The organism is Rhodococcus sp. A14, assembly GCF_011603105.1.
Classification (GTDB): Bacteria; Actinomycetota; Actinomycetes; order Mycobacteriales; family Mycobacteriaceae; genus Rhodococcus_F; species Rhodococcus_F opacus.
Genome location: NZ_JAAOQS010000029.1, coordinates 1 through 57671 on the forward strand (window position 1 = coordinate 1; position 57671 = coordinate 57671).

The 57671-nt window shown below is 66.6% G+C and carries 51 protein-coding genes and 4 tRNA genes (1 of these 55 running past the window's edge); 11 read left to right on the forward strand and 44 right to left on the reverse strand.

Features of this window, described 5'->3' with window-relative positions:
- Positions 1-49: 49 nt before the first annotated feature.
- From G9373_RS17215 to G9373_RS17230, 4 genes are all read right to left on the reverse strand, one after another.
- Entirely contained in the window at positions 50-1579 is a 1530-nt protein-coding gene (locus G9373_RS17215) for a DHA2 family efflux MFS transporter permease subunit (RefSeq protein ID WP_133984964.1), read from the reverse strand.
- The gene (locus tag G9373_RS17220; RefSeq protein ID WP_005574387.1) at positions 1576-2046 is read right to left on the reverse strand and encodes a MarR family transcriptional regulator; all 471 of its coding nucleotides are present in this window, start codon (positions 2044-2046) and stop codon (positions 1576-1578) included. The genes G9373_RS17215 and G9373_RS17220 overlap by 4 nt, the downstream gene beginning before the upstream one ends.
- Before the next feature lie 107 nt (positions 2047-2153).
- The gene (locus tag G9373_RS17225; RefSeq protein ID WP_043793824.1) at positions 2154-3119 is read right to left on the reverse strand and encodes an NADPH:quinone oxidoreductase family protein; all 966 of its coding nucleotides are present in this window, start codon (positions 3117-3119) and stop codon (positions 2154-2156) included.
- Positions 3120-3156: 37 nt separating this feature from the next.
- Positions 3157-4818 (reverse strand): FAD-dependent oxidoreductase, encoded by a 1662-nt coding sequence (locus G9373_RS17230; RefSeq protein ID WP_133984966.1) that lies wholly within the window; start codon positions 4816-4818, stop codon positions 3157-3159.
- A gap of 152 nt (positions 4819-4970) precedes the next feature.
- Here G9373_RS17230 and G9373_RS17235 point away from each other — a divergent pair, with 152 nt between their 5' ends.
- Positions 4971-5750 carry an acyl-ACP thioesterase domain-containing protein gene (locus tag G9373_RS17235; RefSeq protein WP_167116012.1) on the forward strand — a complete coding sequence of 260 codons (780 nt, stop codon included), beginning with the start codon at positions 4971-4973 and terminating at the stop codon, positions 5748-5750.
- Here G9373_RS17235 and G9373_RS17240 read toward each other — a convergent pair whose 3' ends face one another.
- Positions 5751-6587, reverse strand: coding sequence for a helix-turn-helix transcriptional regulator (locus G9373_RS17240; protein ID WP_007298064.1), 837 nt, complete (start codon positions 6585-6587; stop codon positions 5751-5753).
- A 134-nt stretch (positions 6588-6721) separates the two neighbouring features.
- On the opposite strand from G9373_RS17240, the gene G9373_RS17245 reads away from it, so the two are divergent.
- Together G9373_RS17245 and G9373_RS17250 are read left to right on the forward strand one after the other, a co-directional pair.
- Positions 6722-7735: an aldo/keto reductase gene (locus G9373_RS17245; RefSeq protein ID WP_005574383.1), complete on the forward strand. Its 1014-nt coding sequence runs from the start codon at positions 6722-6724 to the stop codon at positions 7733-7735.
- Positions 7736-7744: 9 nt separating this feature from the next.
- A complete protein-coding gene (locus G9373_RS17250; RefSeq protein ID WP_005258230.1) occupies positions 7745-8257 on the forward strand; it encodes a histidine phosphatase family protein in 513 nt (170 codons plus the stop codon).
- A gap of 5 nt (positions 8258-8262) precedes the next feature.
- Here G9373_RS17250 and G9373_RS17255 read toward each other — a convergent pair whose 3' ends face one another.
- Positions 8263-8463 (reverse strand): hypothetical protein, encoded by a 201-nt coding sequence (locus G9373_RS17255; RefSeq protein ID WP_005258232.1) that lies wholly within the window; start codon positions 8461-8463, stop codon positions 8263-8265.
- 119 nt (positions 8464-8582) lie between these two features.
- On the opposite strand from G9373_RS17255, the gene G9373_RS17260 reads away from it, so the two are divergent.
- Complete coding sequence (locus G9373_RS17260; RefSeq protein ID WP_133984970.1) at positions 8583-9143, forward strand: TetR/AcrR family transcriptional regulator; 561 nt, start codon at positions 8583-8585, stop codon at positions 9141-9143.
- Here G9373_RS17260 and G9373_RS17265 read toward each other — a convergent pair.
- From G9373_RS17265 to G9373_RS17275, 3 genes are all read right to left on the reverse strand, one after another.
- Complete coding sequence (locus G9373_RS17265; protein ID WP_133984972.1) at positions 9140-10372, reverse strand: M23 family metallopeptidase; 1233 nt, start codon at positions 10370-10372, stop codon at positions 9140-9142. The two genes, G9373_RS17260 and G9373_RS17265, sit on opposite strands and share 4 nt — an antisense overlap.
- A 146-nt stretch (positions 10373-10518) precedes the next feature.
- Positions 10519-14475, reverse strand: coding sequence for a DNA-directed RNA polymerase subunit beta' (locus G9373_RS17270; RefSeq protein WP_005252128.1), 3957 nt, complete (start codon positions 14473-14475; stop codon positions 10519-10521).
- A gap of 117 nt (positions 14476-14592) precedes the next feature.
- Complete coding sequence (locus tag G9373_RS17275) at positions 14593-18099, reverse strand: DNA-directed RNA polymerase subunit beta (protein WP_005258235.1); 3507 nt, start codon at positions 18097-18099, stop codon at positions 14593-14595.
- A 408-nt stretch (positions 18100-18507) separates the two neighbouring features.
- Between G9373_RS17275 and G9373_RS17280 the strand changes: the two genes are divergently transcribed.
- Complete coding sequence (locus tag G9373_RS17280; protein ID WP_133984974.1) at positions 18508-20670, forward strand: MMPL family transporter; 2163 nt, start codon at positions 18508-18510, stop codon at positions 20668-20670.
- A gap of 108 nt (positions 20671-20778) precedes the next feature.
- Here the strand turns inward: G9373_RS17280 and G9373_RS17285 are convergent, their stop codons facing one another.
- From G9373_RS17285 to rplJ, 13 genes are all read right to left on the reverse strand, one after another.
- Entirely contained in the window at positions 20779-21585 is an 807-nt protein-coding gene (locus G9373_RS17285) for a hypothetical protein (protein WP_005574378.1), read from the reverse strand.
- Positions 21586-21787: 202 nt separating this feature from the next.
- A complete protein-coding gene (locus tag G9373_RS17290; protein ID WP_005574377.1) occupies positions 21788-22384 on the reverse strand; it encodes a hypothetical protein in 597 nt (198 codons plus the stop codon).
- A gap of 134 nt (positions 22385-22518) precedes the next feature.
- On the reverse strand, positions 22519-23766 hold the full coding sequence (locus G9373_RS17295) for an MlaD family protein (RefSeq protein ID WP_005258243.1): 1248 nt from the start codon (positions 23764-23766) through the stop codon (positions 22519-22521).
- A complete protein-coding gene (locus G9373_RS17300) occupies positions 23763-25061 on the reverse strand; it encodes an MCE family protein (protein ID WP_005564075.1) in 1299 nt (432 codons plus the stop codon). The genes G9373_RS17295 and G9373_RS17300 overlap by 4 nt, the downstream gene beginning before the upstream one ends.
- Positions 25058-26314 (reverse strand): MCE family protein, encoded by a 1257-nt coding sequence (locus tag G9373_RS17305; RefSeq protein WP_005564074.1) that lies wholly within the window; start codon positions 26312-26314, stop codon positions 25058-25060. The genes G9373_RS17300 and G9373_RS17305 overlap by 4 nt, the downstream gene beginning before the upstream one ends.
- The gene (locus G9373_RS17310; RefSeq protein WP_005564073.1) at positions 26314-27309 is read right to left on the reverse strand and encodes an MCE family protein; all 996 of its coding nucleotides are present in this window, start codon (positions 27307-27309) and stop codon (positions 26314-26316) included. The genes G9373_RS17305 and G9373_RS17310 overlap by 1 nt, the downstream gene beginning before the upstream one ends.
- Entirely contained in the window at positions 27306-28385 is a 1080-nt protein-coding gene (locus G9373_RS17315) for an MlaD family protein (protein WP_005258253.1), read from the reverse strand. Before G9373_RS17315 ends, G9373_RS17310 begins: the two co-directional genes overlap by 4 nt.
- On the reverse strand, positions 28382-29740 hold the full coding sequence (locus tag G9373_RS17320; protein WP_133984976.1) for an MCE family protein: 1359 nt from the start codon (positions 29738-29740) through the stop codon (positions 28382-28384). The genes G9373_RS17315 and G9373_RS17320 overlap by 4 nt, the downstream gene beginning before the upstream one ends.
- The gene (locus G9373_RS17325) at positions 29737-30597 is read right to left on the reverse strand and encodes an ABC transporter permease (protein WP_005258256.1); all 861 of its coding nucleotides are present in this window, start codon (positions 30595-30597) and stop codon (positions 29737-29739) included. Before G9373_RS17325 ends, G9373_RS17320 begins: the two co-directional genes overlap by 4 nt.
- Before the next feature lie 4 nt (positions 30598-30601).
- The gene (locus G9373_RS17330; protein WP_005252107.1) at positions 30602-31396 is read right to left on the reverse strand and encodes an ABC transporter permease; all 795 of its coding nucleotides are present in this window, start codon (positions 31394-31396) and stop codon (positions 30602-30604) included.
- A gap of 9 nt (positions 31397-31405) precedes the next feature.
- Complete coding sequence (locus tag G9373_RS17335) at positions 31406-32500, reverse strand: ABC transporter ATP-binding protein (protein ID WP_005258257.1); 1095 nt, start codon at positions 32498-32500, stop codon at positions 31406-31408.
- Positions 32501-32803: 303 nt separating this feature from the next.
- Positions 32804-33190, reverse strand: a complete 387-nt coding sequence (gene rplL, locus G9373_RS17340; RefSeq protein WP_005252104.1) for a 50S ribosomal protein L7/L12 — start codon at positions 33188-33190, stop codon at positions 32804-32806.
- A gap of 78 nt (positions 33191-33268) precedes the next feature.
- A complete protein-coding gene (rplJ, locus tag G9373_RS17345; RefSeq protein WP_005252102.1) occupies positions 33269-33829 on the reverse strand; it encodes a 50S ribosomal protein L10 in 561 nt (186 codons plus the stop codon).
- 461 nt (positions 33830-34290) lie between these two features.
- On the opposite strand from rplJ, the gene G9373_RS17350 reads away from it, so the two are divergent.
- Positions 34291-35910 (forward strand): MFS transporter, encoded by a 1620-nt coding sequence (locus G9373_RS17350; protein ID WP_065492030.1) that lies wholly within the window; start codon positions 34291-34293, stop codon positions 35908-35910.
- Between the two features lie 65 nt (positions 35911-35975).
- Here the strand turns inward: G9373_RS17350 and rplA are convergent, their stop codons facing one another.
- From rplA to G9373_RS17405, 11 genes are all read right to left on the reverse strand, one after another.
- The gene (rplA, locus tag G9373_RS17355; protein WP_005252097.1) at positions 35976-36692 is read right to left on the reverse strand and encodes a 50S ribosomal protein L1; all 717 of its coding nucleotides are present in this window, start codon (positions 36690-36692) and stop codon (positions 35976-35978) included.
- A 157-nt stretch (positions 36693-36849) separates the two neighbouring features.
- Positions 36850-37284, reverse strand: a complete 435-nt coding sequence (gene rplK, locus G9373_RS17360) for a 50S ribosomal protein L11 (protein WP_005252095.1) — start codon at positions 37282-37284, stop codon at positions 36850-36852.
- Positions 37285-37343: 59 nt separating this feature from the next.
- Complete coding sequence (gene nusG, locus G9373_RS17365; protein WP_167116015.1) at positions 37344-38207, reverse strand: transcription termination/antitermination protein NusG; 864 nt, start codon at positions 38205-38207, stop codon at positions 37344-37346.
- A 58-nt stretch (positions 38208-38265) separates the two neighbouring features.
- The gene (gene secE, locus G9373_RS17370) at positions 38266-38718 is read right to left on the reverse strand and encodes a preprotein translocase subunit SecE (RefSeq protein WP_005258268.1); all 453 of its coding nucleotides are present in this window, start codon (positions 38716-38718) and stop codon (positions 38266-38268) included.
- Positions 38719-38749: 31 nt separating this feature from the next.
- A tRNA-Trp gene (locus tag G9373_RS17375) sits at positions 38750-38822 on the reverse strand.
- Positions 38823-39006: 184 nt separating this feature from the next.
- Complete coding sequence (gene hadB / locus G9373_RS17380) at positions 39007-39432, reverse strand: (3R)-hydroxyacyl-ACP dehydratase subunit HadB (RefSeq protein ID WP_005252091.1); 426 nt, start codon at positions 39430-39432, stop codon at positions 39007-39009.
- Positions 39419-39982 (reverse strand): (3R)-hydroxyacyl-ACP dehydratase subunit HadA, encoded by a 564-nt coding sequence (gene hadA, locus G9373_RS17385; RefSeq protein ID WP_037204239.1) that lies wholly within the window; start codon positions 39980-39982, stop codon positions 39419-39421. Before hadA ends, hadB begins: the two co-directional genes overlap by 14 nt.
- Positions 39983-40071: 89 nt before the next feature.
- Positions 40072-40239: a 50S ribosomal protein L33 gene (rpmG, locus tag G9373_RS17390; protein WP_005252089.1), complete on the reverse strand. Its 168-nt coding sequence runs from the start codon at positions 40237-40239 to the stop codon at positions 40072-40074.
- Between the two features lie 61 nt (positions 40240-40300).
- A tRNA-Met gene (locus G9373_RS17395) sits at positions 40301-40373 on the reverse strand.
- Between the two features lie 45 nt (positions 40374-40418).
- Positions 40419-40491, reverse strand: a tRNA-Thr gene (locus G9373_RS17400).
- A 347-nt stretch (positions 40492-40838) separates the two neighbouring features.
- Positions 40839-40921 (reverse strand) — tRNA-Tyr (locus tag G9373_RS17405).
- A 198-nt stretch (positions 40922-41119) separates the two neighbouring features.
- On the opposite strand from G9373_RS17405, the gene G9373_RS17410 reads away from it, so the two are divergent.
- Positions 41120-41611, forward strand: a complete 492-nt coding sequence (locus G9373_RS17410) for a YajQ family cyclic di-GMP-binding protein (RefSeq protein ID WP_005252088.1) — start codon at positions 41120-41122, stop codon at positions 41609-41611.
- A gap of 68 nt (positions 41612-41679) precedes the next feature.
- On the opposite strand, the gene htpX is transcribed toward G9373_RS17410, so the two are convergent.
- Together htpX and G9373_RS17420 are read right to left on the reverse strand one after the other, a co-directional pair.
- Positions 41680-42540, reverse strand: coding sequence for a zinc metalloprotease HtpX (gene htpX, locus G9373_RS17415; RefSeq protein ID WP_005252087.1), 861 nt, complete (start codon positions 42538-42540; stop codon positions 41680-41682).
- 144 nt (positions 42541-42684) lie between these two features.
- On the reverse strand, positions 42685-43740 hold the full coding sequence (locus tag G9373_RS17420; RefSeq protein ID WP_005571705.1) for a polyprenyl synthetase family protein: 1056 nt from the start codon (positions 43738-43740) through the stop codon (positions 42685-42687).
- Between the two features lie 129 nt (positions 43741-43869).
- Here G9373_RS17420 and G9373_RS17425 point away from each other — a divergent pair, with 129 nt between their 5' ends.
- Positions 43870-45132 carry a geranylgeranyl reductase family protein gene (locus tag G9373_RS17425; RefSeq protein ID WP_133984980.1) on the forward strand — a complete coding sequence of 421 codons (1263 nt, stop codon included), beginning with the start codon at positions 43870-43872 and terminating at the stop codon, positions 45130-45132.
- Positions 45133-45135: 3 nt separating this feature from the next.
- Here G9373_RS17425 and G9373_RS17430 read toward each other — a convergent pair whose 3' ends face one another.
- From G9373_RS17430 to menD, 5 genes are all read right to left on the reverse strand, one after another.
- Entirely contained in the window at positions 45136-45834 is a 699-nt protein-coding gene (locus tag G9373_RS17430; protein ID WP_037204242.1) for a demethylmenaquinone methyltransferase, read from the reverse strand.
- A 62-nt stretch (positions 45835-45896) separates the two neighbouring features.
- On the reverse strand, positions 45897-47273 hold the full coding sequence (locus G9373_RS17435) for an NAD-dependent succinate-semialdehyde dehydrogenase (RefSeq protein WP_133984981.1): 1377 nt from the start codon (positions 47271-47273) through the stop codon (positions 45897-45899).
- A 56-nt stretch (positions 47274-47329) separates the two neighbouring features.
- A complete protein-coding gene (locus tag G9373_RS17440) occupies positions 47330-48475 on the reverse strand; it encodes a glycosyltransferase family 1 protein (protein ID WP_133984983.1) in 1146 nt (381 codons plus the stop codon).
- A 72-nt stretch (positions 48476-48547) separates the two neighbouring features.
- Entirely contained in the window at positions 48548-48988 is a 441-nt protein-coding gene (locus G9373_RS17445) for a DUF3592 domain-containing protein (RefSeq protein WP_043793881.1), read from the reverse strand.
- Complete coding sequence (gene menD, locus G9373_RS17450) at positions 48985-50610, reverse strand: 2-succinyl-5-enolpyruvyl-6-hydroxy-3-cyclohexene-1-carboxylic-acid synthase (protein ID WP_064080679.1); 1626 nt, start codon at positions 50608-50610, stop codon at positions 48985-48987. The genes G9373_RS17445 and menD overlap by 4 nt, the downstream gene beginning before the upstream one ends.
- Before the next feature lie 93 nt (positions 50611-50703).
- On the opposite strand from menD, the gene G9373_RS17455 reads away from it, so the two are divergent.
- On the forward strand, positions 50704-51300 hold the full coding sequence (locus G9373_RS17455; RefSeq protein WP_005574505.1) for a flavin reductase family protein: 597 nt from the start codon (positions 50704-50706) through the stop codon (positions 51298-51300).
- Positions 51301-51361: 61 nt separating this feature from the next.
- Positions 51362-52189, forward strand: coding sequence for a siderophore-interacting protein (locus tag G9373_RS17460; RefSeq protein WP_120660514.1), 828 nt, complete (start codon positions 51362-51364; stop codon positions 52187-52189).
- 54 nt (positions 52190-52243) lie between these two features.
- Here the strand turns inward: G9373_RS17460 and G9373_RS17465 are convergent, their stop codons facing one another.
- The 3 genes from G9373_RS17465 to G9373_RS17475 are packed head-to-tail and all read right to left on the reverse strand — an operon-like array spanning position 52244 to position 54394.
- A complete protein-coding gene (locus tag G9373_RS17465) occupies positions 52244-52690 on the reverse strand; it encodes a hypothetical protein (protein ID WP_005574507.1) in 447 nt (148 codons plus the stop codon).
- Between the two features lie 44 nt (positions 52691-52734).
- Positions 52735-53736 carry an o-succinylbenzoate synthase gene (locus G9373_RS17470; RefSeq protein ID WP_120660513.1) on the reverse strand — a complete coding sequence of 334 codons (1002 nt, stop codon included), beginning with the start codon at positions 53734-53736 and terminating at the stop codon, positions 52735-52737.
- 4 nt (positions 53737-53740) lie between these two features.
- Positions 53741-54394, reverse strand: a complete 654-nt coding sequence (locus G9373_RS17475) for a PaaI family thioesterase (RefSeq protein ID WP_005258299.1) — start codon at positions 54392-54394, stop codon at positions 53741-53743.
- A gap of 73 nt (positions 54395-54467) precedes the next feature.
- On the opposite strand from G9373_RS17475, the gene G9373_RS17480 reads away from it, so the two are divergent.
- Entirely contained in the window at positions 54468-55361 is an 894-nt protein-coding gene (locus G9373_RS17480; protein ID WP_005252069.1) for a 1,4-dihydroxy-2-naphthoyl-CoA synthase, read from the forward strand.
- Between the two features lie 6 nt (positions 55362-55367).
- Here the strand turns inward: G9373_RS17480 and G9373_RS17485 are convergent, their stop codons facing one another.
- A protein-coding gene (locus G9373_RS17485) for an arylsulfatase (protein WP_005564459.1) crosses the window boundary here: on the reverse strand, positions 55368-57671 show its 3' portion. Its footprint extends 84 nt past the window's final position; only the last 2304 of its 2388 coding nucleotides appear in the window; the start codon falls outside the window, past its right edge; its stop codon occupies positions 55368-55370.

The following is a 57671-nucleotide window of genomic DNA, read 5'->3' on the forward strand; positions in this document are numbered from 1 at the left end:
CCGCAGTGCGCTTGCCGCCCTCGGCGACACTCGGATCGAACGAGCCCGATCAGTGCATCATGACCGTGGGGGCACCTTCCGCCTCGAGCTGCGGGTTGACCGACTTCTTGCGCGGCAGCAGGAACGCCGGGATGAGCGTCAACGCGATCAGCACGGTGGCGACCAGGAACGTGTTGCCGAACGCATCGGCGGCCTGACTCAGGACCTGGTCCACCATCCCGGGAGGCTCCTGCGCGGCGACCTCGGGCACGTGCTGCATCGCGACCGTCTGGCTGTCGAGACCGCGATCGAGCAACTGGTTGGTGAGGACCACCGACATGACGGCGGTACCGATCGAACCCGCGGTCTGCTGGACGATGTTCATCAGCGTGGAACCGCGCGCGACCTGCTCGTTGGACAGCGTGACGATCGCTGCGGTCATCAGCGGCATCATCGTGCAGCCCATGCCCATGCCCATCACGAACAGCGCACCCATCAGCAGCCAGGTCGGTGAGTCCGACGCCACCTGCGTGAAGACGCCCAGACCGATCAGGATCAGCGGCAGACCCGTCAGCACGATCTTGCCGGGCCCGATCTTGTCGACGAGACGTCCGGCCACCGGCATGGTCAGCATCGCGCCGATACCCTGCGGCGCCATCAGCAGACCAGCGGCAAGCGTGGTGTGCCCGCCGACCTGGATGAAGTAGCTGGGAAACAGCAGACCGGCACCCATGAACGCGACGATGAACAGCGACGTCGTGATGACCGCGACCGACAGCTGCCGGTTCTTGAACAGATGCAGGTCGATCAGCGGGTGATCCTTGCGGAGCGCGTGGAACACGAACGCGACGATCAGCGCCAAGCCGACCGCACCGGGCACGAGCACGCGAGCCGAAGCAACGGTCCCCACCTCCGGGATGGACGACACACCGAACAGGAACAGAGCCAGACCCGGCGACAGCAGCAGCATGCCGAGGAAGTCGAAGGACTCGGACGGCGACGCGTTGTCGGACGGCAGGATGATGAACGCGGCGGCCAGGGCGATGACGCCGATGGGCAGGTTGATCAGGAAGATCCAGTGCCAGCTCGCCGCCTCGATCAGCCAGCCACCGAGGATCGGACCACCGATGGGGCCGAGCAGCATGGGGATTCCGAGAACCGCCATGACCCGGCCGACACGGTCGGGGCCGGCCGCCTTCGTCATGATCGTCATGCCGAGCGGCATCAACATGCCGCCGCCGAGGCCCTGCAGGACGCGGAAGCCGATGAGCGACGTGATGTCCCACGCGAAGCTACACAGCACCGAGCCGAGCACGAACAGCACGAGCGCCGTCATGTAGAGGCGCTTGGTGCCGAATCGGTCGGCCGCCCACCCGGTGACGGGGATGACGGTGGCCAGGGCGAGCGTGTACGCGGTCATCGTCCACGCGACGGTGGCGTACGTGGTGTCGAACTCCGTGGCGAACGTCGGCAACGCGACGCTGACGACGGTGACGTCGAGGATCGACATGATGGCACCGAGCACCACCACGGACGCGATCTTGAGGACCGTGCCGTCGAGCTTGTCGGGCGCCGCGTTCGCGGCGGTCGGCGATGTCATCCGAGTATCTCCTGATTGAGTTCTCGCAGGGACTCCCCCGCGAGGATCGGTTGTAGTGCCTCGATCAGCCGAGTCCGCTCGATCTCCGGAACCCGCCATGCGAACCGTCGCAACTGATCACGCTTGCATTCGATGTGCTGGGTAGCGACCTTATGTCCGGCCTCCGACAAGGAGACCCGCTTGACCCGCCGGTCGCGTTCGTCCTCCCGGCGAACGACCAGACCCAGTTTCACGAGTTGATCGACGTTCCGACCCGCTGCGGCCACCGAGAGCCGCAACCGCTCGGCCACCTCGTTGATCGGAAGTGGCTCACCGTGCTGAACCAGCGCGAAGAGCATGCGCACCTGCGAAAACGTGAGGTCCAGTTCGATGAGGTTGTCCATCGACTCCGACTCCCCCGCACTCAACAGTTGGGTGAAGAAGTCGTTGAGTAGTTCGAAGAGAAGATCAGGAGATTTGTCGGGCACCCTCGAATGCTAGCGCTCATGCAACTATTGCCCAAGGGCAACTATGACGCAACCGAATAAATGGTGTCAGGTATCACATCCCCCGGCGGCAGCCTGGACCTGCGGGTTCAGTCCTGGACGAGCACCGCTTTACCCAGCACGAGGCCTGCCTCGAGGTCACGCAGTGCGTCCGCGGCCCGCTCGAGGGGATACCGCGAGGTGACCACGGGACGCAGTCCGCGTTCGACATGCCGGATCAACGCGGCATGCACCTCTTCCAGCGCAGTCGGTTCGGTCCGGATGAACTCACCCCACGCCGCACCCACGATGCTGATGTTGCGGAACAGCACCCGGTTCACCTTCACCTCGGGGATCGTCCCTCCCGCGAAACCGATCACGACCAGCCGGCCTTCCGGGGCCAGCACCCGGACGGCCTCGTCGAACGCGTCGCCGCCGACCGGGTCGACCACGATCTGCGCGCCGCGGCCGCCGGTCAGCTCACGGACCCGGGCGCCCCAGCCGTCGCCGAGGCGGACGACCTCGTCGGCCCCCAGTTCGCGCAGGAAGTCGTCGGCCCCGTCCCGGCGCACCACCGCGATCACGCGGGCGCCGTGCGCCTTCGCCAACTGGATGGTGGACGTTCCCACCCCACCCGCCGCGCCGAGGACGACGACGGTTTCGTCTGCCCGCAGCCGAGCCCGGCGCTCCAGCGCGAATTCCATCGTCTGATAGTTGATGATCAGCGACGCCGCTTCGTCGAAATCCAGGATCGACGGGATGGGCAGCACCTGCGCCGGCGGCACCGCGACCCGTTCGGCGTAACCGCCGACCTGCGACGCCGCGAGCACCCGGCGACCGGGCTCGAACCCGCTGCCTGCCGGTGCGGACACCACGACACCCGCGACTTCGGCACCGGGAACGAACGGCAACTCGGGGCCCAGCTGATATTTGCCGTAGCTGATCAGCAGGTCGGGGAAGCACACACCGCTGGCCTTGACGTCGATCAGGACGAGTCCGTCGGCCGCTGGTTCGGGGATGTCCTGCAGCGTCATGCCGCCCGGCCCCGACAGCTCCGTCACCACCACTGCGCGCATGCTCGAAACATTAGACGCGCAGGGGTGGCGAGAGGCGTCAACGAGCGAACAGCCGCTTCCGCCTGCGGGCGACGGAGACCAGCTCGACCGTGTCGGTCATCTTGACGCGGGGCCGGCCGGACCCCGCCGCGCGGCCGGTCTCCGCCTTGTCGATCGCACGCCAGCCGGGGAAGCCGATCTGTTCCGGCTGGCGTCGCTCGATCAGCTTCTTCACGTCCTTGCGGGTGCCGACCGTGCCGAGGAGCTTTCCGGCCTCGAAATCCGCGAGCAGCGACGACACCGTCTCCTTCGCGCACGCCTTGTTGGTGCCGATTACGCCGCTGGGACCACGCTTGATCCATCCGGTCACGTACACCCGGTCGGTGACCCGGCCGTGCTCGTTGGGGATCACGCCGCGCATCTCGTCGAACGCGACACCGCCGACGGGATTGCCGCGGTACCCGATGGAACGCAGCACGAGCGAGGTGTCAAGCGAGCCCTCCTCGCCCCGAGCCCGGGCGGACAACGCGCCGGACTCGTCGACCACCAGTTCGTTGCGTCCGTAGCGCAGGGCCTCGGCCTTGCCGGATCCGGTGACCTCGAGCGGCGACGCCAGGTAGCGGAACACGATGCGCTTGTGACCGGGCCGCGGGGCACGCTGCGCGAACTCCCGTGCCAGCCGGACCTTCATCGCGGTGGCCGGATCGTCCAGCAGTGCCTCACTGGCCGGGTCCAGGTCGAGGTCGGCGTCGTCGATGACGACGTCCACGTTCTCGAGGTCGCCGAGCGCCAGGAACTCGGGGTTGCTGTAGGCGGCCTGCGCGGGCCCGCGGCGGCCGAGGAGCACGACCTCCTCGATGTTGCTGCGCCGCAGCGCGGCGAGGGCGTGATCGGCGATGTCCGTCCGCTCCAGCTCCTCGACGTTCATCGTGAGGATGCGGGCCACGTCGAGCGCGACGTTGCCGTTGCCGACGATCACCGCGCGCTTCGCGGACAGGTCGAACGTGCGCTCCGCGTAGTCCGGGTGGCCGTTGTACCAGGCCACGAACTCGGTGGCAGCGTGCACGCCGGGAAGGTCCTCACCCGGGATTCCCAGACGCCGGTCGCTCGACGCCCCGACGGCGTAGATGACGGCGTGGTGATGCTCCAGCAGCTCGTCGTGGGTGACGTGCTTGCCGACCTCGACGTTGAGGTGGAACTCGAAGTTCGGCCGGTCGAGGCTCCATTCGAACATCCGGGTCACCTCCTTGGTGCCGGGATGGTCGGGTGCGACACCGGCGCGGACGAGTCCCCACGGGGTCGGGAGCTTCTCGAACATCTCGACCTCGACGTCCGAACGTTCGAGCAGTTCACCCGCCGCGTAGCAGGCCGCGGGGCCGGCGCCGACGACGGCGACCCGGAGTGTGCCGAGGTCACGGCGCGGCGGAGTCGCCGGCGTGAGGGGGATCCACCCGGTCGGCATCGGGTTGGTCGTGTAGTACTCGGCGTTGATCTCCTTGTAGCGGGTGAGCGAACCGATGAGCTTGTCTTCCGGGAAGATCGCGTCGACCGGACAGGCATCGACGCAGGCCCCGCAGTCGATGCAGGTTTCCGGGTCGATGTGCAGCATCTCGGTCTGCGCGAATTCCCGCTCCTCCGGTGTCGGATGGATGCAGTTCACGGGGCATGCGGAGACGCAGCTCGCGTCGTTGCAGCACGCCTGGGTGATGACATATGCCATTGCGGTTTCCTCACACCTGTCCGGACCATCGAACTCGTTTATGTTACACGTAGTAACAGTTATATGAACTGTACTGAGAATCGCGTCCGCAAACAAGCACCGGCGCCGGATGGAAGAATCAAAGCTCCGTCCACGAGCGAAGGAACCGCATCTTGGCACTCGACCTACCCCTCGCCGCTCCCCCCGCACGCGGCCGCTTCTTCGAGACGTCCTGGCCGGTCCGCACCGGCGACATCGATGCCGCCAAGCGCCTCCGTCTCGACGGGATCGCGCGCTATCTGCAGGACGCCGGTCTGGACAACCTCGACGCGGTCGACGCCGCCGACAGCCACCCGCTGTGGATCGTCCGGCGCACCGTCATCGACGTCGTGCGGCCCGCGGTGTGGCCCGAGCGGGTGCACCTGCGGCGCTGGTGCTCGGCACTGTCGACCCGTTGGACGAACATGCGGGTCCAGATCGAGGGTGAGGCGGGCACGCTCATCGAGACCGAAGGTTTCTGGATCCACATCAGCGGCGAAACGGGAATGCCCACCCGCATCGACGACGGGTTCATCGAACGCCTCGGGGAATCGGCGGACGAACACCGGCTCAAGTGGAAGCGGTGGCTCGTCGAGAATGCTCCGGCCGCCGACGAGGACGGCATCGTGGACACCGAGTTCGTCCTGCGCCGCACCGACATCGACCCGTTCGACCACGTCAACAACGCCGTCTACTGGCAGGCCGTCGAAGAACTGCTCGCCGACCACGAGCATCCGGGCGGTGGCCGCCTCGTCGACAACCCCCATCGCGCCGTGCTCGAATACCTCTCGCCCATCGTGTCGACCGACCGGATCGTCCTGCGTTCGCGGCGGGACGACACGTCGCTGACCGTGTGGTTCCTGGTCGACGACGCCCTGCGCGCCGTGGCCCGGGTCGGGCCACTCACCACCTGATCAGACCATCTGCTGGGTGCCGATCACCCGCAACAGGTCGAGTCTGGCCCGCGCATCGGAGCCCGGCTGCGGCATGTACACGAGCAGGTGCTGGTAGGCGCTCGGGGTCAGCAGCGTCTCGCAGACGAGGTCGATACGTCCGACCTCGGCGTGGAGGACGGTCTTCGTGTCGGACCGGCGGACGGCCACATCGTGCCTGTCCCAGAGCGCCGCGAACTCGGTGCTGCTCTCGTAGAGGCGGTCCACCAGTTCCGTCACGTCGGCGTCACCCGCCCGCCGGGCGGCTGTCGCCCGCAGATCCGCGACGTGACGTCCGGCGAGCCGCTCGTGATCGTCTTCAGGGAACATCCCGCGCTCGCCGGGGTGCGCGAACCACCGCCACGGCACGTACCGATCGAGACCCGAATACCGGGACGCGTCGCCGAACAGGATCACGTGCATGCGGTTCTGGACCAGCACTTCCCCGAGGTCCGAGATGACGCAGCCCGGGGTGTCGTCGAGCTTGTCGAGCAGATGCAGCAGTCCCGGTCCGACGTGCTTGTTGCCCGCGGCCCGCATCGGCGGAACCTGACCCGACAACAGGTAGAGATGGTCGCGCTGATCGTCGGTCAGCCGCAGCGCCCGCGCGATCGACGCCAGGACCTGCGTCGACGGATGCGGGCCGCGTGCCTGCTCGAGTCGCGTGTAGTAGTCCGTCGACATTCCCGCGAGCATCGCCACCTCGTCGCGCCGGAGCCCCGGCGTCCGCCGCCGCACTCCCGGTGGCAGTCCGACGTCGGCCGGAACCAGCTGTTCCCTGCGACGGCGGAGGAAGTCGGCCAACTCGGAGCGGTTCATGAATCAACTGTGCCGGACCCGCCTGCCCGCTGCCAGGGATCGCCGGTCCCCCGATGAGCGGTCTCTGGTTGCCGCTCCCGGCGACGGCGACGCTGGTAACAGTCCGGAACAGCCACCGACCATCGGAGCAGAACATGATCAGCACCACCGCACTCGGAACCACCGGTCCCAACGTCAGCCGGCTCGGCCTCGGCGCCATGGGCATGTCCGGGATGTACGGCAAGACGGACGACGCGGAGTCCGTCGCCACGATCCACGCGGCGCTCGACGCCGGGATCGACCTCGTCGACACCGGGGACTTCTACGGATCGGGCCACAACGAGTCTCTGATCGGCAAGGCCCTCGCCGGCCGCCGACGCGAGGACGTGACCCTCAGCGTCAAGTTCGGCGGCCTGCGCGGCCCCGGCGGCACATGGGCGGGAGTCGACACGCGACCCGAGTCGATCCGGAACTTCCTCGCGTACTCGCTGCAGCGTCTCGGCGTCGACTACATCGACATCTACCGCCCCGCCCGTCTCGACCCCGACGTGCCGATCGAGGACACCGTCGGCACGATCGGTGAACTCGTCGAGGCCGGCTACGTGCGCCACATCGGCCTGTCCGAGATGGGTCCCGAGACCCTTCGCCGAGCGGCGGCGGTGCACCCGATCGTGGACCTGCAGATCGAGTACTCGCTCGTCTCCCGGGGTATCGAGGCCGAGATCCTCCCGCTCTGCCGGGAACTCGGGATCGGCGTGACGGCCTACGGCGTACTCTCCCGAGGCCTGCTCAGCGACTCGCTACGCACCGATCAGACCCTCGCGGCCGACGACTTCCGCGCACACAGCCCCCGATTCCAAGGCGAGAACCTCCGGCAGAACCTCACCCTCGTCGACTCGCTCGCCGCCGTGGCCGCGCAGCACGGGGTGAGCGTCGCGCAGCTGGCGATCGCGTGGGTACTCGCCCAGGGCGACGACATCGTGCCCGTCGTCGGAGCGCGCACCGTCGCCCGGCTCGAGGAGACGCTCGGCGCACTCGACGTCCACCTCGGCGCCGGTGACCTCGCGGCCATCGCGGCAGCGGTTCCCGACACCGCTGTCGCCGGGGAACGCTACGCGCCCGCGCAGATGGCCCAGCTCGACAGTGAACGCGTCGGCGTGGGGCGCTAGCGTCTAGCCATGGCCTCGCACAGCTCGTCGCGGAATCGCACCCTGATCCTGATGCGCCACGGCAAGTCTGCGTACCCGGAGGGGGTCGCGGATCACGAGCGGCCGTTGGCGCCGCGCGGCCGGAAGCAGGCGGGTCTGGCCGGTGAGTGGCTGCGGTCGACTCAGCCGCCGATCGACGCCGTGCTGTGTTCGACCGCGCGCCGCACCCGGGAAACGCTGGAGGCGACCCGGGTCGGCGCTCCCGCCCGGTTCGCCGAGGAGCTGTACGGCGCGTACCCGTCCGAGGTGCTCATGGAGATCGTGCGGGTCGAACCGTCGGTGCGTACCCTGCTCGTGGTCGGGCACGTTCCCGGCATGCCGTCGACGGCACTGGATCTGGCGGGCAACCCCGATACCGGGGAGGCCAACCTGATGCGGGAGAAGTTCCCGACGTCCGCGCTCGCCGTCCTCACGGTGCCGTGCGACTGGGACGAACTCACGTCGAGCGCGGCGTCACTCGCCGCGTTCCACGTTCCGCGGTAGCGGTCTCAGAACAGCTTCCGGCCGACGACGGCGACGACACCCAGAATGAGGACCAGCACGAGGGCTGACCAGAATCCGAACAGCCACCACACCACCCCGAAGACGACCAGTGCCGGGGCCACGGTGATGAGTGCGATCGTGGGGCTTTCCCGCAGCACTTCGAGTGCCGACTCGGTCTTGACGCGATCGATCTTCTTCTCGGACATCTCGTCCCCGTTCAGCTAAAGCACGCATATCGGACAGGTGTGCTCGAGGATAGTCTTCCCGGACGAGAACCAGCCTCCGAGCGAGGGCAGACGAGCGGCGAGGAGATGAGGAAAGCGCAGTGACCACCCGACAGGAGAAGGCCGCCCAGACACGCCGGGACTTGCTCGACGCCGCCCAAGTGGTCTTCGAACGCAAGGGGTATCTGAACGCGACCATCACCGACATCACCACCGAGGCCGGCAAGGCCGCGGGCTCGTTCTACAACCATTTCGACGGCAAGGAGGCGCTGCTCCTCGCGCTCGCGGGCGACATCGGCGACGACGCGGATGCACTCATCGCCACGTCCCCGGACGATCTGCGGGACCTCGGCCCGCATCTCGCCGTGTTCTGGCAACTCCAGTCGCGGCATCGCACGGTGATGGCCGCGCTCCGTGACGCAGCCCTCGTCGATCCCGCGTTCGCGCAGCGGATGCACGACTTCGGGATCGAACAGATGAAGCCGTGGGCCGAACTCCTCACGGCACTCGCCGCGGACGGCGCGCACCTCCCCGCGAGCCCCGACGTCAGTGCCCAGCTGATCGCCGCGGTGGCGACCGCCTTCGTCGGCCTGCGGGACGGCGGCGACGACGAGGGCATCGCCGCACTCACCCGGTTCGTCGAGCGCGGCCTCCTCGGCTAACTGCCCGGGAACGTCACGACGTCGAGGTACAGCGGCATCTCGTCGGTGCGCGACCCGGTCTGCGTTCCCGTCGCGTCGACCACCGGGGCGCCGGCGGTCGCAGCGGCCTCGAAGCTCTCCCCCGTCACCCGCCCGTCGAGGTCGAAGTTCTCGAACTCGAACGGAATGCCGTTCGACGCCAGATAGTCCGGCCCGTCCATCAGATGGAAGTGCAGATGCGGTGCGTCGGTGTTTCCGCTGTTGCCCAGCAGCCCGAGTTGGTCGCCCGCCCGCAGGTCCTGGCCGACGCTGATGTCGTCCACGCTGCCGGGCTGCAGATGCGCGTAGAACGCGTACCGCCCGTTCCCGATGTCCTGGACGACGTGATTTCCGCCGTACTGGTCGAGGGGCAGTCCCTGCGGACTGGCACCCGGAACCTGTTCGGACAGATCACCCACGACGGCGATCACCTTGCCGTCCGACACCGCACGGACCGGTGCGCCGTAGTACTCGTAGCTCGACAATTGAGTCTTGTCGCCGACGTAGATGCGTCCCTGCTCGTCGAGTTGGACGAAGTCGATCGCGAAGCGCTCGGCCGCGAGCATCCGTCCGTTGATCGGCAGCACGGCCGCGCGGTGGGACGTGACCGTGCAGCAGCCGGTGCCGTCGAGCCACCGCGGCCCGTCGAGGGGAGCGCGGATCCGGACGGCGTCGCGGGTGTCGACTTCGGTGTCAGCCACGTTCTCGGCCAGCTGGGACGGCACGAGCGACGTCGCCTGCGGGAAGTCGACGTTCACGACGTGGCCGAGGCTACGGGGCACGTCGTCGGGACTGTTCAATGTCGCGTCGATCCACACCAGCCCCTGCTGTCCGGGGGTGAGAACGGTGCCGGTCCTCGGTCCACCGCCGAGGGCCTGGAACCACGGTGTCAGCGCCTCGACGCTCAGGTCCACCAGCGTGCGGCCGTCGCCCTTCACCTGCAGCGACGTGATCGTCGCCGGCTGCGAACCGGTATTCGTCAGCCGCAGTTCGTAGGCGAGATGCACGCGACCGTCGCTGCCCGTCACCGGGATAGGCGCGGCCACCACATCCGCGACCACCGGAGTGAGCACGGCGGGACCGGCGGACGTGGCCGGCGCCGCCGACGACGTCGCCTCGCTCTGCTGGGTGTCCGAGGCCGTGCAGGAGGTCGCTGCCCCCATGACGACGGCGAGAAGAAGCGCGATGGCGAACCTCGACCGGGCCATCATCCGACGCTAGCAACGGCGAACACCCGGCGACAAGGCAAGGAAACAGATGAAGGCCCCACCCCCGAAGAGAGAGGGGTGGGGCCTTCGTCCTTGGTGAGTGCCCGGCGAGTCCTGGGACTCGTCAACCGCTCACGGGCGCGGAGCGCCTACCGGTAATCGTTGCTGAAACCGTAATCGTCCAGCGGCACCGCGGCACCGGTGTTCTGGCCGAAGCCGTCCGGGCTGTAGTACTGGTCGTCGTAGGACGGAACCGCGTACGCAGCAGCGCGGGCTTCTTCGGTCGGCTGAACCTGGATGTTGCGGTAACGGTTGATACCGGTACCGGCGGGGATCAGCTTTCCGATGATCACGTTTTCCTTCAGACCGATCAGCTTGTCCGAGCGGCAGTTGATCGCCGCATCGGTCAGCACGCGAGTGGTCTCCTGGAACGACGCCGCGGACAGCCACGAGTCGGTCGCCAGCGATGCCTTGGTGATACCCATCAGCACCGGACGTCCGGCTGCCGGCTCGCCACCCTCGGCGACGACACGGCGGTTGGCCGCTTCGAAGTCCGCACGCTCGGTCAGCGAACCGGGCAGGAACTCCGTGGCGCCCGAGTCGATGATCGTCACGCGACGCAGCATCTGGCGCACGATGACCTCGATGTGCTTGTCGTGGATCGACACACCCTGGCTCCGGTACACCTCCTGGACCTCGTTGACGAGGTGGATCTGCACCTGACGGGGGCCCATGACACGCAGCACCTCGTGCGGATCGGCAGCACCTTCCATCAGCTGCTGACCGACCTCGACGTGGTCACCGTCGGCCAGAAGGCGTTCGGTGCCGTCGTCGTGCTTGAAGACACGCAGACGCTGACGCTTCGAGAGCTTGTCGTAGACAACCTCTTCGCCACCGTCGTCCGGGACGATGGTGATCTTGTAGAAGCGGTCGCCGTCCTCGAGCTGCACGCGGCCACTGACGTCGGCGATCGGCGCCTTGCCCTTGGGGACGCGGGCCTCGAACAGCTCCTGAACACGCGGCAGACCACCGGTGATGTCGTCTCCGGCGACACCACCCTGGTGGAACGTACGCATGGTCAGCTGGGTACCGGGCTCACCGATGGACTGTGCGGCGACGATACCGACGGCCTCACCGATGTCGACGAGCTTGCCGGTGGCCATGGAGCGGCCGTAGCAGGTGGCGCAGACGCCGGTACCGGTGGTGCAGGTGAGCACCGAGCGGACCTTGACCTGCGTGATGCCTGCCTCGAGCAGCGCGTCGATAGCCGGGTCGCCCAGGTCGTGTCCGCGCTCGACGATGACGTTGCCGTTCTCGTCGACCGCGTCGGCGGCCAGGGTTCGGGCGTACGTGCTCGTCTCCACGTGAGCGTCGCGGATCAGCGTGCCGTCGGCCTGCTTCTCGGCGATCGTGGTGACGATGCCGCGCTCGGTTCCACAGTCGACCTCGCGGACGATGACGTCCTGCGAGACGTCCACCAGACGACGGGTCAGGTAACCCGAGTCGGCGGTGCGGAGCGCGGTGTCGGCCAGACCCTTACGGGCACCGTGCGTGTTGATGAAGTACTCGAGAACGGTCAGGCCTTCCTTGAAGGAAGACTTGATCGGACGCGGGATGAACTCACCCTTCGGGTTGGTCACCAGACCCTTCATACCGGCGAGCGAACGAACCTGGGTCATGTTGCCGGCGGCGCCGGACTTCACGATCATCGGGATCGGGTTGTCGTCGGGGAAGTGGGCCTCCATGGCCTTACCGACCTCGTCGGTGGCCTCGGACCAGATCTTGACCAGGGCGCTGTTGCGCTCGGTCTTGTTCAGAGCACCACGCTGGTACTTCTTCTCGATCTGGTCGGCCTGAGCCTCGAAGGACTCCATGATCTGAGCCTTCTCCGGCGGCACGAGGACGTCGGAGATCGAGACCGTGACACCCGAACGCGTGGCCCAGTAGAAACCGGCGTCCTTCAGCTTGTCGACGGTCTGCGCGACCACGATCATGGGGTAGCGCTCGGCGAGATCGTTGATGATCGTCGCCTGACGCTTCTTCGGCATCTGCTCGTTGACGAACGGGTAGTCCGCGGGCAGCAGCTCGTTGAAGAGCACGCGACCCAGCGTCGTCTCCGCGGTCCAGCCGTCACCGTAGTTCCAGCCCTCGGGGAACAGCTCCGACTCGATGTCGCGGGGCGGGCGCTGCTGTGTGAGCCGCACCTTGATCTTCGCCTGCACGACGAGCGCGCCACGATCGACGGCCATCTGAGCCTCGGCAGGCGAGGAGTACACGCCCTGCTCCGCCTCGTCGCTGGTCGACGCCGCGAGCTCACCGATCGCACCCTCGTCCAACCGGGTCAGGTGGTACAGACCGGTGACCATGTCCAGACGGGGCATGGCGAGCGGTCGACCCGACGCGGGCGACAGGATGTTGTTCGACGACAGCATCAGGATGCGAGCCTCGGCCTGCGCCTCCGCGGACAGCGGAAGGTGCACGGCCATCTGGTCACCGTCGAAGTCGGCGTTGAAGGCCTCACACACCAGCGGGTGGAGCTGAATGGCCTTACCCTCGACCAGCTGCGGTTCGAAGGCCTGGATGCCCAGGCGGTGCAGCGTCGGTGCACGGTTCAGCAGCACGGGGTGCTCGGCGATGACCTCTTCGAGGACGTCCCACACCTGTGCGCGCTGACGTTCCACCATGCGCTTGGCGGACTTGATGTTCTGCGCGTGGTTCAGGTCGACCAGGCGCTTCATCACGAACGGCTTGAACAGCTCGAGAGCCATCAGCTTCGGCAGTCCGCACTGGTGCAGCTTGAGCTGCGGGCCGACGACGATGACGGAACGACCCGAGTAGTCGACGCGCTTACCGAGCAGGTTCTGACGGAAGCGACCCTGCTTGCCCTTGAGCAGGTCGCTCAGGGACTTCAGCGGACGGTTACCGGGACCCGTGACCGGACGGCCACGACGGCCGTTGTCGAACAGCGCGTCCACGGACTCCTGCAGCATCCGCTTCTCGTTGTTGACGATGATCTCGGGGGCACCGAGGTCGATCAGTCGCTTGAGGCGGTTGTTGCGGTTGATCACGCGGCGGTACAGGTCGTTCAGGTCGGAGGTGGCGAAGCGGCCACCGTCGAGCTGAACCATCGGACGCAGCTCCGGCGGGATCACCGGGACGGCGTTCAGAACCATGCCCATGGGCGAGTTCTGGTTGACCTGGAAGGCTGCGACGACCTTGAGACGCTTCAGCGCACGGAGCTTCTTCTGCCCCTTGCCGCTGCGGATGGTCTCGCGGAGGTTCTCGGCCTCGGCGTCGATGTCGAAGCTCTCCATGAGCTTCTGGATCGACTCGGCACCCATCGCGCCCGTGAAGTACTCGCCGTAGCGGTCGACGAGCTCGCGGTACAGCAGTTCGTCGACGATGAGCTGCTTGACACTCAGCTTGGTGAACGTGGTCCAGATCTCGTCGAGACGATCCAGCTCACGCTGCGCGCGGTCACGGAGCTGACGCATCTCGCGCTCGCCGCCGTCCTTGACCTTGCGGCGGACGTCGGACTTCGCGCCCTCCGCCTCCAGCTCGGCGATGTCGGCTTCGAGCTTCTGAGCGCGGGCCTCGAGGTCGGCGTCACGCTGATCCGCGACGGACTTCTTCTCGACCTGCATCTCGGCTTCGAGAGTGGACAGCTCGTTGTGACGCAGTTCCTCGTCGACACCGACGATGACGTACGCGGCGAAGTAGATGATCTTTTCGAGATCCTTCGGCGCCAGGTCGAGCAGGTAGCCGAGACGGCTGGGCACGCCCTTGAAGTACCAGATGTGCGTGACCGGGGCAGCCAGTTCGATGTGGCCCATGCGCTCACGCCGAACCTTGGCGCGGGTCACCTCGACACCGCAGCGCTCACAGATGATGCCCTTGAAGCGGACACGCTTGTACTTACCGCAGTAGCACTCCCAGTCCCGGGTGGGGCCGAAGATCTTCTCGCAGAAGAGGCCGTCTTTCTCGGGCTTGAGCGTGCGGTAGTTGATGGTCTCCGGCTTCTTGACCTCGCCGTAGGACCAATTGCGGATGTCCTCTGCACTGGCGAGGCCAATGCGGAGTTCATCGAAGAAGTTGACGTCGAGCACGTAACTTCCTTTCCCCAGAGGGATTGTGGATCAGCGGTGGCCGCCGATACCTGACTGCCAATTCAAATGTGAACTACGCCCCCGGACCCTGATTTCTCAGGACCCGGGGACCGAAACCTAGTTCGCGAGGTCGTCGACCGTCGCCGCTTCGTTCCGGGACAAGTTGATGCCCAGGTTCGCTGCGGCCCGCTCCAGGTCCTCGTCGTCACCGTCGGCCATCGCGATGGCCGCGCCGTCCGAGGACAGCACCTCCACGTTGAGGCAGAGCGACTGGAGCTCCTTCAGGAGCACCTTGAACGACTCGGGGATACCCGGCTCGGGGATGTTCTCGCCCTTGACGATGGCCTCGTACACCTTGACTCGACCCACCACGTCGTCCGACTTGATGGTGAGCAGCTCCTGCAGCGTGTAAGCGGCGCCGTAGGCCTGCATCGCCCAGCACTCCATCTCACCGAAGCGCTGGCCACCGAACTGGGCCTTACCGCCGAGCGGCTGCTGGGTGATCATCGAGTACGGACCGGTCGAACGAGCGTGGATCTTGTCGTCGACCAGGTGGTGCAGCTTGATGATGTACATGTAGCCGACCGAGACCGGGTACGGGAACGGCTCGCCGGAACGGCCGTCGAACAACGTGGCCTTTCCGTCGGACGCGACCATGACCTCGCCGTCGCGGTTCGGCAGCGTCGAACCGAGGAGACCGGTGAGCTCGTCTTCCTTGGCGCCGTCGAACACCGGGGTGGCGATGTTGGAGTCGGCAGGTGCAGACAGCATCTCCTCCGGCAGCTGCTCCGCCCAATCGGGACGGGAGCCGTCGCCGGCGATCTGAACGTTCCAGCCGGTCTTGCCGATCCACCCGAGGTGGGTCTCCAAGATCTGACCGATGTTCATACGACGCGGAACACCGTGGGTGTTCAGAATGATGTCGACCGGAGTGCCGTCGGGCAGGAACGGCATGTCCTCCTGCGGGAGGATCTTGCCGATGACGCCCTTGTTGCCGTGGCGGCCGGCGAGCTTGTCGCCGTCCTGGATCTTGCGCTTCTGTGCCACGTAGACGCGGACCAGCTCGTTGACACCGGGGGGCAGATCGTCGTCGTCGTCGCGCGAGAACACGCGGATGCCGATGACCTTGCCGGTCTCACCGTGAGGAACCTTCAGCGACGTGTCGCGAACCTCGCGGGCCTTCTCACCGAAGATGGCGCGCAGCAGGCGCTCCTCGGGGGTCAGCTCGGTCTCACCCTTCGGCGTGACCTTTCCGACCAGCACGTCGCCGTCACGAACCTCGGCACCGATACGGATGATGCCGCGCTCGTCGAGGTCGGCGAGGACCTCGTCGGAGACGTTCGGGATGTCGCGAGTGATCTCCTCGGCACCGAGCTTGGTGTCGCGGGCATCGATCTCGTGCTCCTCGATGTGGATCGAGGTCAGGACGTCCTCTTCCACGAGGCGCTGCGACAGAATGATCGCGTCCTCGTAGTTGTGGCCTTCCCACGGCATGATCGCGACGAGCAGGTTCTTGCCGAGCGCCATCTCACCGTTCTCGGTGCAGGGGCCGTCGGCGAGGACCTGTCCGACCTCGACACGCTGCCCCTCGTCCACGATCGGACGCTGGTTGGCGCAGGTGCCCTGGTTCGAACGTGCGAACTTGCGCATCCGGTAGGTCTTGCGGCTGCCGTCGTCGGCCATGACCGTGACGTAGTCGGCGGAGACCTCTTCCACGACACCGGTCTTCTCGGTGACGATGACGTCGCCCGCATCGACGGCGGCACGCAGTTCCATGCCCGTACCGACCAGCGGAGCCTCGCTGCGAACGAGGGGCACCGCCTGACGCTGCATGTTCGCACCCATCAGGGCACGGTTGGCGTCGTCGTGCTCGAGGAACGGAATCATCGCGGTCGCGACGGACACCATCTGCCGCGGCGAGACATCCATGTAGTCGATCTCGGCGGACGAGACGAACTCGACCTCGCCACCCTTACGACGGACCAGAATGCGATCGTCCGTGAAGTGACCGTTCGCGTCGAGGGCCGAGTTGGCCTGGGCGACGACGTGGCGGTCCTCTTCGTCCGCGGTCAGGTAGTCGACCTGGTCGGTGACCTGGCCGTTCTCCACCTTGCGGTACGGCGTCTCGATGAAGCCGAACGGGTTGACCCGTGCGTACACCGACAGCGAACCGATCAGACCGATGTTCGGACCCTCAGGGGTCTCGATCGGGCACATGCGGCCGTAGTGCGACGGGTGAACGTCTCGCACCTCGAGGCCGGCGCGCTCACGGGACAGACCACCCGGGCCGAGGGCGGACAGACGACGCTTGTGCGTCAGCCCCGACAGCGGGTTGTTCTGGTCCATGAACTGCGACAGCTGGGAGGTTCCGAAGAACTCCTTGATCGCAGCCACGACCGGCCGGATGTTGATCAGCGTCTGCGGCGTGATGGCCTCGACGTCCTGGGTCGTCATGCGCTCACGAACCACGCGCTCCATGCGGGACAGGCCCACGCGGATCTGGTTCTGGATGAGCTCGCCGACCGTGCGCAGACGACGGTTACCGAAGTGGTCGATGTCGTCGACCTCGACGGGCACCGCACTGCCGCCGGGGGCTGTCATCTCGGTGTCACCGGCGTGCAGGCGCACCAGGTACTCGATGGTGGCGACGATGTCTTCCTCGGTGAGGGTCGACGCGACGATCGGCTGTCCGAGGTTCAGGCCCAGCTTCTTGTTGATCTTGTAGCGACCCACGCGAGCCAGGTCGTAGCGCTTGTCCTTGAAGAACAGGTTCTCCAGGAGCGTCTGCGCGCTCTCCTTGGTCGGCGGCTCGCCCGGACGCAGCTTGCGGTAGATGTCGAGCAGCGCCTCGTCGGTGCCGGCGGTGTTGTCCTTCTCGAGCGTCGCCATGAGGATCTCCGAGAAGCCGAAGCGCTCGGTGATCTGCTCGGTGGTCCAGCCGAGGGCCTTCAGCAGCACGGTGACGGGCTGGCGGCGCTTGCGGTCGATGCGGACGCCGACCGTGTCGCGCTTGTCCACGTCGAACTCGAGCCATGCACCACGGCCCGGGATGACCTTGACGCTGTGCAGGTCCTTCTCGGTGCCCTTGTCGACGGAGTGGTCGAAGTAGACGCCGGGGGAGCGCACCAGCTGCGAGACCACGACACGCTCGGTGCCGTTGATGATGAACGTGCCCTTGTCGGTCATCATCGGGAAGTCGCCCATGAAGACCGTCTGGCTCTTGATCTCACCGGTGTTGTTGTTGATGAACTCCGCGGTGACGAACAACGGCGCCGCGTAGGTCATGTCTTTGTCTTTGCACTCGTCCGTCGAGGCCTTCACCTCGTCGAAACGCGGGTCCGAGAAGGACAGAGACATCGAGCCCGAGAAATCCTCGATCGGGGAAAGCTCCGCGAGAATGTCCTCGAGACCTCCGGAGATTGCGCTGTCGCCACGAGCGGCGGCGCGTTCGCGCCAGCTCTGCGCACCGATCAACCACTCGAACGAATCGGTTTGTACATCAAGAAGCCCGGGAACTTCGAGGGGTTCGCGAATCTTTGCGAACGAAACCCTCTTCGGGGCTCCGGGGATTCCGGAAACTGCCTTGGTCTGGCTAGAGACTGCCAAGATGCGTCCTTCCAGCACCTCACGCGGGCCGCTCTTGCTGTTGCGACCGCCGCTGTATCTGCTTCGAATTTCGCTGGTCACAACCCGAACGAAACTCGTCACAGTTGCTGAAGAGTGAATCACTTCGCAGCGGTGCGGACGAGGGGTGGACAGGAGGCAGCCAGCGCAACGTCCAAAAGTACACCCAAACTCAGTAGATGTCGAGTCGGGCACCCGAAACAGCACCCAGCCGGGCGCTTGGCCACGCGTCACTGCGCATGTTCACGCATCAGAGTGACGCGTGATCATCGCGGCGTCAAGAGTTAGGGGGCGTGTCGCGTCGTTTCGCGAGGCCCGGGTTGTTCCCGCCGCCCCTTCCCAGCCGCTGACGGGCGGTGAACAATATGCGCACGCGATCGCCGTCGATTTCGCGAGGGAAGCAGAGCCGTGACGCGCTGGAGTTCGTTCGTCGTCGCCCGTCCGAAGCTGGTCCTCGCCGCCACGGTGCTGCTGGTGCTGCTCGGTGGGGCGTGGGGATCGGGTGTGTTCGACCGGCTGAGCCTCGGCGGGTACACCGATCCGGGCAGCGAGTCCGCGGGCGTCGAGCGCCTGATCGAGGGGACGTTCGGACGGCAGACCCCCGATCTGGCGGTCACCTACCACGCACGTCCGGGTTCGACGATCGACGACCTCGGGCCCGAGGTGTCCGCGCACCTCGCTCAGATCGACCCCAGAATGCTCGCCAGCACTCCCCTGTCGTACTGGTCGGCGCCGCCGCAGGCGAAGGAGTTCCTGCGGTCCACCGACGGCACCGAGGGATTGGTGGTGCTGTCGCTGAGCGGCGACGAGAACACTCGGATCGCCGCGTATCACGATCTCGAACCCCTGCTGGTCATCGACGGCACGGATGCGGAGTTCAGCGGCTTCAGCGCGGCCGCCAACGCCTTCAACGAGGTGTCCGAGAGTGATCTACTGCGCGCCGAGGCGGTGTCGTTCCCGCTTCTGCTGCTCCTTCTGCTCGTCATCTTCGGCGGCCTCGTCGGCGCGGCCGTCCCGCTGTGCGTCGGCGGGCTCGCGATCCTCGGCGCCCTCGGCGCCCTGCGCGTGATCTCCTACTTCACCGAAGTCAGCGCATTCTCGGTGAACATAGCGAGCCTCGTCGGGCTCGGCATGTCCATCGACTACGGATTGTTCGTCGTGACCCGGTTCCGCGAGGAGCTGCGGTCGGGCGCCCACACCGACGACGCCGTCCGCCGGACGCTCGCCACGGCCGGCCGGACCGTGGGGTTCTCCGCCCTCCTCCTGGTGTGCGGCTTCGTGGGCATGCTCGTGTTCCCCCAGGCCATCGTCCGGTCGTTCGCCTACGGCGGGATGGCGGCCATCGGGATCGCCGCCGTGTTGTCGCTGTCGGCGCTGCCCGCGGCACTCGCGCTGCTCGGGCCTCGCATCAACTCGCTCACCTGGCGACCGGGTGTGGTCGAACGCGGCGAAGACCGGGCGCACCGGTTCTGGGGCGGCGTCGCCGCCCGGGTCATGCGGCGGCCCGTCCCGATCGCGACGGCCATCGTTGCGGGGCTGCTCGTGCTCGCCGCGCCCCTCGCAGGCGCATCCTTGGGCGATCTCGATCACACCGGACTGCCCGCGACTCACCCGCTCCGGCTCGCCGTCGACGATCTCGCCGCCGACTTCCCGCTCGCCAACAACGGGGCGACCCTGATCCTGCAGGGCAGCGACGGCAAGGCCCCGCCCCCGGCCGCCACGGCAGAGCTCTTCCGGGCGACGGCCGCGGTCGACGGCGTCCAGCGGGTCGTCCCGGTCGGCGCCACCGACACGTTCGTCGCCATCCGGGCCATCTTCGACGACGCCGACCGCACGACGGGGGCCATGGCGACGGCCGTCGCACTGCGCGACCTCCCGCCCCCGGATGGCACCGAGAAGATGCTGGGCGGGTTGAACGCCCTGACCGCCGACGGACTGGACGCGATGGCGGCGCGGCTGCCGTGGATGATCGGGATCATGGTGGCCGTCACCTTCGTGCTGATGCTGCTGGCGTTCCGGTCCGTGGTGCTGCCCCTGAAGGCGATCGCGATGGCCACCCTGAGCCTCGCCGCCTCGTTCGGCGTGCTCACGTGGATCTTCGAGGACGGCCACGGTGCCGGATTCCTCGGCGTGACGCCGGGGCCGCTGCCCGCGACGATGGTCGTCCTCATCATCGCGGTGGTGTTCGGGCTCTCCACCGACTACGAGATCTTCCTGATGTCGCGAATGGTCGAGGCCCACGACAAGGGGGCATCGACCGAAGAGGCCGTGCGGATCGGCACGGCACATACGGGGCGCATCGTGACTGCTGCCGCCGCGTTGCTGATCGTCGTCACCGGCGCGTTCACGCTCTCGGAGCTGACGATGATGCGATTCATCGGACTCGGCATGATCGTCGCGCTGCTCATCGACGCCACCGTGATCCGCATGATGCTGGTGCCCGCCCTGGTGAAACTGATGGGTGAGGCCAATTGGTGGGCGCCGGGATTCCTGGCACGGAAGGCACCTACCCCCGGTTCACCCGAGAATCCGAAACCGACACCGCAGCAACAGATTCCCATCCAATCGTGAAGACGATCGGATGGGAATCGGTTCGCGTTGCCGGAGACGACAATCCGGCGAGCACCTGCGCAGCGTGCGCGGATCCCGTTCCGGCTCAATTCTTTCCGGGCGGCAGGATCAGCCCTCGCTGTCGGAGATGTCGGACAGCACCCACTTGCCGTCGATCTTCTCCATCTTGATCGACAACGGGGTCGCGGCACTGCCCTGAGCCACGGCGTCACCGGTGGCGCTGACGTTCATGTGCGCGAGCAGCTCGGCGCGGTCGCCGTCGAGCACCGTGACGCCGATGTCGGTGACCGAGGCCTGGGTGGCCGTCTTGGTCTGGATGGCGGCCTCCTTGGTGGTGTCGGCGGTCGAGTCGAATTCGTCACGCTTGGCGTCGTTGAGGTAGCCGCGCGCCTTCTCGAAGTCCTGATCGATCGTTTCGTAGCTGTACGTGTACAGCGTCTCGATCGCCTCGGTTCCCGCCTTGGTCACCTCGGCAGTGGCGCCTTCGTCGACCCAGGCGGTGTTCGTGATGTCTGCGCCGGGCTTGAACGCCGCGACGACCGCGAACACCCCGAGCACCACCGCCACGGCTCCGAGGATCCCGACGAGCTTCCAGGTGATCCTGCCGGACCCGTTGCCATCGGCCGCGGTCTCGGCGGCGGTGGGGGCCTGCTGCTTGCTGATGCGCGGTTGAAGGTTGGGCACCTTCGTCTTTCCCGCGGACGCGGTCTTCGCGGTCGACACCGACTTGGCCAGCGACACGGTCGCGTTCGTGTCGGAGGTCTTCGACGCCCCGTCGGACGCGGCGGAGGAGGCCGCGGCTGCTGCTGCGGTCGTTGCGGCCTCGGCCTTCGCCACCGGGGCCGACTTCTCGACCGGCTCTTGCTTCTTCGCCGGTTCCGGCTTCGTCACCGGCTCGCTCTTCGTCTTCGCCACAGGCTCCGTGGCCGGGGTTTCCGATCGGGGCGGCTTCGGCGTTGTCTGACGGGTCCCCGCCACGCGCGGACGCCTGCCCTTTGCAGCGCTGTCCGGCACGTTGTTTCGGCGCTTGGGGGGCATAGTTCACCACTTTCTCATTACACGACGAGCTGTCGTCGACGTGGACACCGCAGCGACACGCCGCCGCGGCACATCAGGACTACTGACCGCCGCTGTCGCCTTCGGGCACCTGTTCAGCCGGCGCCTGCTCGGCGGGAGCCGGTTCGGTGGGGGCCGGGGCGGGAGCCGCGCCGTCGGCGGGCACCGGACCGCTCTCGAGCGGAATACGCCCGCCCACCGGTTCGACCGACGAGGCCTTCCAGACCCCGTCCACGTCCTGGACGTCCATCCGCATCGTCACCTTGGCCTTGTCGAAGCGGTCGGGCCACGTGGTGGTGACTGCCACGACGACCAGCGCCTTCGCAGTGCCGTCGTCGGTGTTCAGTTCCGTGAGTGTGCCCTGGATCAGCTCGGCCTTGCTCGCCGCACCCGACTGACGCATCTGGTCGGTGAACCCGTCCATCGTCGCCTGGAGGTCCTGGTTCATCTTGTCGCCCGTGATCGACGACTTCATATTCTCGAACGATCCGTCGAGGTCTTTCGAATCGACCGAGTTGAGGTTGATCGCGGCCTGCTGGGCGCCCGTCAACGCGGAATCGCGTGCGTCGGCGATCGGCTTGTCCACGAAGAGAGCGCGCGCCCACCCGAAGCCAAACCATCCGGCTGCGACAACCGCGATCACCACCAGTGCGGTCACCGCAGCAAACGAGGCCTTCAGAGTTCTGTCCTTCCCCGGAGTCGATTGTCCCGACTCCGGGGGCGTGGTAATTCGCGTCACACCAATACCCTACTGATTGTTTTCTTCTACTCGCCCTCGGTCGGGACCGAATGCTACTTGGGAGTAACCCCGAGGAGCGGCGCGAGCTGCGTTGCGATGGGATTCAAGTTGAGAGTGTCAGGCATGACCTTCGGCTTGAAATCCCACGGCTGGATCGTGTCCGGATCGGCGAACACGATGCGGTCTGCACTTCGCACACCCGTCACGCTTCCCTGGGGAGCGTCGCAGTTGGCCTTCGTGTTGTACGGGAAGTCCTGCTGGGTGTCGTCGAAGTTCGGGTCCTGCCGCTTCATCTCGGCCAGGATTTCCTGTGTCCCTTCGTAACCGAGTGTGCACGACGGCGGATTGTTGGTTTCCAGGACGATGCCCTGATGCACCGTGCCGTCGCCGGGGGCCACCGTCGACGCGGACGCCGCGATGGCAGGCAGGAACATCAGGATCGGCCGCAGCGCGATCGCCTGCGGAGCCAGTTTGTCGCCGACAGCGGCGAGGTTCGTCAGGTCGGTGGTGAGACTCGGACCGATCTGGTTCACCAGCAGACCGACCTCGTCGCTCGCCGGAATTCCCTTGTCGATGATCGCGCGGAGATCGGGGTCGCTGGTCCGCAGCTGCGCCGCAACCGCGTCGAGGTCCGAACTGAACTGGGCGATCGCGGAGGACTGATCGGACTGCGTCGCCAGCACCGTCTGGCTGTCCCTGATGAGGGCCAGGGTCTGCGGGAGGACGTCGAGTCCGTCCTTCGTCAGCGTCGACAGCGAATCCGCGAGTGTCTGCAGATCCTCGCCCTTGCCGTTGAATGCCGTTCCCAGCTGGGTGACGACCGTGCGCAACGAGTCGACCGGAACCGACCGGACCAGACCGTCGGTGGCCATCAGCACCTGCTCGACCGGAACGGGTGTCGACGTGTCGGCCTCGGTGATCACCGAGCCCTGTTCGAGGAACGGCCCCTGGTCGCTGTCGGGCTGCAGGTCCACGTACTGCTCACCGATCGCGGATCGGTTGGCGACGACGGCCTTGGCCGACGCCGGGATGTCGGGCCCACCCGAGGAGATCTTCAACTCGACGTTGATTCCGTCCGCGGTCAGGGACAGCTCGCCGACCCGGCCGACGGGAACTCCGCGGTACGTGACCTCGGCGTTGGTGAAGATGCCGCCGGAGTCCTTGAACTGCGCGTTCACGTCGAATTCACCGAACCCGAGCAGGTTGTCGAGGCGGACGTATTTGGCGCCGACGTAGACCAGCCCGAGCATCGCCACGATGGCGAACGCGACGAGCTGGATCCTGACCAGTCGTGACCTCACTGTCCACCCCCGATTCCGAACTGCTCCAGCAGTCCCCCGAGCGGGTTCTGCGGCGACGGCGCTGCGCCGTCCGTCGTGCCGTTCTCTGCACCGTTGCCGGCCGCGGGCGCGGTTCCGGGGAGACCCGGGATCCGCAGACCCGTCGGGGCGGGGATGATCGGCGGAATCGGCAGCAGCGACACCGTCGGCCATCCCGGCTTCGGTCCGTTGCCGTTGTAGTACGGGTTCGAGGGATCGACGATCGGCTTGGGCTCACCGAACTTCGGCGGCACGTACACCGGGTCGCCCTGACCGACGCCGAGTGCGCTGAGCGCATCGCCGATCTGCAGGTCGACCGTGAGGAACAGGTTGACCGATCCGCCGAGCGCGATCTTCTCGACACCGTCCGGGAACGGGACGGTCGGGATGAACGCGAGCGAATTGGGCAGGTCGTCGCCGGACTCGGCGAGCGCCTTCAGCGTCGGCCGCAGTGCGAGGAGATCCGCGATCAGATCGTTCTTCGACCTGTTGATCACGTCCGTGCCGACGGTACCGAGCCGGTCCAGCTGCGTCAGCATCTGGGTGAGCTGCGGACGCTGCTCGTTGAGCACTTCGGCGGCGATCGGGAGCTGATCGAGGATCAGCCCGATCTTCTCGTTCTGTTCGTTCACCCGTGTGGTCAAGGTGTCGAGTCCGTCCAGGGCGCGGGTGATGTCGTCGCGCTGCTGGTTGAGACCGTCGATGAGCGTGTTCGCCTGCTCGAGAAGTCCGCGGACACGATCCTCACGCCCGTCGAGTGCGGTGGTCAGTTCGTGCACGATCGGCTGCAACTGGCCGACGCCGCCACCGTTGAGCAGCAGCGACAGCGCGCCGAGTACCTGCTCGATCTCGGTGGCGTGCCGGGTGCGATCGAGGGAGATCGTGTCGCCGTCCTCGAGCCGCGCGGGATCCTTGTCCTCCGGCGGTTCGGACAACTGGACGAACTTCTCGCCGAGCAGGTTCGTCTGCTCGATGGCGGCGACCGCGTTGGCCGCGAGATCGACGGACGAGTCGAGGACGACCTCCACATCCGCCGTCCAGCCGTCCGGCGCCACCTTGATCGTTTCGACCCGGCCCACCGGAACACCGTCGACCTTGACTGCGGACTGCGGGACGAGGTCGAGGACGTCGTCGAACTGGATCGTCAGGTGCATCGGGTGGTCACCGACATCCGGACCGCCCGGCAGCGGAACTCCGTAGATTCCCTCCGACGAGCATGACGTCACTGCAATGGCGACGGCGCACGCACCGGCGCCGAGGATTACCGACCGCTTCATTCGCCCTCACCACCCGTTGCACCTTCGAATCGCGGCGACACGACACCCGGCACCGTGCCGGGCGTGACCGTCCGCTGAATGTTGTCGGCACTCATGATCCCGAAGGGAAGCACGAGCGACGGCGTCTTCGCCGATTGCGTGATCTGCGACGTGATGTTGGCGCAGTTGTCGATCAGCGGCTGCATCTGACGCCCGAGTTGCTCGAACCGCGGATCGCCGGGAACCAGCTTGCCGAGGTCGATCAACTTGCACGCGACGCCGGCCGGATCCTGCAGATCCGGGAACGCCAGACGCGATGCCAGGTTGCCGGACTCCGCGTCGTAGGAGTTGGCCAGGTTGCTGATCGCCAGCGGAAGCAGGGTCAGCGAGTTGACGAGCGACTCGCGGTTGTCCGCGAGGGTCTGCGTCACCGGAACCAGATCGTCCACGTTCTCGGCGAGGATCTCCCGGTTGTCGGCCACGAACTTCGAGACGTCGCCGAGGGCGATCGCCAGCTGGTTGAGGGCGGCACCGAGGTTCTCCCGCTCCCCCGCAAGGAATCCGGACAAGTCGGAGAGCTGCGAATTGAAGTCGCGGACCTGCTGATCGTTGGCCGCCAGCGCACCCACGAACACCTGGAGGTTCTTGACGGTGTCGAACAGGTCGCCGCGGCTCTCGTTGAGCGTGCGGGCGGCGTCGGACAGCTGATTGATGCTCTGCCCCAGCGCCTCTCCGTTGCCGTCGAGGTTGGCCGCGCCGGTCTCGACGAACTGGGACAGCGCGCCTTCCTTGTTCGCCCCGTCCGGGCCCAGAGCGGTGGAGAGCTTCTCGATGCTCGCGTACAGCTCATCCACCTCGACAGGAGTGGCCGTGCGGTCACGCGAGATGACGGCACCGCTCTGCATCTTGTCGCCGCCCGTGTAGGCAGGCGCGAGCTGGATGTAGCGGTCGGACACCACGGACGGCGTGACCTGGGCTGCCTTCGCGTCGGCGGGGATGTCGACGCCACGATCGACGCGCATGTCGACCTTCACCTGGTCGCCCTGCGGTTCGACACCGTCGACTGATCCGACCTTCACACCGAGGATCCGCACGTCGGAACCCTCGTAGATGCCCACCGACTTGTCGAAGTACGCGGTGATCTGCGTGGTTCCTGCGCGGGTGAACAACCACCACAGGGCCCCGGCGATCACGAGCGCGACGATGACGATTCCCGCGATGAGGGCGACCCCGCCGCGTCCGCCGCGCTCGGCGCCGTTCTCGACGTCTGCCATCAGTTACCCCCCAACGTGCGGACGGGATCGCGCGGACCGGGAATGTCGGGCAGACCCGGCGGCAGGAGGTTCACCACGACCTGGTCGAACCAGCGACCGTTACCGACCACGTTCGTGTACAGGCGGACGAACGGCTCGTACAGTTTCATCGCCTTGTCCAGGTTCTCGTTGTTGGCCTTGAGGATCTCGACGACACCGTCGAGCTGTTCGAGCGCGGGACCGATGGCGGCCTCGTTGTCGCGCACGAGTCCGGTCAACTGCTGCGACAGCCGCTGAGTTCCGGTGAGCAGCTGAGAGATCGACTGCTGACGGCTGTTGAGCTCACCGAGCAGCAGACCGGCGTCGCTGATCAACCGGTTGAATTCGGCGTTGCGGTCGGCGAGGACCTTGGTGGTCTTGCCGGTCGCGTCGAACAACTTCTGCAGTTCCTGATCGCGGCTGGCGATGGTCTGCGACAGCCTGCTCACACCGTCCAGGGAGGCTCGGATCTCCGTGGGAGTTCCCTCGAACGCCTGCGACAGCGTCACCATGCTCTGTGCGAGCTGATCGGAGTCGATGTCACCCACCGTCTGTGCGGCGGCCGAGAACGCTTCGATCACGTCGTACGGAGACGTGGTGCGGTCCAACGGGATCACGTCGCTCGGATTCAGGGTGTCCGAACCACGGGGGTCGAGGGCCAGGTACTTCTGACCCAGGATCGTCTTGATCTGGATGGACGCCGACGTCTCGTTGCCGACCCACGCGTCCGACACCTTGAAGGCGACGTCCACATGGTCCCCGTCGAGCTCGACGGACGTGACCTTGCCGACCTTGACGCCGGCGATCCGGACCTCGTTGGAGGGCTTGAGCCCTGCCGCCTCGGTGAATTCGGCGTGATAGGTCGATCCGGCGCCGATGAACGGCAGCGAATCGAGGAAGAAAGCCGACAGGGTGGCCAACAGCACCACGAGAATGCCGAGGGCACCAGCCACTGCCGGGCTGCGACGTCTGCTCATCGTGTCTGCAACTCCTGTAGGCCGTCCTGCGTGCACCGTTTCGCCGAGTTGGTATAGAGCGGCTGGTTGACGGTGGGCAAGCCCGTGGGCAGGTTCAGTTGGGGCGCGGTACCTGGTCCTGCGACGATGTCGACTCCACAGAGGTAGAACTGGAACCAGGATCCGTAACTGGCTGCCCGGCCGAGCTTCTCGAGCTTTACCGGAAGCGTCTGGAGAACGCTGTTGACCGTGTCGGAGTTACGGTTCAACGTCGTCGCCAGCGTGTTCAGTGACGTGATGGATTCCTGGATGGACGGTCGGGTGGGTTCGAGCAGGTCGGCCGTCGCGTCGGTCAGTCCCGCGAGGGACGTCACCGCCGAACCGACCGTTCCCCGCTCGTTCGCCAGGCCCGTGACGAGTTGCTGGGTGTTGACGATCAGCGAATCGAGTTGATCGTCACGCTGATTCACCGTGGCCAGCACGTCGTTGAGGTTGTTGATCACCGCACCGATCACCCGATCCTTGTCGGCGACGGTGTTGGTGAGGCTTGCCGTGTTCTCGACCAGTTCCGTGATGGTTCCCGACTCGCCCTGGAACACCTGGATGATCTGGTAGGACAACTTGTTCACGTCGTCGGCACTGAGGGTCTGGAACAGCGGACGGAACCCGTCGAACAGCGTGGTGAGGTTGACGGCAGGCTTCGTCCGCTCCATCGGAATGGTGTCGCCGCCGCTCATCTTCATTCCCTGCTGCCCCTCGCCCTGTTCGAGCGCGATGTAGCGCTGCCCCACGAGGTTCCGGAAGCGGATGGTCGCGGTGGTGCTGGCGGGCAGCCAGTCCCGTTCCGACACCGTGAACTGAACCTCGGCTTCGCGGTCGTCGTGGATCGCGATCTTCTCGACCTGACCCACACGCACACCGGCGATGCGGACCTCGTCGCCCTCGTTGAGCGAGGTGACGTCCGAGAAGATCGCGTTGAACTTGGTGCCACCGCCGCCACCGAGGTTGGCGATGGTGGCGGCCAGCAAACCGGTCGCGAGGATGGTGACCACGGCGAACACGATCAGCTTGACCAATGGTGCGGCCAGGCCCCTCACTTGAAGCTCACCTCAGTCCCCCTCATGGTCGGCGCGCCGACGAGTGTCGTCCAGCTCGGCACGTCCTCCGGCGCCATGCCCCCGGCCTCGCCGTAGACGACGTCCAACGTGTCCTGCTCCATCTTCGAACCCGCGTAACTTGCGGGCGTGACCTCGGCTCCGTACCCCGGGACCTGATCGGGGACTCCGGCGGGCGCCGGGAGGAAGTCGATGGTCGACGGGCCGGGATTCCGCGAAGGCACCTGGTAGGCACCGTCGTTGTAGGACGACCCGCCCGGGTACTGCGGGAACTTCCCCCCCGGAGCGGTGACGTTGTCGTAGCAAGCCGGTCCGCGGTTGTCGAGCAGCCGCGGCTCGTCCTGGTTGGGCACGTAGCGACCCTTCGGATTGACGAACTGCACGCTGGCACGCACACCCGGGTACGGATCGTCCGGTGCCAGCAGTTCACGGGCGACGGGAGCGGACTTGGCGAAGCCCGCGAACGTGCAGCCGAAACTCGGCGAGTAACGGCCGAGGATCTGCAGTGCCTCACGCGAATCGGCGGCGATACTGACGATCGATTCGGCGTTGGTCTGCAGGAGATCCGCGGTGCTGGACGCGGTTCCGGTCAGCGACGCGAGCAACGTGGAGATCTCGCCCTGCTTCTCCACCACGGTATTTCCGGTGGTACGGAGATTGTCGAGGGCGTTGACCAGGTCGGGCGCCGCCTCGGAGTACGTCTGCGAGAAATCTGCCAGACCGCGCAGATCCTCCTGGATGGTAGGAAGTTCCGTGTTCAGCCCGCCGAAGATCTCCTCGAGACGGTCGAGCGTCAGTCCGAGTTCGGCACCGCGCCCGCTCAGTCCCTGGGACAGCGCGCCGAGCGTGTTCGCCAGGTCCTGCGGCGGAATCGCCTGCAGCAGCGGCAGCAGACCGTCCAGAACCTCGCCGACCTCGACGGCGTTGCCACTCTTGTCCTGACGCAGCGTGTCGCCGGCCTGGATCGGCGGAGCGGTGTCGCCCTCGGGAACGATCAGCGACACATAGCGCTCACCGAACAGCGTCTTGGGCAGCAACCGCGCCGTCGCGTTGGACGGAATCAGCTGCGCCTTGTCGGGCTGGATCGCAAGATCCAGGGTGACCTCGCCCTCATGGGAGGACGCCGAGCGCACCTCGCCGACGATGAGGCCACGGACCTTCACGTCCGCATTGGGCGGCAGGGCATTTCCGGCGGTGTCCGTGAGCAGGTCGATCTTGACGACCTTGGTGAACGTCTTGTTGAACATGCCGATCGTGAAGACCAGGAACAACGCGAGGACGAGGAAGAACACCAGCCCCAGCACCCGTCGGCCCACAACAGATGTCGTGTTGCTCATCCGGCCACCCTCACTGTGGTCGTCGTGCCCCAGATGGCGAGGCTCAGGAAGAAGTCGAGAACGGCGATGGTGACGATCGCGGTGCGGACCGCCCGACCCACGGCCACACCCACACCGGCGGGACCACCCGACGCGTGATAGCCGTAGTAGCAATGGATCAGGATCAGCACGAACGCGAAGATCAGCACTTTCGCGAACGAATACAGGACGTCCTGCGGTGGCAGGAACAAGTTGAAGTAGTGGTCGTAGGACCCGGTCGACTGGCCGTTGAACACGGTACTGATGACGCGGGAGGCGAGATAGGCCGCGAGCAGACCGACAATGTACAGCGGGATGACGGCGACGAATCCCGCGATCATGCGGGTGGTGACAAGGAACGGCACACTCGGTACCGCCATGACCTCCAGCGCGTCGATCTCCTCCGAGATGCGCATGGCGCCGAGCTGCGCGGTGAAACCACAACCGACGGTGGCCGAGAGCGCGAGTGCCGCAACGATCGGCGCGATCTCACGGGTGTTGACGTACGCGGACAGGAAGCCGGTGAGGACCGAGCTGCCCAGCTGTTCGAGCGCGGCGAAACCCTGCAGTCCGACGACGACGCCGGTGAAGCCGGACATCATCGCGATGACGCCGATGGTGCCGCCGATGACGGCGAGCGCGCCGCTGCCGAATGTGACCTCGGCGAGCAGCCGGAGCACTTCCTTGCGGTAGTGCACGAGAGTGTGTGGCGACCAGGCGATTGCCCTGGCGTAGAACGACATCTGCTCGCCGGCCCGGTCGAGCACGTTGAGCGGCGCACGACCGACTCGGCGTGCCGCCATCAGCGTCCGGTCACCGCGTCCCTTGGCGATTGTCATCGGGTCACGATCCCTTCGCCGGAACGATTTGGAGGTACACCATGGTCAGGATCAGGTTCGCGAAGAACAGCAGCAGGAACGTGATCACCACAGACTGGTTCACCGCGTCACCGACGCCCTTGGGTCCGCCCTTCGGGTGGAGGCCTTTGTACGCGGCGATGACACCGGCGATGACACCGAAGACGGCCGCCTTGAGCTCGCCGACCCAGATGTCGGGAAGCTGCGCGAAGGCCGAGAACGATGCCAGGTACGCACCGGGATTACCCCCTTGGAGAATGACGTTGAAGAAGTACCCGCCCGCGATACCGACCACGGACACGAGGCCGTTGAGCAGGATCGCGACGAGAACCATGGCAAGCACCCGAGGCACGACGAGTCGCTGAATCGGGTTGATACCGAGAACCTCCATGGCGTCGATCTCTTCGCGGATCGTCCGCGCACCGAGATCCGCCGTGACGGCCGAGCCCGCAGCCCCGGCCACCAGAAGTGCCGTCACCAGCGGGGAACCCTGCTGGATGACGGCGAGCACGCTGGCCGCTCCCGTGAACGACTCCGCACCGAGCTGCTTGATGAGCGATCCGGTCTGCAGAGACACCACTGCGCCGAACGGAATCGCGACCATTGCCGTCGGCAGGATCGTGACGCTGGCAATGAACCAGGCCTGTTCGATGAACTCGCGGAACTGGAACGGCCGCTTGAACGTGTTTCGTGCGACGTCGACGAAGAGCTCGACGATATTTCCGGCCTGCGTCAGCGCACCGTTGACCGGCCGCAAGACCGAGCTGCGGGTAACCCCCATCCGATATGCCTACCCTTGCCCGTGAGTGGTGTTTTCGTATCCTTCGCCCCGGTATGCGGGGATGACCTGTGTGTCTTCCTGGCTGTATGCGTAGTCGTAGCCCCCGCCGCCGTTTCCGCCGGAAGTCTCGTCGAGGCTTTCCTGGATGGCGATCTGGGCATTCTCCGGCAGGGTGTGCATGATGTGCCGGACGCGTTCCTGACGGCGGGCCACGGCCTGCCGGAACGGCATCCCCGGCGTCGCCTTCATCTGCGGGACGATGCCCTCGACGTCGTCGACACCACCGGCATGGTGGCCGGCATCGACCATCGCCTGCTCCTGCGCCATGGTGGCCTCGTCCTTCTCCTCCGACATCCCGATCGGACCGATCATCGTGCCGTTGAGGAACTGCTTGACCACCGGCTCCTCACTGGTGAGCAGCACCTCCCGCGGACCGAACATCACCAGATGCCGGCGGAACAGCATGCCGATGTTGTCCGGCACCGTCCGCGCGAGGTTGATGTTGTGCGAGACGATCAGGATCGTCGCGTCGATCTCGGCGTTGATGTCGATCAACGTCTGCGAGATGTAGGTGGTACGCACCGGATCCAGACCCGAGTCCGGCTCGTCGACGAGGATGATCTGCGGGTCCAGCACCAGGGCCCGGGCCAGGCCCGCGCGCTTGCGCATGCCGCCGGAGATCTCGCCGGGCAGCTTGTCCTCGGCCCCGAGCAGGCCGACGAGCTCCATCTTCTCCATCACGATCTTGCGGATCTCGGACTCGGACTTCTTGGTGTGCTCGCGCAGCGGGAACGCCACGTTGTCGAACAGGTTCATCGACCCGAACAGCGCGCCGTCCTGGAACAGCACTCCGAACAGCTTCCGGATCTCGTACAGCTCCTTGGACGAGCACTCGAGAATGTTGGTGCCGTCGATCACGATCGAACCCTGCTCCGGGCGGAGCAGACCGATCAGCGACTTCAGGAACACCGACTTACCCGTACCCGACGGCCCGAGCAACGCACTGACCTCACCGGCAGGGAGGGTCAATGTGACGTCCTGCCAGATCCTCTGCGAGCCGAACGACTTGGTCAGTCCCTCGACGGATACCTCGACTCCCACCATTACCTCCGCGACCGTTCGATGCACTCACCCCGTGTGGGTTGGGTCACTCTATCGCATCGACGTGTTACCTGTGACAAGGGATGCTACTCATGAGTAAGGAAGCATGCCAACAGCGGGTCCCACTATGCAAAACAACGCGTCTGAACTGGGATAACGGTAGCGAAATTTCTGGTCGCGCGTCCAGCTTTCGGCCGGGAATCTCGACACTCCGAAGCCGTCTGCGGACGCAAAAAGAGGGCCACTCCCCACGGATGGGGAGTGGCCCTCTTCGTCTGCTCGGCGAGCAGCGCGGGAGAGACCGTCTTACTTGACGGTGATCTTCGCGCCGGCAGCCTCGAGCTTCTCCTTGGCGGCGTCGGCCGCGTCCTTGGCAACCTTCTCCAGGATGGCCTTCGGAGCACCCTCGACGAGGTCCTTGGCTTCCTTCAGGCCGAGGCCGGAAACGACCTCACGGACGACCTTGATGACCTGGATCTTCTTGTCGCCGGCCGACTCGAGGACGACGTCGAACTCGTCCTGCTCCTCAGCAGCCTCGGCGGCAGCCGGTGCTCCGCCTGCAGCGGCAACGGCGACCGGGGCAGCGGCGGTGACCTCGAAGGTCTCCTCGAATGCCTTCACGAACTCCGAGAGCTCGAGGAGGGTGAGCTCCTTGAACTGGTCCAACAACTCTTCGGTGCTGAGCTTCGCCATTGTGGCGGTCCTTCCTGTAAGTCCCATGTCGCTGATCCGCGACCGGGCGGGGTTATAGCAGTGATGCGCGGGTGCGGATCAGCTTTCGGCTGCAGCCTCGGCGGGAGCTTCGGCAGCTCCGCCTTCTGCGGCCTTCTTTTCCTGCAGAGCAGCAGCCAGTCGGGCCACCTGCGAAGCAGGAGCGTTGAACAGGCCTGCGGCCTTTGCCAAGTTGCCCTTCATCGCGCCGGCAAGCTTGGCCAACAGGATCTCGCGGGACTCGAGGTCCGCGATCTTGTTGACCTCGTCCACGGACAGCGCAGCGCCGTCCATGTAGCCGCCCTTGATGATGAGCGCCTTGTTGTCCTTAGCGAAGTTCTTCAGAGCCTTCGCAGCATCGACGGGCTCGCCCTTGATGAATGCAATGGCGGTCGGACCGACGAAAAGGTCATCAAGGCCCTCGACGCCCGCCTCAGCAGCGGCACGCTTGACCAGGGTGTTCTTGGCGACGGAGTAGGTGGCACCTTCTCCGAGAGCGCGTCGCAGTGTCGTGATGTTGCCCACCGTCAGACCACGGTATTCCGTGATCACAGCAGCGGTCGAACCCTTGAACTGCTCGGTGATCTCCGCAACCGCGGAAACCTTCTCAGGCTTTGCCATACTTCGCCTCCTCTCATGACAGTCGTTATCCCACTTCGGAACCGCTGCGTACCGCCGGAATCCCGGAGCACACAATCCACGACATGCAAAACGCCCCGGTGCAGGGCACACGGGGCGTGAAAGGAAACGATACGGCCAGGGCGCTAGCCCACAACCGATACGCATCCCCCTACCTCGTCCTCCTGCGTGGGCCGCCGGACATTCCCGGACTTTCAATCACACCCTTGCGGGCGCGATCACCAACGGTCTTGGGTAGAACATGATTTGGGGTGAAGTTCAGATACTGCATTGAACTCCGCAGGACAGATTACGGCATGGCCTGCACAACCGCCAAATCGTGGCCGCGACCCGCCTCGCGGAAGTGATCGGCGTCACTCCATGGCCGCGGTGTGGTTCAAAAGACTGAAGCTGCATCGAATTACCTGTTACGCGCCGTTACATATATGGGCTAGCTTTTGGTCATGACAATCCTCGAAGCCCGGGCCGTCGTGGCCGGGTCCCGGACGCGCCGCTTCCTCGCGCTTGCCGTGATCTGCCTGGCCGAACTGCTGGTCGTGCTCGACAACACCATCGTCAACGTCGCCCTCCCGTCGATCGGTGTCGAACTCCGCACCAGTGTCAGCGGCCTGCAGTGGGTCGTCGACGCCTACACGCTGACGTTCGCAGGCCTGCTCCTGGCGTTCGGCAACCTCGGCGACCGCTACGGTCGTCGCCGCGTCATGGTCATCGGCCTGATCGGCGTCGCCTTCATGTCGGTCGCCGGCGCCAACGCCGAGAGTCTGGGGCAGGTCATCGCGGCCCGGGCGGCGATGGGTGTCTTCGCGGCCGCCGTCTTCCCCGCGACCCTCGCCCTCGTCATCAACATCTTCACCGACGTGCGGGAACGGGCGCTGGCCATCGCCGCCTGGACCGCGATGGCCGGATTCGCGATCGCCATCGGGCCGATGGCCGGCGGGTGGCTGCTCGAGCATTTCAGCTGGCACTCCGTCTTCTGGATCAACGTGCCGATCGCCGTGGGCGCGGCAGCGGCGACGCTGCTCCTGGTGCCGGAATCGCGCGCCTCCGTCATCGGACGGATGGACCTCGTCGGAATCGCCGCCTCGATCACCGGAATCACCGTCCTCGTGTGGGCCATCATCGAAGCCCCTCACCACGGGTGGACGTCATCCGTCACGTTGGGCGCCGTCGCCCTCTCGATCGCGGTCCTGATCGGATTCGTCCTCTGGGAGCTGCGCACCGAGCACCCGATCCTCGACCTGCGGCTGTTCCGCAACCGCAGGTTCTCCCTGCCCGCCCTGGCGATCGCCATCGGGTACTTCTCGATGTTCGGCTTCCTGTTCCTCATCACGCAGTACTTCCAGGGCGTCCGGGAGTACACGCCGTTCGAGTTCGGTGTCGCGTCGCTGCCGTTCGCGGTGTCGGTGGCGGTCGGCGCCCCCGTCGCCACACTTCTGGCGCAGCGAATCGGCACGACCCCGGTCATCGTGTTCGGCCTCCTCCTCACCGGGGTCGGCCTGTACCTCGGCGGTCAGGTGGCCGTCGACAGCAGCTACCTGACGGACGTCCTCCCGTCGATGGTGTCGATGGCGCTCGGATTGGCCATCGTGCAGGGGCCCGCGACCGAATCGATCATGGCGTCGCTGCCCCTCGACGAGGCGGGAGCAGGCTCGGCCGTGAACGACACGACCAGGGAAATCGGCGGAACGCTCGGTGTCGCCGTGCTCGGATCGATCGTCGCGTCGTATTACGCGACGACGATGAGTCCACTGCTCGACCGGATTCCGGCCGCGTTGATGAACGACGACGAGAAGGGGTTCGCACGCGCGACGGTCCTGAGTGTGCTCGAGATCCGGAAACGGGAGATCCCGCCGTTCCTCGAACAGCAACGTGAGAATCTCATCCTCACCATGAAGACGACGGTCTTGCAGGGCTCGCACACTGCGTCGCTCGTCGCGGCGGGCGCCGTGGTGGTCTGCGCGCTCGTCGTCGCGATCTTCATGCCCTGGGCGCCGGCTCGCACGGACTCCGTGATGCTGGCGTGGCGAACGAAGTCCGAATCGGGAACCGCCGACGAAGACTGAACCCGGAAAAGCAGTTCGGCCGGTACGGAAGATTTCCGTACCGGCCGAACTGTGTGAAGCGTGACTTACGCGTCGGCATCCTCGAGAAGGTTGCGGGTGCGGTTCGGGTCCACCGGGATGCCCGGGCCGGTGGTGGTCGAAACGGTGACCTTCTTGACGTAGCGGCCCTTCGCGGAGGACGGCTTCGCACGCAGGATCTCGTCCAGCGCGGCGCCGTAGTTCTCCACCAGCTTGGCGTCGTCGAACGATGCCTTGCCGATCACGAAGTGCAGGTTGGCCTGCTTGTCGACGCGGAAGTTGATCTTTCCGCCCTTGATGTCCGCGACAGCCTTCGTGACGTCAGCCGTCACGGTGCCGGTCTTCGGGTTCGGCATCAGGCCACGCGGTCCGAGGACGCGGGCGATGCGGCCGACCTTGGCCATCTGATCGGGAGTCGCGATGGCGGCGTCGAAATCGAGCCATCCACCCTGGATCCGCTCGATGAGGTCCTCGGCACCGACGGCGTCGGCTCCAGCTGCCTCGGCCTCGGCGGCCTTCTCTCCGACTGCGAACACGATGACGCGGGCGGTCTTACCGGTGCCGTGCGGCAGGTTGACCGTGCCGCGGACCATCTGGTCCGCCTTGCGGGGGTCGACGCCCAGACGGACTGCAACCTCGACGGTCGCGTCCATCTTGCTCGACGACGTCTCCTTCGCCAGCTTCGCAGCCTGCAGCGGGCTGTACAGCTTGTCGAAGTCGATCTTCTCAGCGGCGGCGAGATACGCCTTGCTGCGCTTTGCCATTTCTTCTGTCCTAACTTCTCACCGCAGTGTGTGTCTCGTCTGCGATGGTGAATGGTTCAGTAGTGGTCTGGGCCTGGCCGGCCCTCCCACGCTTTCTTCGACGGCGGTGCCGTCAGTAGATCGCCGACGGTGACGCCGCCGATCGATCAGGGCTGACTCAGCCGTCGACCGTGATACCCATCGAGCGTGCGGTGCCGGCGATAATCTTCGCGGCCTGCTCGATGTCGTTCGCGTTGAGGTCTTCCTGCTTGGTCTTCGCGATCTCGCGCACCTGGTCCATGGTCACGGAAGCGACCTTGGTCTTGTGCGGCTCGCCGGAGCCCTTCTGCACGCCTGCAGCCTTGAGCAGCAGCTTGGCAGCCGGAGGGGTCTTCAGCTTGAAATCGAAGGTCCGGTCTTCGTAGACCGAGATCTCGACCGGCACCACGTTGCCGCGCTGGGACTCAGTCGCCGCGTTGTAGGCCTTGCAGAACTCCATGATGTTCACGCCGTGCTGACCAAGCGCGGGACCCACGGGCGGTGCAGGGTTAGCCTGACCGGCCTGGATCTGAAGCTTGATGAGCCCTGCGAGCTTCTTCTTCTTGGGGGGCATCTCGATTTCCTATTTCTTGCTGGGTGTGTTTCTTGCTACTGCAGTGCAAGTATGTGGCGCTAGATCTTCGCGACCTGCGTGAAGGACAACTCGACCGGGGTCTCGCGACCGAAGATCGAGACCAGGACCTTGAGCTTCTGCTGCTCGGCGTTGACCTCGCTGATGCTGGCGGGCAGCGTGGCGAACGGGCCGTCCATGACGGTGACCGACTCGCCGACCTCGAAGTCGACCTCGATGAGCGGCTTCGCGAAGCTCTCTCCGCCGGTCTCCCCCGCCGAGACGGTTGCCGCGGCGGCCTGCTTCTTCTGCTCCTGCTGCGGGAGCAGGAACTTGATGACCTCGTTGAGGGTCAGCGGGGACGGACGCGACGTCGCACCGACGAATCCGGTGACGCCGGGCGTGTTGCGCACGGCTCCCCAGGACTCGTCGTTGAGATCCATGCGGACCAGGATGTAGCCGGGCAGAACCTTGCGGTTGACCTGCTTACGCTGGCCGTTCTTGATCTCGGTGACCTCTTCGGTGGGAACTTCCACCTGGAAGATGTAGTCGCCGACGTCGAGGTTCTGGACACGGGTCTCGAGGTTGGCCTTGACCTTGTTCTCGTAGCCCGCGTAGGAGTGAATGACGTACCAGTCACCGGGTGCACGGCGCAGAGCGGCCTTGAGTTCCGCAACGGGATCCTCGGGCTCTTCGGCGGCCACAGCCTCGTCGGCGGTCCCAGCCTCGTCGGCGGTCCCAGCCTCGTCGACGGGCGCCTCGTCCGCGGCGATCTCGTCAGCCGGGGCGTCCTCGGCGTCGTCACCGTCGATTTCCGCGGCTTCGGTGCCCTCCTCGGCAGCCTCGACATCCACTTCGGCTGCCGCCTCGGCAGAAACACGCTCTTCGGCCAAAGCCTCATTCGTGTCGTTCTCGGGGGTGCTCACTGGGGCACTCGCTTCCTCTCGTCACTCACATACTTCGGATCCACCGGGGCGGATTCCGTCAACCGAACAACCAGGTGACGCCCTTGATGACCACCAGATCCAACACGCCGATGAACGTCACCATGAACACCACGAAGACCAGGACGACACTGGTGTAGGTGATCATCTGCTTGCGATTGGGCCAGATGACCTTGCGCAGCTCGGCGATGACCTCGCGGAGGAACCGGCGCAGGCGCTTGAAGATGTTTTCCTTGCGCGGCGTGTCGGCGCGATCCTTCTTCGCCGGCTTGACCTTGGTGGTCGTGTCCGACTTCGAGAGTTCCGGTGACTTCACAGAACTCGCGGCGACCTCGGTACCTGCCGGTGAACGACGGCCCTGGCGCTTACCGCTGGGCTTTCCCGAGGGAGTGGCGGAACGCGTGGTGGTGGCGTCGGCCGCAGTGTCGTCGGCACCGTCCGGGCGCGTCGACCCTGAAGTGTCGCCGTCGCGCTTGGCGCGCTCCTCGCTCACGTCGTTCCTCTCAGTCGCTGGCATCCGGGGGCAGGGGCGACAGGACTTGAACCTGCAACCTGCGGTTTTGGAGACCGCTGCTCTGCCAGTTGAGCTACGCCCCTTTGGTCGGGAGACCTGGTCCGAAACTAGCCTCGAACCAATTCTTGACCGACCTCTCTGTGATTACATGACACGCGCGCCACCCTTGCCGGCCGTACAGCACCGTAGGGCAGCGCGCAGCGCTGAGTAATCCCAGAAATCTCAGTGTACTTCAAAGCCCCGGAACAAACCCAATCCACCCGGCTGTCAGGCCAGACGGACCGTTGCGGTGGCGCGACCGAAGATCTTCTTTCCCTCGGAACGCGCCACGATCGCGACTACTGCTGTCTTGCTTTCCTCGTCGAGCGACTTCACCTTACCGGTGTACTCGACCTGCGCGGCCTCGTCCTCACGGACGTAGACCGAGCTCGTGAAACGAACGTTGTATTCCTTGACCGCACCCGGATCGCCGAGCCACGACGTGACGAATCCGCCGCCGAGACCCATGGTGAGCATTCCGTGCGCGATCACGTTGTCCAGACCGGCGAGCTTGACGACCTCGTCGCTCCAGTGGATCGGGTTGGGATCGCCGGACACGCCCGCGTAGTTGACCAGGTCGCCACGCGTGAGCTTCACGATGCGCTCGGGGAGTTCTTCACCCACCGAGACGTCCTCGAACTTACGAAGCGCCATGCATGATCACGTCCTTGACTGCGTGAGCGATGTTCTCGTCGACCTCGCCGCCGGTACGCGCGACGAGCGTCGTCCAAGTGGTCTGGACCAGGTCGTCGTGCTGATCGGTGACGATGTTCTTGGTGACGATGATGTCGCTGCCGCCCATCTGACGGAACGACTCCAGGTACACGTCACAGACCAGACGGTCGCCGACCTTGATCGGCTTGTGAAACTCGAGCCGCTGGTCGGTCTGGAGAATCTGGCTCGGATCGTAACCGGTGACGATCTCCTTGAAGAGGCGTCCCTGAGCGATGATGCCGACAAGCGAGATGAACGTCAGAGGAGCGAGGAGGCCGTCGTAACCGAGGCCCTTCGCGGCTTCTTCGTCGTGGTGAGCGGGGTGCCAGTCCTGCACGGCACGCGCGTACTCGCGCACCTTCTCGCGTCCGACCTCGTAGAAGTCGTCGACGCGGTAGTGGTGCCCGACCATCGCCAGTGCGTGCGCGGCAGGATCGGCAGGAACAGCCGCGGGCACGTAGGCCTCTGTCTCTGTCACAGTGTCAGTCACGCGAAAGAACCTCTTCTACCCTTGACGTCAGCGCGTGAGGGCAGCCTAGAGGACTCCCTTCGCGAACGCAGTCCTAGTTCCGGACCGTGTTACTTGGACTCGCGGTGCGACTGGTGAGTTCCGCAGTTCGGGCAGAACTTCTTGATCTCCAGGCGATCGGGGTCGTTGCGCCGATTCTTCTTGGTGATGTAGTTGCGGTGCTTGCATACCTCGCAGGCCAAAGTGATCTTGGGCCGAACGTCAGTCGAGGAGGCCACGGGATGCCTTCTTTCGGGTGAATCTGATTACGAACAATCAGGGTGGATCATGCATATTGTGTAGCGGTGACCGGACTTGAACCGGCGACGCAACGATTATGAGTCGTTTGCTCTACCAACTGAGCTACACCGCCTCGGTGTCGAGTGTCGCGCACTAGGCGCTCCACTTCAATCCAGCGAGCCCCCTAACGGAATCGAACCGTTGACCTTTTCCTTACCATGGAAACGCTCTGCCGACTGAGCTAAGGGGGCGTGCTTCGCTCGCACATCGCTGCGCGCTGAAGCCTTGACGAGATTACACAGAGTTCGCGTCCAGAACCAAATTGCCTGGTCAGCGGCTTTCACAAGTCGGTGCACCCGACAGTTCCGCTGGTGGCCGTGCTCGAGACCTGCGATCGAGCTCGGGGAGCACGCCGAAGTCCGTCCAGCCGGGCGGCCGTACCTTCGGCCGGTCCCAGCGTTCGCGTCCGAAGAGGTGCATGCGACGCGTCGGGCCATGTCGCCGACGATCCGGTCGGCATCGCCGCATGCGTGGGCGCCCAGTTTCGTCCACGAACGACAGAACCCCGGTGAGCTGTCGCTCACCGGGGTTCTGTGTGTGGCAGATGTAGGATTCGAACCTACGTAGGCATAAGCCGACGGATTTACAGTCCGCTCCCATTGGCCGCTCGGGCAATCTGCCGGGTTGCACGAGGAGCGCGAAATCAATGCGAAATCGCTCTCCGCTGCGGAAAGAAGAATACAACGAACGGCCCCCCGTTTTGCAAACCGGGTGGATACGGGCGGTTGCGAACCGATAGCGTCGAATCTGCTCGTCGGCATTCGGCGAGCCCCCTGCCGGGTCGCGGCGGGGAGAACTAGACGAAACCGGGAGTGTGAAGTGGCTGATTCGTCCTTCGATGTGGTGAGCAAGGTGGAGCGTCAGGAGGTGGACAACGCCCTGCATCAGGCCGGCAAGGAGCTGTCGACCCGGTTCGACTTCCGGAACACGGGAGCATCGATCGAATGGTCCGGCGAGGAAACCATCACCTTGACGGCCGACACCGAGGAGCGACTGCTCGCCGCCCTGGACGTCTTCAAGGAGAAACTGATCCGGCGTGACATCTCCCTGAAGGCGTTCGACGCGGGCGAGCCGGCGCAGTCCGGAAAGATCTACAAGCTGTCCGGCAGCCTCGTCCAGGGCATCACCACGGAGAACGCCAAGAAGATCACCAAGAAGATCCGCGACGAGGGCCCCAAGGGCGTCAAGGCGCAGATCCAGGGTGAGGAACTGCGGGTGAGCAGCAAGAAGCGCGACGACCTGCAGGCCGTGATCTCCCTGCTGAAGGGTGAGGACTTCGGGATCGCGCTGCAGTTCGTGAACTACCGGTAGGCGCTCCGCACCCGTGCGCCTTTCTGGTTGTAGGAACGACCAGAAAGGCGCACGGGCGGCGAAGCCGCCTACATGCCTGCCATGCGCTCGAGCCGCTCGATCCGGTCGGCCATCGGCGGGTGGGTGGAGAACATCCGGCTCATCTTCTCGCCGGTGCGGAATGGGTTGGCGATCATCAGGTGCGACTGCGCGGCGAGCTGAGGCTCCGGCGGCAGCGGTGCTGCCTGAGTGCCCTGCTCCAGCTTCCGCAGCGCGGACGCCAGCGCCAGGGGGTCGCCCGTGAGCTCTGCGCCCGACTGGTCGGCCTGGTACTCCCGGGACCGGGACACCGCGAGTTTGACGACGGTCGCGGCGATGGGCCCGAGCAGTGATACGAGGAGCAGCGCGATCGGGTTGGCGCCCTGTCCCCCGCCGCGCCCGCCGAACATGTTGGCGAACATGGCGAAGTTCGCGAGTCCCGACACGACGGCGGCCATGGCGCCGGCGACGGAGGAAATCAGGATGTCGCGGTTGTAGACGTGCGACAGCTCGTGTCCAAGCACGGCCCGCAACTCTCGTTCGTTGAGGATCTGCAGAATGCCGCTCGTCACGCACACCGCGGCGTGGCGCGGACTGCGCCCGGTGGCGAAAGCGTTGGGCGCGGACGTGGGGCTGATGTAGAGCCGCGGCATCGGCTGGTGCGCGGTGGTGGCCAGTTCCCGGACGATGCGGTAGATGACCGGGGCCTGCACTTCGGTGATCGGCTGGGCGTGCATGGCCTTGAGAGCCATCTTGTCGCTGTTGAAGTACACGTACGCGTTCATTCCGACCGCGAACACGATCGCCAGCAGCAGGATGGTGGGGTTGCGGAACAGCGCGCCGATGAACACGATCAGCGCCGACATGCCGACCAACAGAACCAGAGTCTTCGCCCCGTTTGCGTAGCGCACGTCACGCCTTCCTTGTCGTTGACACCCGATCACGTCGCACGAGTTTCGGGATCTTGATCATTCAACGAAACACGGTGGTGGGACGGTTCCCGCACGGACGACGAGAAATCGGGTGAAGACGAGTTCAGATACTGACGATACGGCTCAGCCGACGCGCTCGATCGTGTAATCGACGAGCTTCACGAGGGCGTCGTTGGCGGGGCCCTGCGGCAGCTCGGCGAGCTGCGCGCGCGCCTGGACCGCGAACTCCTCCAGCTTCGCCTTGGCGGCGGCCATGCCGGGCGACCGTTCGAGGAGCGCGAGCGCCTCCGCGACGTCGTCGTCGTTGGTGACGGGGCCGTCGAGGAGCACCCGGAGGCGATCGGCGTCGGGGCCCTCGTCGCGCAGCGCGTACAGGACGGGCAGCGTGTGGACGCCCTCACGCAGGTCGGTTCCGGGTGTCTTGCCGGACTGCGCGGACACCGAGGAGATGTCGATGATGTCGTCGGAGATCTGGAAGGCGGTGCCCACGGCGTCGCCGAGGCGTTCGAGCCGCTTCACGTGGTCGGCGTCCGCGCCGGAGAAGGTGCCGCCGAAGCGTCCGCACGCCGCGATGAGCGAGCCCGTCTTCTCCCACACGACCTTGAGGTAGTGCTCGACCGGATCCTGCTCGCCGCGAAGCCCGATCGTCTCGCGCATCTGGCCGGTGACGAGTTCGGCGAACGTCTCGGCGATGATGCGCACCGCCTCCGGTCCCAGCGTCGAGACGAGACGGGACGCGTGCGCGAACAGATAGTCGCCGGCGAGGATCGCAACGCTGTTGCCCCACCGCGAGTTCGCGCTGGGTGCACCGCGGCGCATCGACGCCTCGTCCATCACGTCGTCGTGGTACAGCGTGGCGAGGTGGACCAGCTCGACGACGGTGGCCGCCGTGACCACCGACGGGTCGGAGGCCTTCGGCCCGAGCTGGGCGGTGAGCACCGTGAACAGCGGACGGAAACGCTTGCCTCCCGCCTTCGCGAGATGCAACGCCGCCTCCGTGAGGAAGTCCTCCCCGTCGGAGAGCTCACTGACCAGCAGTTCCTCGACTTCCTTCAGTCCTTCACGGACCGTGGCAGCGAGCTGCGGGTCGCCGAGATCGATCCCGGCGACCGTAGTGCCCACTACAGCGTCGGCAGCGGTGTGTGCTGCGCCCTCGGTGCTCACGTTCTCAGTACCCATCCTGTCGTCAGTGACGGCTCGGTTCCCGCGCCGTCGGTGGCGGCTCGGCTACCACGGTAGTGAACCTAGCGGTTCCGCTGCCCGTCGGCCTCGCCGCGGTCGCATAGCGAAGCCTGACAGGATGTAGGTGTGGTCGCAGCAGAACAGTCGCCCGCGGGATCCCCGCTTCCCACCGCCACCGATGTCCTGGTCATCGGTGCTGGTCCGGCCGGTTCCTCGGCTGCCGCGTGGGCGGCCCGCGCGGGTCGTGACGTGGTTCTCGCCGACGCGGCGGTGTTTCCCCGCGACAAGACGTGTGGCGACGGACTCACTCCGCGTGCCGTCGCCGAGCTCGACCATCTCGGTCTCGGCGACTGGGTGCGGTCGAAAGGAACCAACCGCGGGCTGAGGCTCAGCGGGTTCGGTCAGGAGCTCGAACTGGAGTGGCCGGGCAGGTCGTTCCCGGCGGTCGGCAGCGCCGTCGCCCGCACCGAGCTGGACGACAGGATCCGTGCGACCGCCGTCGACGCCGGGGCCGTCATGGTGCAGGGCGCCAAGGCAATCGGCGTCGAACGGGACGGCGACCGGGTAACGGCGGTGACGCTGAAGACGTCCGACGGAACCCACACCATCGGCTGCCGGACGCTGATCGTCGCGGACGGCGTCCGGTCCACACTGGGCAAGCAGCTCGGCCGTGAATGGCACCGGGACACGGCCTACGGTGTTGCCGCCCGCGCCTACATCGCCACCGACCGCAGCGCCGACCCGTGGATCACCTCGCACCTCGAGCTGCGGGACGGAGCGGGGACGCTGCAGTCGGGCTACGGCTGGGTATTCCCCCTCGGCACCGGTGAGGTGAACATCGGCGTCGGCACACTGGCCACCGCCAAACGTCCGGCCCCGGGTCCGCTGCGACCGCTGCTCGACCTGTACACGGCGCAGCGGCGCGACGAATGGAACTGGGACGGCGAGCTGCGCGCGGTGGCGTCTGCGTTGCTGCCGATGGGCGGTGCGGTGTCGCACATCGCGGGCCGGAACTGGGCGATCATCGGCGACGCGGCGGCGTGCGTGAATCCGCTGAACGGCGAGGGCATCGATTACGGGCTCGAAGGCGGTCGCCTGGTCGCGGAAATCCTCGACGCCGACGACCTGACGGAGCTGTGGCCCGCGATCCTCCGGGAGCGGTACGGCCGGGCGTTCTCCGTGGCGCGGCGACTCGCCGGGCTGCTGACCGTCCCCCGGGTTCTGCCCGCGTCCGGTCCGGTGGCCATGCGGTCCCGTGCGCTGATGACCATCGCGGTCCGGGTCATGGGCAACCTCGTCACCGAGGAGGACAGCGACCTCACCGCCCGCGCGTGGCGGGCGTCCGGTCTGCTGTCGACGAAGGTCGACTCGCGACCGCTGTTCGGCTGACGTTCAGCGGGTGGCGCGGTGCAGGGCAACCACGCCGCCGGTGAGGTTGCGCCACTGCACGTTCCGCCACCCGGCGGCCTCGATGCGCTGCGCGAGTTCCTGCTGGGTCGGCCAGGCGCGGATGGACTCCGCGAGGTACACGTAGGCGTCGGGGTTGCTGCTGACGGCGCGCGCGACCCGCGGCAGCGCCCTCATCAGGTACTCCATGTAGACCGTGCGGAACGGCCCGAACACCGGGGTCGAGAACTCGCTCACGACGAGGCGCCCGCCGGGTTTGGTGACGCGGGCGATCTCGCGGAGACCGGCGTCGAAGTCGGAGACGTTGCGCAGCCCGAAGGAGATGGTCGCGGCGTCGAACACGGCGTCGGCGTAGGGCAGGTGCATCGCGTCGCCCGCGACCATCGGGACGTGGCGTCCACTGCCGGCCTGCAGCATCCCCTTGGAGAAGTCGGTGGCCACACACCAGGCACCCGACCGTCCGAGCTCGACGGTAGAGACCCCGGTCCCCGCCGCGAGGTCGAGAACGCGCTCCCCCGGCTTCAGTGCCAGGGCCGAGCGCGTCGCCTTCCGCCAACTGCGGTCCTGACCGAACGACAGGATCGTGTTGGTGAGGTCGTAGCGCTTCGCGACGCCGTCGAACATCGACGCGACCTCGTGCGGATCCTTTTCGAGCGACGCCCGCGAACCGTGTGTAGTTGCCACGCCCGAAACGCTACCAACCGCGCCCGGCGCCGATGTCGGCGCCGGGCGCGGCGGCGAGGCGGTCACTTCTTGGAGACCCGCACCAGCTTCTTGTTGACGAATTCGTCCATTCCCCACGGACCGAGTTCGCGCCCGACGCCGGAGCGCTTGACGCCGCCGAACGGCAACCCGGGAAGCGTGGTGCCGTGCTCGTTGACGAAGGCCATGCCGACGTCGAGCCGGTCGGCGACCTCACGTGCCCCGTCGAGGTCGGTGCTCCACACCGAACCGCTGAGACCGTAGGAGGAGGAGTTGGCGAGTTCCACGGCTTCGTCGGCGGTGGCGACCTTGTAGACGACGCCGACGGGCCCGAACAGTTCCTCGCTGTACGCCCGCATCTCGGGGGTCACGTCGACGAGCAGGGTCGGTTCGACGTACGAGCCGGGGCCGTCGATCTTCTTCCCGCCGGCGAGGAGCGTCGCGCCCTTGGCGACGGCGTCCTCGATCTGCTCGATCAGCGAATCCGCGGCACTCTGCGAGGACAGCGGCCCGAGGACGGTCTTCGCGTCGAGCGGATCGCCGGTCGAGGTGGCCTTGAAGGACTCGGCGAGCTTGGAGACGAACTCGTCGTAGTTCGGCTCGGTCACGATGAAACGTTTGGGAGAGTTGCAGGCCTGGCCCGCGTTGGACAGGCGGGCACGGGTCGCGGTCTTGACCGTGGCGTCCATATCGTCGGTGTCGAGGACGACGAACACGTCGGACCCGCCGAGTTCGAGCACCACTTTCTTGAGGTTGCGGCCCGCCGTCTCGGCGACGCTGGTCCCGGCCCGCTCGCTGCCGGTGAGCGAGACGCCCTGGACACGCGGATCCGCGATCATGTCGGCGATCTGCTCGTTGGTGGCGAACACGTTGATGTACGCGTCCTCCGGGAGACCGGCCTGCCGGAAGATCTCCTCCATCAGCAGTGCCGACTGCGGACAGTTCGGGGCGTGCTTGAGTAGCACGGTGTTGCCGAGCATGAGGTTCGGCGCCGCGAAGCGGGCGACCTGGTAGTACGGGTAGTTCCACGGCATCACGCCGACGAGCGCACCGATCGGCCTGCGGTAGACCACCGATTCGTCCGCACCCGGCACGTCGAGCCGTTCCGCCTCGAGCAGCGCGGGGCCGTTGTCCGCGTAGTAGCGGTAGATCGCCGACGAGAGCTTGACTTCGCCCTTGGCCTCCCGGACGGGTTTGCCCATCTCAAGGGCGATCATCCGCGCCAGTTCGTCTTCGCGCTCCGCGTAGAGATCGGCGGTTCGGCCCAGAATCCGGGCGCGTTCCTCGGCGGCGGTCGTCCGCCAGTCGAGATATCCGTTGTGGGCGCGGGAGAGCGCCGACTCCACTCCTGCATCGTCCAAGGTCGTGAATTCCCGGACGGTTTCACCGGTCGCGGGATTGACAGTCTTGTACTTCGCCATACTCCGGGCAACCACGAGCCGGCCTCTCGAATTCCCCACCGGTTTCGATCCGCTGGTCAGGCCGCCCGGGACTCGCGAAAGTCCTGCCCGCCCACAACCGCCGCGTAGTGACCCAGCAACTCGTCGCAGATCGCAGGCCACGTGCGGTGCAGCACCGACTGCCGGGCGGCCTCACCGAAGCGGGCGCGCATGCGGCGGTCGCGCAGTGCGTCGACGGCGCTCGGCAGCAGTTCGCCGAACCGGTCGACCGGAAGCAGGTAGCCGTTGCGGCAGTGCGCGACCAGATCCCGCGGACCCCCGGCATCCGGTCCGATCACCGGCACCCCGCTGGACAGCGCCTCCTGCACCGCCTGGCAGAACGTCTCGTGCTCGCCGGGGTGGACGAAGACGTCCAGGCTCGCGTAGGCCTCCGCGAGCTCCACACCGCCGAGCTGCCCGGTGAACACCGCGTCGGGCATCAACCGGTGCAGGCGGGCCCGCTCCGGACCGTCGCCGACGATCACCAGCCGCACCCGCTGGTCGCCGGCGAGTGCGGCGAGCCGCTCGACGTGTTTCTCGGGCGCGAGCCTGCCCACGAATCCGACGACCGGCCGATCCGAGCCGCCCAGCCAGGAGTCCCGCAGACCGGTGCTACGACGCGACGGTGCGAATCGAGTGGTCTCCACGCCGCGCGCCCAGCGATAGACCCTCGGAATCCGCTGCTCGGCGAGCGCCTCGACCGCCGACGTGGACGGCGCGAGAGTGCGCGTGCAGCCCCGGTGGATGCGACGCGTCCAGGCCCACGCCGCGCGACTGGTGATGCCGAGGCCGTAGCTCTCGGCGAAACCCGCCACGTCCGTCTGGTACACCGCGACCGTGGGGACGTCGAGCCGGTGCGCCGCACCCAGCCCGCCCGCACCGAGGAGGAACGGTGACGCCAGATGCACGACGTCGGGGTCGAACGCCCGCAGCGCGGCGGTGAGTCCGGGCTGCGGCAGACCCACCGGGAGCGAACTGACCTTCGGCACCATCACCGCAGGCACCCGGTAGACGGGTACGCCGCCGTGTTCGGTCGGCGCGGACGTCTGCGATCCGACCGTGTCCGGGGCGACGACCATCGCCTGGTGTCCGGTGCGCTGCAAATGGTCGAGAACCCGCAGCACCGAGTTGGTCACACCGTTCATGTTGGGAAGAAACGATTCCGCGACGATGGCTACTCTCACGCGCTCAGCGTGGCAGTGCTCGTGGTCACAGCAGCGAGATCGACGTGACCGTCGCGCGAAGTTCCGGGAAACTCAGGATGACACTGCCGGCTGGGCCTCCGCCGAACTCTCCCGCCGCCGCAGGTACCAGATCACCGGTCCCGCGATCAGCCAGGTCACGACGATCAGCGAACCGGCGGGGACGACGGCGACGCTGGCGTCGCGCCCGGACACCCGCACCAGGTCGGGGTCGCTGCGCGCGTATTCGACGTCGATGCGCTGCCCCACCGTGAGCTTCGTCGGGTACAGCACGCCCAGTTCGGGGTTGTGCGTCACCCCGTCAGGGGTGACGAAGCTGATAGCCGACCGCAGCGAGCCCGCCGACAGCACCTCCGCCGTGGCCACGCCCCGGTCGGATTGGATGGTGTGGTCGTTGCGCCAGGCGGCCAGCACGAGGAGCACGGCCAGGACCGAGATGCCGATCACCGCCACCAGCACCCCCCGCCGGACGCGCCGCGACACCCGCGCATTCACAGTTGTGCCCGCACCGCGGCGTGCAGTTCGCGCAGCCCGGAACGTTCGGTGGTCACCTCGAGCACCCGGATTCCGCGGTCGCCGGGCGCGTCGGGCGCGCTCAGCCGCGTCGACAGCTCACCCAGACCCACCAGGTGATGCTCCACCCGGTAGGCGGCACAGAGTGCGGCGAGATCCATCCCGTGCGGAGTACCGAAGACCCGCTCGAACACACCGGCGTACTGCGGATCGCCCTGCTCGAGCAGTTCGAAGATGCCGCCACCGTCGTCGTTGGCGACCACGATGGTCAGGTCCCGGGGCCGCGGTTCGCCCGAGCCGATGAGCAGCCCGGACGCGTCGTGCAGGAACGTCAGGTCGCCGAGCAGGGCCACCGTCCGCCCCTCCTCGTAGGCCAGCGCCGACCCGACGGCCGCGGACACGGTGCCGTCGATGCCGGCGACACCCCGGTTGGACAGCACCCGGATCTTCGGCGCCGGATAGCTGACGAGCGCGGCGTCCCGCACGGGGTTGGACGCCCCGAGCAGCAACTGGTCACCGTCGGTCAGGGCGTCCATGACGGCGGCCGCCACGTGCAGTCCCGTCGCCTTCGGGTGGGCGGCGAGTTGCGCGCGCACCGCCTTGTCGGTGTGTTCGGACAGCGTGCGGCACCGATTGATCCAGGCCCGGTCGGGTTCACCGGACACGACCGCCCGGGTTCCGGTGGCCAGCACGTTGCCGGACACGTCGGGCCAGCGGGGGCCGGTGGTGAGCGCGTAGACGGCCACCGCCGGATCGGCGAGGACCTTCGACACGGACCGGTGGAGGGTGGGGCGTCCGGTGATGACGGCCTGCCGCGGTTTGAGCTGCGGCAACGCCATCGGATGCACCGGGATGCCGTGCAGCGGCGCGGTCGGCTCGGCGACCGTCGGCAGTCCGGCGAGTTCGGGCCGCAGGGCGGACCCGTGCCCGGAGATCACGATGGTGTCGGGGGTGAGGTCGAGGTCCATCGGCACGTCGAGCGTCGCGTGCTGGGTGGTGGTCCACGCCGCCCCGCCCGGTCGTCCCTGCGGGACCGGACCCTGCGCGTGGACGTCGGGGACGAGCGGTTCCCGGAGCGGGATATCGAAGTGCACGGGACCGGCGTTGCCCGACCTCGTGCCGCGCGCTGCGGCGAGGACCCGGCACACAGCCGAACGCCACTGGCTGTTCTGCCGGGCATCGTCCTCGGCCAGGCCCAGGCTGATGGTCGCGCGCACCTGGCTGCCGAACAGACCGAGTTGTTCGATGGTCTGGTTGGCGCCCGTGCCGAGCATCTCGTACGGGCGGTTGGCGCTGAGCACCACGAGCGGCACCCGGGCGTAGTTCGCCTCGAGGACCGCGGGTCCGAGATTGGCGACGGCGGTGCCGGACGTCATGACGATCGGGACGGGACGCTTGCCGGCCACGGCCAGGCCGAGCGCGAGGAATCCCGCGGTGCGTTCGTCGATGCGCATGTGCAGACGGAGCCTGCCCTCGAGGTCGGCGGCCTGCAGGGCGAACGCCAGCGGCGCGTTGCGCGAACCCGGGCAGAGCACGACCTCGCGTACTCCCCCGCGGACCAGTTCGTCGACGACCGCGGTGGCTTGTGCAGTGGACGGGTTCACGACATCAAGAGTGTCAGATCCTCCGGCACCCCCGCCCGGCGACCTCGCCGGGTGAGTTCACGGCCACATCGCGGGCGCTGACACCATGAACGCATGCGCACAGTCTTCGATCCCGCCGAACTTCCCCCACACCGCATGTATCAGGTGCTGACCGCCTCGATCGTGCCCCGGCCGATCGCGTGGGTGTCCACCGTCTCGGCGGACGGGGTGGCCAACCTGGCCCCGTACAGCTTCTTCTCTGTGTCCAGCACCCACCCGCCGGTGGTGCAGTTCACGTCGGTGACCCGCAAGGACAGCCTCCGCAACATCGAGGCGACGGGAGAGTTCGTGATCAACGTGGCGACCGAGCCGCTGATCTCGACGGTCAACGCCAGTTCCGCCACGTTCGACAGCGAGGTCGACGAGTTCGCTGCGCTGGGTATCGACACCGAACCCAGTGAGCGGGTCCGTCCCGTGCGGGTCGCGGGTTCGCCGGTCGCCATCGAGTGCACCCTGCACCAGGTGATACCTGTCGGTGATTCGTTCGTGGTGATGGGCGACGTCGTGACGGTCGCGGTGCGGCCCGAGGCGCTCGCCGACGACGGACTTCCGGACTTCGCGGAGCTCGCCCCGCTCAGCCGACTCGGCCGCAACGAGTGGGGTCTGCCGCCGAAGGTCGTGAGGCTCGACCGACCGCATCGCCCCGCCTAACGGATCGATTGGTTAGGCTTACCTGACAAATCGCACCGCTACCGGGGGAGTAACCGACGCCATGGCTCAACGCAGCAAGTTCGTCAAACCTCAGAGTCGCCGGATCGCGTCCGCACGCGTCGTGGCGGGCAAGCAGATCAGCCCGAACTTCGTCCGCGTCACCATCGCGGGCGAGGAACTCGACTCCGTCAGCCCGATGGGGTTCGACCAGTGGTTCCGGATGTTCATCCCCCAGCGGGGACAGAGCACGCTGCGGTTACCGACCAGCGCGAGCAACCTCTGGTACGCGCAGTACAAGCTGATGTCCAAGGACACCCGGCCGGTCGTGCGCAACTACACGATCCGCGAGATCCGGTTGGCGGGATCGGGAACGTTCGGCGACAGCACCGAGATCGACATCGACTTCGCCTCGCACGGCGACCTCGGTCCCGCGTCGGCGTGGGCCAACTCGGCCGCGGCCGGTGACGAGGTGGCGATCCTCGACGAGGGGCTGATCTACAACCCGACGCCGGACGCCGAGTGGCAGCTGCTCGTCGGTGACGAGAGCGCGCTTCCCGCCATCGTCGGGATCCTGCGATCGGCTCCGCGGGACCTGCGGGCCGAAGTCTTCGTCGAGATTCCCGATGCCGAAGACGCTCAGGAAGTTTCGGTGGGTGACGGCGTGAACGTGCACTGGTTGGTGCGCGAGGACGCCGATGCCCGTCCGGGAGTGCTCGCACTCGACACCGTGAAACAGGCGGAGCTGCCGACCGGGCCGTCCTACACGTTCGTGGCCGGCGAGAGCGAGCTGACGACGGCGCTGCGACGCCACCTCGTGAACGAGCGCCGCATCCCGAAGTCCGACATCTCGTTCACCGGGTACTGGCGCCACGGCCACGCTGCCAACTGACCACAGGTGAGTGGCACAGCACGCCGGGGCGCGCCGGGCCACTCACCTGGGTTCTCAGTTGGCGTGCTTCTGAACGAGGGCGCCCAGACGCGGAAGTGCCTCGATCACATTCTTCTTCGCCGACGGACGCAGCGACGAGTACACCTTCTTGACAGCACCGCGGTCGCTGCCCTCGATGCGCTCGTCGGTCACACCGAGGAGCGAGTCCGCGACCTCCTCGCCACGCGCGACCAGGTACTCGGAGAATCCGGCCTCACCGCTGGCGGTGAAGGCCTGCCAGTACGGCTCGAGCTTGGTGACGAATGCCGGCAGCAGGCCCTCGATGGCGTCCGGCACGATCGACGGTCCCACCTTCTTGACCGCGCCGTATCCACCCTTGAGTGCCAGTCCCGAGGCCCCCGACTTGTCCGAAACCTCCGCGTCGATGAGAGCCTGGACGTCTGCGATGACCGCAGGAACGCGCGACTCGTCGAGCAGGGTTTCGTTCAGAGCTGCAACCACTTTCAATGCCTCCGTATTGACTGAGCGATCAGGTCCGGCAGACACTATACGAAAAACCGGACTCCGCGTTGTTCGAGCAGGCCATGGCACCGGCGGGCCCGCTCGATCCACCAGCGTGAACGCTCCGCGGACGCGGCGAGAGCCGTGACGCGTTCGACGTCGGGTGCCACCGCGTCGACGGTGAGTTCGCCGTCGACCGGTTCGCGGGGGCGGGCCACGTCCGCCTCGAAGAGTCCCCCGGTACCCAGACCGCAGGCGAACTGCAATTCGGGGAGCGCGGCGGCAGCGGCGACACCGGCGGCGATACCGACAGCGGTGTCCAAGGCGCTCGACACGACCACCGGCACACCGTACGAAGACAACTCGTCCGCGAGCGACAGCAGCCGCCGCATTCCCCCGAGCGGGGCGACCTTCACGACGGCCACGTCGGCACCGCCGGCCCGCACGACCTTCAGCGGATCCTCGGCGCGCCGGATGCTCTCGTCGGCGGCCACCCGCACGTCGGGCATCCGCCTGCGGACCTCCACCAGCTCGGGCACGCTCGCGCACGGCTGCTCGGCGTATTCGAGCGGACCGTCGACGGTCAGGGCCCGCAGCGCGGTCTCGGCCTCGTCGACCGACCACCCCCCGTTCGCGTCGACGCGCACGTTCGGAACGAGTGCGCGGACCGCCCGCACCCGCGCGACGTCGTCGTCGAGCGTCTGACCACGTTCGGCCACTTTCACTTTCGCGGTTCGGGCACCGGGGTAACGCTCGAGCACGGCGGGCACCCGGGCGGCGTCGACGGCGGGGACGGTGGCGTTGATCGGCACTCGCGTTCGTACCGCGGGCGGCGGCCCGAGCCAGGCGTCCTCGATCGCCGACTGCAACCAGTGCGCCGCCTCGTCGTCCGCGTACTCGGGGAACGGCGCGAACTCGCCCCACCCCGCGGGACCGCGCAGCAGTAACGCTTCTCGCGTCGTGATGCCGCGGAACCGCACGCGCATGGGCAGACTCACCACGACGGCATCGGCCAGGACCTCCTCCAGGGAGGGCAGGGACGTCACGACGTCAGGGCTGCCCGGGCAGCAACTGGAGCATGAGGGCCTCGCAGTCGGCGAGCAACGTGTCGTCCTGCATCAACCGTGCGGTGATGAACGTCTTGCGACCCTCCACGCGGTCGACGCTGCCCTCGACGGTCAGCCGCGTGTCGAGCGGTGTGATCGCGCGGTAGTTCACATGCAGGTAGGCGGTGCGGCTGATGGGCCGCCCGTACGCGTGGACGATCATGCCCATCAGGTCGTCGAACAGCAGCGGCAGCGTGCCGCCGTGCGCGGCACCGTTGCCCCCGAGGTGGTAGCGCCGGAACATGCCCGCACTGCGCACGCCCTCGGGCCCGAACTTCTCGATGTTCCACGGCGGCATGAGGAGACTCCCCCGGCCCGGCAGCTCGATCGTGCGGCCCGCCGGCGACCGCCCCTCGGGAACGACGTGCGGTCCGAGCAGTTCGGCCAGCTTCTCCACCTGGTCCGCGGCCTGCGCGAGCACGTCGTCCGGGGCGTCGACCGACACCGCGAGGTCCTGCAACGTGCGCATTCCCTCGACGAACCGCGGCCAGTCCGGACCGGGCGTCACCGGCTCGTACTTGGGGAACCCGCCGTGGTGCTCGTACTCGTCGTCGCCCTTGCCGTCGAGACGGGTGACGTCGGCAGCCTGTTCGCTCATACCTGCACGGTAAACCCGGGCAAACTCGTGCGCGCGCGGACACCCGCCAACCGCACCCGATAACCTCGGAGCCGTGACTTTCAACCCGCAGCACTGGCGACCGGTTCCCGGTTTCGAGAACCTGACCGACATCACCTACCACCGGCATGTCACCCAGGGAATCGTCCGGGTGGCGTTCGACCGTCCCGAAGTGCGCAACGCCTTCCGCCCGCACACCGTCGACGAGTTGTACCAGGCGCTCGACCACGCCCGGATGACGTCCGACGTGGGCGCCGTGCTGCTCACCGGCAACGGTCCGAGCCCCAAGGACGAGGGGTGGGCGTTCTGCTCCGGCGGCGACCAGCGCATCCGCGGACGCAGCGGATACCAGTATGCGGAAGGCGAAACCGCGGACACCGTCGACAAGGCCCGCGCCGGACGTCTCCACATCCTCGAGGTCCAGCGGCTGATCCGGTTCATGCCGAAGGTCGTCATCTGCCTCGTCAACGGCTGGGCCGCGGGCGGCGGTCACAGCCTGCACGTGGTCTGCGACCTGACCCTCGCCAGCCGCGAACACGCCCGTTTCAAGCAGACCGACGCCGACGTCGGCAGCTTCGACGGCGGGTACGGCAGCGCCTACCTCGCCAAGATGGTCGGCCAGAAGTTCGCCCGCGAGATCTTCTTCCTCGGTGAGACGTACACCGCGGAGGAGATGCACCAGATGGGCGCCGTCAACAAGGTCGTCGACCACGCCGAACTCGAGGACGTCGCGATCGACTGGGCCACCAAGATCAACGGCAAGTCCCCGCAGGCCCAACGCATGCTCAAGTACGCGTTCAACCTGCAGGACGACGGCCTCGTCGGTCAGCAACTGTTCGCCGGCGAGGCAACCCGCATGGCGTACATGACGGACGAGGCCGTCGAGGGCCGCGATTCGTTCCTCGAAAAGCGTGAACCGGACTGGAAGCCGTACCCCTGGTATTTCTGAGATCCCCTACGTGTACTCGACCGCCATGCGGTCGATGGTGCCGTTGAACGGGAACGGCGCCCGGTCGTAGTAGTCCAGCGACACCGGGGATCCGAGGCAGGTGCCGACGTCGAGACAGTCGTTGGCTGTGAACAGCAACGGCACGCTCACCGGCACCTGCCCCTCCCCGACGACACTGCCGTCGACGCAGAGCTTCACGTTCAGCGGGCCACCGGGCCGCGTCTCGACGAACTCCGTGACCACCTGCACCGTGCGGGTGCCCGGCGGGATCGGCACGGTCGAACGAATCTTGGTGCGCATCAGGATGAACAGGTTGTACTCGTAACAGAGGTAGCCGTCGTCGACGAAACACGTGAGTCCGCCGGCGTTACTCCCCAGCGCGTAGAGCACTCCGCTCGGATTGTCCGGAGCGGAGAGGTCGAGGGTGACCCGGTTGTTCTTGTTCCCCAGCGCGGGAGCGCAGAACTCGGGCATACGGATCGTGTCGCCGGAGAACTCCCAGCTCGTGTACGGCGTCGTGATCCGCTGCTCGGGATGCAGCGCGATGACCCACAGCCCGCCGCCGACGGGGAGCACGTTGTTCTTCGCGGCCTCGATCGCGAACAGTTCCCGCAATTGCGCCAGCTTCCGCGGATGCTGCTCGGCGAGGTCCCGGTTCTGGGTCCAGTCCTCGTCCAGGTTGTAGAGCTCCCACACATCGTCGTCCGGGCTCCAGTCGCGGATGCCACCGGGCACACCCGCCGCCCAGGGTGCGCGTGGCCCGAACGCGGACGCCATCCAGCCGTCGTGGTAGATCGCCCGGCTGCCCATGATCTCGAAGTACTGAGTGAGCTTTCCCCCGGTGGCGCCGCGTTCGACGAGCGTCTGCGCGAAGCTGGCGCCGTCCACCGGATCCTGCGGAACACCGTTCACCGTCCGTGGCGGAGTGATCCCGACGATGTCATAGAGCGTCGGCACCACGTCGTTGCAGTGCAGGAAATGCGTGCGGGGCGTCGGGTCCGGTGCCACCTTCGCCGGCCACCGGACGACCATCGGGTTGCGGGTGCCACCGAGATGGGAGGCCAGCAGCTTCATCCCCTTGTACGGTGCGCTGCCCGCCCACGCCCAGCCCGCGTGATACATGTTGTCGGTCTTCGGCGACCCCAGGACGTCGAGGCCACCGAGTTCCTCGAGGGCCGCGATGTGCTGGGCAGGTGTGGTAGGAATACCGTTCTGCGCCAACAGTTCACTGATCGTGCCGTTCTGCCCCTCACCGGACGAGCCGTTGTCGCCCCAGATGTACAGGACCAGCGTGTCGTCCCGGTACCCCAGACGGTCGAGCTCGTCGAACAGCCTGCCCACCTGGACGTCGCAGTGCTCGGCATACCCGGCCGCGACCTCCATCAGCCGGCGCTGGAAGGGTTTCTCGTCGTCGGGAATGTCGTCCCATGCGGCCATCGTCGGGTCCCGGTCGGTCAGCTCCGCTTCGGGGGGAATCCAGCCCTTCTCCTTCGCCCTCGTGAAAACCCGCTCCCGGTAGGCATCCCAGCCGTCGTCGAACTTCCCGGCGTACTTGTCGGCCCACGGCTTCATGATGTGGTGCGGTCCGTGCAGACAGCCGCTGGCCCAGTACATGAAGAACGGTTTGTCGGCGTCGAACGCCTTGTGCCTGCGCAGCCAGCCGATGGCGTCGTCCGCGAGATCCTCACTGAGGTGGTAGCCCTGCTCCGGGGTCTTCGGAGGCAGCACCACCGTCGTGTTCCGCACCAGGTTCGGCTCGTACTGCGACGCCTCGCCGGCGAGGAAGCCGTAGAAGTACTCGAACCCGAGACCCGTCGGCCAGTTGTCGAACGGACCGGCTGCGGTGGTCTCCTCGGCCGGCGTGTTGTGCCATTTCCCGAAAGCGGCAGTGCTGTACCCGTAGTGGCGCAACACCTCGGGCCCCGTCGCACTCGACCTCGGGATGTGGCCGGAGTAGCCGTCCCAGTCGTTGGCCAGCTCGGCGATCTGCCCGTTGCCGACGCGATGGTGGTTGCGTCCGGTCAGCAGCGACGCGCGGGTCGGCGAACACATCGCGGTCGTATGGAATCGGTTGTACCCGACACCGTCCTGCAACATTGCGTCGAGCGTCGGGGTGTTCACCTCACCGCCGAGGCCACTCGGCAGACCGGGCCCGGCGTCGTCGATGAGGACGACCAGAATGTTCGGGGCGTCGTCGGAAAGCCGCCGCTTCTTCGGAAGTGGGCTGTACACGGACTCCTGCATGGTCCGGCCGGCGATGCTTCCCGACGGCGTCGGCGGGAACGGTAACGATTCGCCGCCCGCTATCGG

What these genes read in the sequence shown, in the direction of transcription:
- G9373_RS17215 (WP_133984964.1), bottom strand. Translation starts at nt 1,579, where the DNA reads ATGACATCGCCGACCGCCGCGAACGCGGCGCCCGACAAGCTCGACGGC.
- G9373_RS17225 (WP_043793824.1), bottom strand. Translation starts at nt 3,119, where the DNA reads ATGCGCGCAGTGGTGGTGACGGAGCTGTCGGGGCCGGGCGGCATGACG.
- G9373_RS17230 (WP_133984966.1), bottom strand. Translation starts at nt 4,818, where the DNA reads ATGGCATATGTCATCACCCAGGCGTGCTGCAACGACGCGAGCTGCGTC.
- G9373_RS17240 (WP_007298064.1), bottom strand. Translation starts at nt 6,587, where the DNA reads ATGAACCGCTCCGAGTTGGCCGACTTCCTCCGCCGTCGCAGGGAACAG.
- G9373_RS17245 (WP_005574383.1), top strand. Translation starts at nt 6,722, where the DNA reads ATGATCAGCACCACCGCACTCGGAACCACCGGTCCCAACGTCAGCCGG.
- G9373_RS17250 (WP_005258230.1), top strand. Translation starts at nt 7,745, where the DNA reads ATGGCCTCGCACAGCTCGTCGCGGAATCGCACCCTGATCCTGATGCGC.
- G9373_RS17255 (WP_005258232.1), bottom strand. Translation starts at nt 8,463, where the DNA reads ATGTCCGAGAAGAAGATCGATCGCGTCAAGACCGAGTCGGCACTCGAA.
- G9373_RS17265 (WP_133984972.1), bottom strand. Translation starts at nt 10,372, where the DNA reads ATGATGGCCCGGTCGAGGTTCGCCATCGCGCTTCTTCTCGCCGTCGTC.
- G9373_RS17300 (WP_005564075.1), bottom strand. Translation starts at nt 25,061, where the DNA reads ATGAAGCGGTCGGTAATCCTCGGCGCCGGTGCGTGCGCCGTCGCCATT.
- G9373_RS17305 (WP_005564074.1), bottom strand. Translation starts at nt 26,314, where the DNA reads ATGGCAGACGTCGAGAACGGCGCCGAGCGCGGCGGACGCGGCGGGGTC.
- G9373_RS17310 (WP_005564073.1), bottom strand. Translation starts at nt 27,309, where the DNA reads ATGAGCAGACGTCGCAGCCCGGCAGTGGCTGGTGCCCTCGGCATTCTC.
- G9373_RS17320 (WP_133984976.1), bottom strand. Translation starts at nt 29,740, where the DNA reads ATGAGCAACACGACATCTGTTGTGGGCCGACGGGTGCTGGGGCTGGTG.
- G9373_RS17325 (WP_005258256.1), bottom strand. Translation starts at nt 30,597, where the DNA reads ATGACAATCGCCAAGGGACGCGGTGACCGGACGCTGATGGCGGCACGC.
- G9373_RS17330 (WP_005252107.1), bottom strand. Translation starts at nt 31,396, where the DNA reads ATGGGGGTTACCCGCAGCTCGGTCTTGCGGCCGGTCAACGGTGCGCTG.
- G9373_RS17335 (WP_005258257.1), bottom strand. Translation starts at nt 32,500, where the DNA reads ATGGTGGGAGTCGAGGTATCCGTCGAGGGACTGACCAAGTCGTTCGGC.
- rplL (WP_005252104.1), bottom strand. Translation starts at nt 33,190, where the DNA reads ATGGCGAAGCTCAGCACCGAAGAGTTGTTGGACCAGTTCAAGGAGCTC.
- rplJ (WP_005252102.1), bottom strand. Translation starts at nt 33,829, where the DNA reads ATGGCAAAGCCTGAGAAGGTTTCCGCGGTTGCGGAGATCACCGAGCAG.
- G9373_RS17350 (WP_065492030.1), top strand. Translation starts at nt 34,291, where the DNA reads ATGACAATCCTCGAAGCCCGGGCCGTCGTGGCCGGGTCCCGGACGCGC.
- rplA (WP_005252097.1), bottom strand. Translation starts at nt 36,692, where the DNA reads ATGGCAAAGCGCAGCAAGGCGTATCTCGCCGCCGCTGAGAAGATCGAC.
- rplK (WP_005252095.1), bottom strand. Translation starts at nt 37,284, where the DNA reads ATGCCCCCCAAGAAGAAGAAGCTCGCAGGGCTCATCAAGCTTCAGATC.
- hadB (WP_005252091.1), bottom strand. Translation starts at nt 39,432, where the DNA reads ATGGCGCTTCGTAAGTTCGAGGACGTCTCGGTGGGTGAAGAACTCCCC.
- G9373_RS17420 (WP_005571705.1), bottom strand. Translation starts at nt 43,740, where the DNA reads ATGGGTACTGAGAACGTGAGCACCGAGGGCGCAGCACACACCGCTGCC.
- G9373_RS17435 (WP_133984981.1), bottom strand. Translation starts at nt 47,273, where the DNA reads ATGGCGAAGTACAAGACTGTCAATCCCGCGACCGGTGAAACCGTCCGG.
- G9373_RS17455 (WP_005574505.1), top strand. Translation starts at nt 50,704, where the DNA reads ATGCGCACAGTCTTCGATCCCGCCGAACTTCCCCCACACCGCATGTAT.
- G9373_RS17460 (WP_120660514.1), top strand. Translation starts at nt 51,362, where the DNA reads ATGGCTCAACGCAGCAAGTTCGTCAAACCTCAGAGTCGCCGGATCGCG.
- G9373_RS17475 (WP_005258299.1), bottom strand. Translation starts at nt 54,394, where the DNA reads ATGAGCGAACAGGCTGCCGACGTCACCCGTCTCGACGGCAAGGGCGAC.